Origin of the sequence: Pelatocladus sp. BLCC-F211, assembly GCF_041928655.1 — a bacterium.
GTDB lineage: Bacteria > Cyanobacteriota > Cyanobacteriia > Cyanobacteriales > Nostocaceae > Pelatocladus.
On the sequence record NZ_JBHFLM010000196.1, the window covers coordinates 1 to 57,671 of the forward strand.

The 57,671-nt window shown below is 39.9% G+C and carries 51 protein-coding genes and 1 pseudogene (1 of these 52 running past the window's edge); 23 read left to right on the plus strand and 29 right to left on the minus strand.

All coding sequences use genetic code 11. The features are described from left to right. Window positions 1–206 precede the first annotated feature (206 nt). The gene (locus tag ACE1AT_RS23125; RefSeq protein ID WP_374872626.1) at window positions 207–1,151 is read left to right on the plus strand and encodes an NAD(P)-dependent alcohol dehydrogenase; all 945 of its coding nucleotides are present in this window, start codon (window positions 207–209) and stop codon (window positions 1,149–1,151) included. Between the two features lie 59 nt (window positions 1,152–1,210). Here ACE1AT_RS23125 and ACE1AT_RS23130 read toward each other — a convergent pair whose 3' ends face one another. Beyond that, window positions 1,211–1,990 (minus strand): TIGR01548 family HAD-type hydrolase, encoded by a 780-nt coding sequence (locus ACE1AT_RS23130; protein ID WP_374872628.1) that lies wholly within the window; start codon window positions 1,988–1,990, stop codon window positions 1,211–1,213. A 188-nt stretch (window positions 1,991–2,178) separates the two neighbouring features. Here ACE1AT_RS23130 and ACE1AT_RS23135 point away from each other — a divergent pair, with 188 nt between their 5' ends. Then, a complete protein-coding gene (locus ACE1AT_RS23135; RefSeq protein WP_016860032.1) occupies window positions 2,179–2,484 on the plus strand; it encodes a 30S ribosomal protein PSRP-3 in 306 nt (101 codons plus the stop codon). Between the two features lie 97 nt (window positions 2,485–2,581). Here ACE1AT_RS23135 and ACE1AT_RS23140 read toward each other — a convergent pair. From ACE1AT_RS23140 to ACE1AT_RS23175, 8 genes and pseudogenes are all read right to left on the minus strand, one after another. Beyond that, window positions 2,582–3,679, minus strand: a pseudogene (locus tag ACE1AT_RS23140) (serine/threonine protein kinase); the annotation flags it as partial. Then, window positions 3,630–3,779, minus strand: a complete 150-nt coding sequence (locus ACE1AT_RS23145) for a hypothetical protein (RefSeq protein ID WP_374872787.1) — start codon at window positions 3,777–3,779, stop codon at window positions 3,630–3,632. The gene ACE1AT_RS23145 and the pseudogene ACE1AT_RS23140, both read right to left, overlap by 50 nt. A 99-nt stretch (window positions 3,780–3,878) precedes the next feature. Next, window positions 3,879–6,074 carry an SPFH domain-containing protein gene (locus tag ACE1AT_RS23150; RefSeq protein ID WP_374872630.1) on the minus strand — a complete coding sequence of 732 codons (2,196 nt, stop codon included), beginning with the start codon at window positions 6,072–6,074 and terminating at the stop codon, window positions 3,879–3,881. Between the two features lie 303 nt (window positions 6,075–6,377). Further along, window positions 6,378–7,448 carry a hypothetical protein gene (locus tag ACE1AT_RS23155; protein WP_374872632.1) on the minus strand — a complete coding sequence of 357 codons (1,071 nt, stop codon included), beginning with the start codon at window positions 7,446–7,448 and terminating at the stop codon, window positions 6,378–6,380. 57 nt (window positions 7,449–7,505) lie between these two features. Further along, window positions 7,506–7,919: an ATP synthase F1 subunit epsilon gene (gene atpC / locus ACE1AT_RS23160; RefSeq protein WP_374872634.1), complete on the minus strand. Its 414-nt coding sequence runs from the start codon at window positions 7,917–7,919 to the stop codon at window positions 7,506–7,508. 99 nt (window positions 7,920–8,018) lie between these two features. Next, window positions 8,019–9,467, minus strand: a complete 1,449-nt coding sequence (gene atpD / locus ACE1AT_RS23165; RefSeq protein WP_374872636.1) for a F0F1 ATP synthase subunit beta — start codon at window positions 9,465–9,467, stop codon at window positions 8,019–8,021. A gap of 286 nt (window positions 9,468–9,753) precedes the next feature. Further along, window positions 9,754–10,527 (minus strand): LemA family protein, encoded by a 774-nt coding sequence (locus tag ACE1AT_RS23170; RefSeq protein WP_374872638.1) that lies wholly within the window; start codon window positions 10,525–10,527, stop codon window positions 9,754–9,756. Between the two features lie 5 nt (window positions 10,528–10,532). Next, entirely contained in the window at window positions 10,533–11,726 is a 1,194-nt protein-coding gene (locus tag ACE1AT_RS23175) for a TPM domain-containing protein (protein ID WP_374872640.1), read from the minus strand. A gap of 310 nt (window positions 11,727–12,036) precedes the next feature. On the opposite strand from ACE1AT_RS23175, the gene ACE1AT_RS23180 reads away from it, so the two are divergent. Together ACE1AT_RS23180 and ACE1AT_RS23185 are read left to right on the plus strand one after the other, a co-directional pair. Next, entirely contained in the window at window positions 12,037–12,378 is a 342-nt protein-coding gene (locus ACE1AT_RS23180) for a hypothetical protein (RefSeq protein WP_374872643.1), read from the plus strand. 26 nt (window positions 12,379–12,404) lie between these two features. Next, complete coding sequence (locus ACE1AT_RS23185) at window positions 12,405–12,770, plus strand: DUF6745 domain-containing protein (protein WP_374872646.1); 366 nt, start codon at window positions 12,405–12,407, stop codon at window positions 12,768–12,770. A gap of 213 nt (window positions 12,771–12,983) precedes the next feature. Here the strand turns inward: ACE1AT_RS23185 and ACE1AT_RS23190 are convergent, their stop codons facing one another. Then, entirely contained in the window at window positions 12,984–14,831 is a 1,848-nt protein-coding gene (locus ACE1AT_RS23190; protein WP_374872648.1) for a VWA domain-containing protein, read from the minus strand. A 271-nt stretch (window positions 14,832–15,102) separates the two neighbouring features. Here ACE1AT_RS23190 and ACE1AT_RS23195 point away from each other — a divergent pair, with 271 nt between their 5' ends. The 4 genes from ACE1AT_RS23195 (at window position 15,103) to ACE1AT_RS23210 (ending at window position 21,375) form a co-directional block, all read left to right on the plus strand. After that, a complete protein-coding gene (locus tag ACE1AT_RS23195) occupies window positions 15,103–16,938 on the plus strand; it encodes an ABC transporter ATP-binding protein (RefSeq protein WP_374872651.1) in 1,836 nt (611 codons plus the stop codon). Between the two features lie 489 nt (window positions 16,939–17,427). Beyond that, on the plus strand, window positions 17,428–18,396 hold the full coding sequence (locus ACE1AT_RS23200) for a hypothetical protein (RefSeq protein ID WP_374872653.1): 969 nt from the start codon (window positions 17,428–17,430) through the stop codon (window positions 18,394–18,396). A 134-nt stretch (window positions 18,397–18,530) separates the two neighbouring features. Continuing rightward, window positions 18,531–20,102 carry a metallophosphoesterase family protein gene (locus tag ACE1AT_RS23205; protein WP_374872655.1) on the plus strand — a complete coding sequence of 524 codons (1,572 nt, stop codon included), beginning with the start codon at window positions 18,531–18,533 and terminating at the stop codon, window positions 20,100–20,102. Between the two features lie 601 nt (window positions 20,103–20,703). Further along, window positions 20,704–21,375: an alpha/beta hydrolase gene (locus ACE1AT_RS23210; RefSeq protein WP_374872657.1), complete on the plus strand. Its 672-nt coding sequence runs from the start codon at window positions 20,704–20,706 to the stop codon at window positions 21,373–21,375. Here the strand turns inward: ACE1AT_RS23210 and ACE1AT_RS23215 are convergent. Further along, window positions 21,293–21,553 carry a MoaD/ThiS family protein gene (locus tag ACE1AT_RS23215; RefSeq protein ID WP_374872659.1) on the minus strand — a complete coding sequence of 87 codons (261 nt, stop codon included), beginning with the start codon at window positions 21,551–21,553 and terminating at the stop codon, window positions 21,293–21,295. The genes ACE1AT_RS23210 and ACE1AT_RS23215 overlap by 83 nt on opposite strands. A 217-nt stretch (window positions 21,554–21,770) precedes the next feature. Continuing rightward, window positions 21,771–22,445: a hypothetical protein gene (locus ACE1AT_RS23220; RefSeq protein WP_374872661.1), complete on the minus strand. Its 675-nt coding sequence runs from the start codon at window positions 22,443–22,445 to the stop codon at window positions 21,771–21,773. Window positions 22,446–22,594: 149 nt separating this feature from the next. On the opposite strand from ACE1AT_RS23220, the gene ACE1AT_RS23225 reads away from it, so the two are divergent. After that, window positions 22,595–25,300: a GAF domain-containing protein gene (locus ACE1AT_RS23225; RefSeq protein WP_374872663.1), complete on the plus strand. Its 2,706-nt coding sequence runs from the start codon at window positions 22,595–22,597 to the stop codon at window positions 25,298–25,300. 53 nt (window positions 25,301–25,353) lie between these two features. On the opposite strand, the gene ACE1AT_RS23230 is transcribed toward ACE1AT_RS23225, so the two are convergent. Both ACE1AT_RS23230 and ACE1AT_RS23235 read right to left on the minus strand, forming a co-directional pair. Beyond that, the gene (locus ACE1AT_RS23230; RefSeq protein WP_374872782.1) at window positions 25,354–26,925 is read right to left on the minus strand and encodes an alkaline phosphatase D family protein; all 1,572 of its coding nucleotides are present in this window, start codon (window positions 26,923–26,925) and stop codon (window positions 25,354–25,356) included. A gap of 166 nt (window positions 26,926–27,091) precedes the next feature. After that, a complete protein-coding gene (locus ACE1AT_RS23235; protein WP_374872665.1) occupies window positions 27,092–27,715 on the minus strand; it encodes a TetR/AcrR family transcriptional regulator in 624 nt (207 codons plus the stop codon). Between the two features lie 546 nt (window positions 27,716–28,261). Between ACE1AT_RS23235 and ACE1AT_RS23240 the strand changes: the two genes are divergently transcribed. From ACE1AT_RS23240 to ACE1AT_RS23250, 3 genes are all read left to right on the plus strand, one after another. Continuing rightward, complete coding sequence (locus ACE1AT_RS23240) at window positions 28,262–29,581, plus strand: ABC exporter membrane fusion protein (RefSeq protein ID WP_374872667.1); 1,320 nt, start codon at window positions 28,262–28,264, stop codon at window positions 29,579–29,581. 135 nt (window positions 29,582–29,716) lie between these two features. Then, on the plus strand, window positions 29,717–30,898 hold the full coding sequence (gene devC, locus ACE1AT_RS23245) for an ABC transporter permease DevC (protein WP_374872669.1): 1,182 nt from the start codon (window positions 29,717–29,719) through the stop codon (window positions 30,896–30,898). A gap of 49 nt (window positions 30,899–30,947) precedes the next feature. Next, window positions 30,948–31,631, plus strand: a complete 684-nt coding sequence (locus ACE1AT_RS23250; protein WP_374872672.1) for a DevA family ABC transporter ATP-binding protein — start codon at window positions 30,948–30,950, stop codon at window positions 31,629–31,631. A 164-nt stretch (window positions 31,632–31,795) separates the two neighbouring features. Here the strand turns inward: ACE1AT_RS23250 and ACE1AT_RS23255 are convergent, their stop codons facing one another. Then, window positions 31,796–32,041, minus strand: a complete 246-nt coding sequence (locus ACE1AT_RS23255; protein WP_374872675.1) for a DUF4926 domain-containing protein — start codon at window positions 32,039–32,041, stop codon at window positions 31,796–31,798. A 91-nt stretch (window positions 32,042–32,132) separates the two neighbouring features. Next, window positions 32,133–33,185: a J domain-containing protein gene (locus tag ACE1AT_RS23260; protein WP_374872678.1), complete on the minus strand. Its 1,053-nt coding sequence runs from the start codon at window positions 33,183–33,185 to the stop codon at window positions 32,133–32,135. 291 nt (window positions 33,186–33,476) lie between these two features. Between ACE1AT_RS23260 and ACE1AT_RS23265 the strand changes: the two genes are divergently transcribed. From ACE1AT_RS23265 to ACE1AT_RS23275, 3 genes are all read left to right on the plus strand, one after another. Beyond that, on the plus strand, window positions 33,477–33,854 hold the full coding sequence (locus tag ACE1AT_RS23265; protein WP_374872680.1) for a hypothetical protein: 378 nt from the start codon (window positions 33,477–33,479) through the stop codon (window positions 33,852–33,854). A gap of 8 nt (window positions 33,855–33,862) precedes the next feature. Then, window positions 33,863–34,561 (plus strand): 3-oxoacyl-ACP reductase FabG, encoded by a 699-nt coding sequence (gene fabG / locus ACE1AT_RS23270; protein WP_374872682.1) that lies wholly within the window; start codon window positions 33,863–33,865, stop codon window positions 34,559–34,561. 237 nt (window positions 34,562–34,798) lie between these two features. Then, window positions 34,799–35,578, plus strand: a complete 780-nt coding sequence (locus ACE1AT_RS23275; protein WP_374872684.1) for a DUF4437 domain-containing protein — start codon at window positions 34,799–34,801, stop codon at window positions 35,576–35,578. A gap of 53 nt (window positions 35,579–35,631) precedes the next feature. Here the strand turns inward: ACE1AT_RS23275 and ACE1AT_RS23280 are convergent, their stop codons facing one another. The 3 genes from ACE1AT_RS23280 to ACE1AT_RS23290 all read right to left on the minus strand — a co-directional run bounded on the left by ACE1AT_RS23280 (window position 35,632) and on the right by ACE1AT_RS23290 (window position 37,213). Then, on the minus strand, window positions 35,632–36,426 hold the full coding sequence (locus ACE1AT_RS23280) for an aspartyl/asparaginyl beta-hydroxylase domain-containing protein (protein WP_374872686.1): 795 nt from the start codon (window positions 36,424–36,426) through the stop codon (window positions 35,632–35,634). Window positions 36,427–36,543: 117 nt separating this feature from the next. Continuing rightward, window positions 36,544–36,939, minus strand: a complete 396-nt coding sequence (locus ACE1AT_RS23285; protein ID WP_374872688.1) for a type II toxin-antitoxin system VapC family toxin — start codon at window positions 36,937–36,939, stop codon at window positions 36,544–36,546. A 1-nt stretch (window position 36,940) separates the two neighbouring features. Then, window positions 36,941–37,213, minus strand: coding sequence for a prevent-host-death protein (locus ACE1AT_RS23290; RefSeq protein ID WP_374872690.1), 273 nt, complete (start codon window positions 37,211–37,213; stop codon window positions 36,941–36,943). Between the two features lie 234 nt (window positions 37,214–37,447). Between ACE1AT_RS23290 and ACE1AT_RS23295 the strand changes: the two genes are divergently transcribed. The 5 genes from ACE1AT_RS23295 to ACE1AT_RS23315 all read left to right on the plus strand — a co-directional run bounded on the left by ACE1AT_RS23295 (window position 37,448) and on the right by ACE1AT_RS23315 (window position 44,924). Continuing rightward, window positions 37,448–38,944, plus strand: a complete 1,497-nt coding sequence (locus ACE1AT_RS23295; RefSeq protein ID WP_374872691.1) for a TIGR04222 domain-containing membrane protein — start codon at window positions 37,448–37,450, stop codon at window positions 38,942–38,944. A 28-nt stretch (window positions 38,945–38,972) separates the two neighbouring features. Further along, a complete protein-coding gene (locus ACE1AT_RS23300; RefSeq protein ID WP_374872694.1) occupies window positions 38,973–39,182 on the plus strand; it encodes a hypothetical protein in 210 nt (69 codons plus the stop codon). Window positions 39,183–39,238: 56 nt separating this feature from the next. Further along, window positions 39,239–39,886 (plus strand): sigma-70 family RNA polymerase sigma factor, encoded by a 648-nt coding sequence (locus ACE1AT_RS23305; protein ID WP_374872697.1) that lies wholly within the window; start codon window positions 39,239–39,241, stop codon window positions 39,884–39,886. 27 nt (window positions 39,887–39,913) lie between these two features. After that, entirely contained in the window at window positions 39,914–41,071 is a 1,158-nt protein-coding gene (locus ACE1AT_RS23310) for a DUF1822 family protein (RefSeq protein WP_374872700.1), read from the plus strand. A 139-nt stretch (window positions 41,072–41,210) separates the two neighbouring features. Continuing rightward, window positions 41,211–44,924, plus strand: a complete 3,714-nt coding sequence (locus ACE1AT_RS23315; RefSeq protein WP_374872702.1) for an ABC transporter substrate-binding protein — start codon at window positions 41,211–41,213, stop codon at window positions 44,922–44,924. Here the strand turns inward: ACE1AT_RS23315 and ACE1AT_RS23320 are convergent. The 9 genes from ACE1AT_RS23320 to ACE1AT_RS23360 form a co-directional block, all read right to left on the minus strand. After that, entirely contained in the window at window positions 44,921–45,688 is a 768-nt protein-coding gene (locus ACE1AT_RS23320; protein WP_374872705.1) for a hypothetical protein, read from the minus strand. The two genes, ACE1AT_RS23315 and ACE1AT_RS23320, sit on opposite strands and share 4 nt — an antisense overlap. A gap of 265 nt (window positions 45,689–45,953) precedes the next feature. After that, window positions 45,954–46,406 (minus strand): SRPBCC family protein, encoded by a 453-nt coding sequence (locus ACE1AT_RS23325; protein WP_374872707.1) that lies wholly within the window; start codon window positions 46,404–46,406, stop codon window positions 45,954–45,956. A 17-nt stretch (window positions 46,407–46,423) separates the two neighbouring features. Further along, a complete protein-coding gene (locus ACE1AT_RS23330) occupies window positions 46,424–46,612 on the minus strand; it encodes a CPXCG motif-containing cysteine-rich protein (RefSeq protein WP_009458505.1) in 189 nt (62 codons plus the stop codon). A 53-nt stretch (window positions 46,613–46,665) separates the two neighbouring features. Then, window positions 46,666–48,309: a B12-binding domain-containing radical SAM protein gene (locus ACE1AT_RS23335; RefSeq protein ID WP_374872710.1), complete on the minus strand. Its 1,644-nt coding sequence runs from the start codon at window positions 48,307–48,309 to the stop codon at window positions 46,666–46,668. A gap of 26 nt (window positions 48,310–48,335) precedes the next feature. Then, complete coding sequence (locus tag ACE1AT_RS23340) at window positions 48,336–48,590, minus strand: SemiSWEET transporter (protein ID WP_017313682.1); 255 nt, start codon at window positions 48,588–48,590, stop codon at window positions 48,336–48,338. 73 nt (window positions 48,591–48,663) lie between these two features. After that, a complete protein-coding gene (locus tag ACE1AT_RS23345; protein ID WP_374872711.1) occupies window positions 48,664–49,515 on the minus strand; it encodes an Rpn family recombination-promoting nuclease/putative transposase in 852 nt (283 codons plus the stop codon). A gap of 180 nt (window positions 49,516–49,695) precedes the next feature. Next, window positions 49,696–51,510, minus strand: coding sequence for a hypothetical protein (locus ACE1AT_RS23350; RefSeq protein WP_374872713.1), 1,815 nt, complete (start codon window positions 51,508–51,510; stop codon window positions 49,696–49,698). 216 nt (window positions 51,511–51,726) lie between these two features. Then, the gene (locus ACE1AT_RS23355) at window positions 51,727–53,202 is read right to left on the minus strand and encodes a M16 family metallopeptidase (protein ID WP_374872785.1); all 1,476 of its coding nucleotides are present in this window, start codon (window positions 53,200–53,202) and stop codon (window positions 51,727–51,729) included. A 302-nt stretch (window positions 53,203–53,504) separates the two neighbouring features. Continuing rightward, entirely contained in the window at window positions 53,505–55,064 is a 1,560-nt protein-coding gene (locus tag ACE1AT_RS23360; protein WP_374872715.1) for a M16 family metallopeptidase, read from the minus strand. A 198-nt stretch (window positions 55,065–55,262) separates the two neighbouring features. Here ACE1AT_RS23360 and ACE1AT_RS23365 point away from each other — a divergent pair, with 198 nt between their 5' ends. Further along, a complete protein-coding gene (locus ACE1AT_RS23365; protein WP_374872717.1) occupies window positions 55,263–55,877 on the plus strand; it encodes a TetR/AcrR family transcriptional regulator in 615 nt (204 codons plus the stop codon). A gap of 191 nt (window positions 55,878–56,068) precedes the next feature. Here ACE1AT_RS23365 and ACE1AT_RS23370 read toward each other — a convergent pair whose 3' ends face one another. Beyond that, the gene (locus ACE1AT_RS23370; RefSeq protein WP_374872719.1) at window positions 56,069–56,509 is read right to left on the minus strand and encodes a DUF4332 domain-containing protein; all 441 of its coding nucleotides are present in this window, start codon (window positions 56,507–56,509) and stop codon (window positions 56,069–56,071) included. A 152-nt stretch (window positions 56,510–56,661) separates the two neighbouring features. Between ACE1AT_RS23370 and ACE1AT_RS23375 the strand changes: the two genes are divergently transcribed. Both ACE1AT_RS23375 and ACE1AT_RS23380 read left to right on the plus strand, forming a co-directional pair. After that, a complete protein-coding gene (locus tag ACE1AT_RS23375; protein WP_374872721.1) occupies window positions 56,662–56,898 on the plus strand; it encodes a hypothetical protein in 237 nt (78 codons plus the stop codon). Between the two features lie 172 nt (window positions 56,899–57,070). Next, window positions 57,071–57,671, plus strand: partial view of an acetyl ornithine aminotransferase family protein gene (locus tag ACE1AT_RS23380; protein WP_374872723.1) — the 5' portion only. The gene runs 707 nt beyond the window's last position; only the first 601 of its 1,308 coding nucleotides appear in the window; the start codon lies at window positions 57,071–57,073; the stop codon falls past the right edge of the window.

Below are 57,671 nucleotides of genomic sequence, written 5' to 3' on the forward strand. Positions count from 1 at the left end.
GAAAAATAATTAACTATAGTAAAGTTTTGTAGGTTGGGTATAGCGACAGCGAAACCCAACATTATAGTCTGGTTAATGTTGGGTTACACTCCGTTCCACCCAACCTACATAATGTCCTTTTTGAAAAACTCCTCTTTTCAAGATGGACGAGGTTTAACTATAGTAAAGTCAGTGAATTCATAATTCGCATACCGGGAGCAAAGAGGATGAAAGCAGCTGTCATTCATCGGTATGGTTCTGCTGATGTGTTGCAATATGAAGATGTAGCACCACCAACAATCAAAGCTGACGAATTACTTGTGAAAGTTCACGCCAGTTGTATTAACCCTGCTGATTGGAAAATCCGCAAGGGAATGTTGAAAATTGTGACAGGCAATAAATTCCCCATGATTCTGGGATTTGATTTGGCAGGTGAAGTCGTGGAAGTTGGTTCTAATGTTACACGCTTCACAATCGGAGATTCAATTTACGGGACTCTGAAACCACCAAGTGCAGGTGCTTATGCAGAATTTGTCGCAGTACCAGAAAATTGTGCTGCTCTTAAACCCACAAATATCAGCTATATAGAAGCAGCTTCTATACCCGTCGCTGGATTGACTGCTTTACAAGGACTGCGAGATCAAGGCAACATTAAACCAGGACAAGCTGTTTTAATTAATGGTGCTTCTGGTGGTGTGGGTATTTTCGCGGTACAAATTGCCAAGATACTGGGTGCAGAAGTGACTGGTGTTTGCAGTACGAAAAACCTAGATTTTGTGAAATCTTTAGGAGCAGATCGCGTCATCGATTACACGCAGCAAGATTTTACTCAAGACCCAGTGCAATACGATATTATTTTTGATACAGTTGGGAAGCGGTCTTTTTTTGATTGCCAAAAAGTATTAAAGCCTAACGGAATTTACGTGACTACGCTACCCACCCCGGAAAATATTCTGCCGGGAATTGTGACAATGATTATTCCTGGGAAAAAAGCCAAATTGGTGCTGGAATCACCCAAAGCTCAAGATTTAGTTTATCTGAAAGAATTGATTGAAGCCGCTAAACTTCGTACTGTGATTGATCGCACCTATCCCCTCCAAGAATTAGCCGCAGCTCATGCTTATAGCGAAACTGGACGCGCTGTGGGGAAAATTGCGATCGCCATAACATAAAATTCACAAGTAGGGTGCGTTATGCCGCAGGCTAACGCACCACCTAGAATCCGCCTTTACTAAATTAATTCTAAAATCTTTGCTGGCGTGAGTTCCTGCACATTATGCAAAACTATAGCTGCTCCTGCTTGGCGCAGAGTCTCAGCATAAGCATCACGCCGCGTTGTTGTTTCCTGGACATGTGGCGGTAGTACACCCACACCAATCCAAGTTTTTTCGGGTTGGAGCAATCTCTGACGCGCTTTCTCTACTGTATACATGTCAGCTACTGTATCTCCTACATACACTATTGAAGATGATTTGTCAATACCATCTTCCAACAGGCGAACAGTAGCGAAAAGTCCCGTTGGATCTGGTTTTCCTGGCGCATCTTCCATAGCAATTAATACCGGAGATTGTAAACCCAGGCGACCTTGCAAGACGTAGTTAGCAGAACCACGAGTTGCACCACTGAAAAATCCCCAAGCAATACCAGCTAAAGTCAGTTGTTCGAGATAGCTAGGACTTAACAATAAAGGTTCATCACAAATATAGCCAGTAAAATTTTCAGGATCAGTACCTCGATAACGAGCTTGAAAAAAAGCAACAATATTTTTGTAGTCTAATCCCAATTGTTCGCGGGACTGACCTTGAGCTTCAAAATATCGGTAGATCAACTCTTGGGACGCTTCCCAATCATTATTCCAAATTCCTTCAGACTTTAACTTGTCAATATCTATTGGTGTAGGGCGATACTCACCTTGAGTGAAATTTTCAACAGTATCTGCGATCGCGCGACGATAGGAACCACTCACATCGCGCACAACACCATCAATATCAAAAATCACAATTATGTTCATAGTCAATGGTCAATAGTCAATAGTCAATGATCAATGGGAACAGACTTGTTAAATAATTCTCCTTTGTCTCCCTTGTCCTCCTTGTCTTTTGTCCCCAATCCCCTCATTCAATTTGTCCACCGGGCAGGGATTGCGATAGAATAAGCGATCGCTGTTGTTAGTAAGTATTGCGCGGAAATTTCGCGGAGGTGCGATTGTCAAAGTTCATTTTGAAAATTTTGTGGTTAGACGAAAACGTCGCCCTGGCGGTTGATCAGGTGGTAGGTAAAGGTACTAGTCCTTTAACTAAGTACTTTTTCTGGCCCAGAAATGACGCTTGGGAAGAACTAAAAAAAGAGCTAGAGTCAAAACACTGGATTACTGAGGTAGATCGGGTAGAGTTACTCAATAAAGCTACCGAAGTTATCAACTACTGGCAAGAGGAAGGTAGAAACCGCCCGATGTCAGAAGCGCAAGGGAAATTTCCCGATGTTGCTTTCACAGGTAGCGCCTAGAAGAAGGCAGAAGGCAGAAGGCAGAAGGCAGAAGGGTTAAAATTAATACTTCATCCTTCCTTCATCTTTTATACTTCACACTTCATTCTTGCTGTTGTCAAAGCTGCCATAGCTTGATAGTTTTATCCCTGCTGCCACTTACAATTATTTGTGCAACAGGGTTGACAACAACAGTAGTTACTGAATCGACATGTCCAGTGAGAGTAACAATTTCTTCTCCTGTACAGACTCTCCAAAGCTTGAGTGTATTGTCTCTACTCCCACTAATTAGCGTTTCGCCATCAGCGCTAAAAGCTACTGCTAGAACAGACCAGGAATGGCCTAGTAGTGTGTGAATTACCTGACCAGTATTTACATCCCACAATTTGATAGTGTTATCATCGCTACCAGTTGCCAAGATTTTACCGTCGGGACTGAAGGCGACTGTTAAAACTGCCCATGCATGACCACAAAGGCTATAGCATGGGCAGTTTTCAATTTTTTTCTGGGTTTGGGTGTGAAGCGAAGACAAATCCCAAAGACGAATTGTTCTGTCAAAACTAGCACTAGCAAGTAGTTGATTTTGAGGACTAAATGCAACAGCACTTACCTGTAAATGATGTCCAGCTAGAATCAAAATTTCTTCACCTGTTGTGACATTCCAAAGTTTAACTGTTTTATCCCAGCTACCACTGGCTAAAATTCCCTCAAGGCTAAACGCAAGTGATTTGACAGCGCTTGAGTGTCCCAAAAGCGTACAAATCTCCTCAAATGTGGTCAGATTCCATAATTTAATAGTTTTATCATCGCTTGCTGTTGCCAAAATATTTTCCTTGGGACTGAAAGCAATTGATTTCACCGCTTGAGAATGTCCCATTAATGTAGATATGAGTTTGTGGGTGTTTAAGTTCCACAATTTAATTGTTTTATCATCATGACCACTAGCTAATATTTGACCATCAGACCTAATCGCAACAGAATTTACACTACTCAAAACAGTTGAATATCCAGTTAGAGTATGCAAGCATTCTTGTCCATGATTTGGAATTTTGCCTCGTTCCCAGGCTGGTAGATATTGAGGTGAATAAATACCCAGCGCTTGCATGACTTCATCAGCTGACTGAAAGCGATGATATAGATCAATCTCTATCAACTTGTCAATAATTTTAACTAAGCGATCGCTCACTTTTACTGGCAAATTCTTGGACAACACAAAAAAATGGGAGAGATTGACCTTCATCTACAGCGATAAAAGTTTGACAATTTCCCCCTTGACCAATTTGTTTAATTAAGCGATAGCGTTCGTGTAGTAACACTATTTTGAAATCACAAGACAACTGTTTATGATTTAGTTCGTAGTAAGCACTTTAGTGCTTCTATCTCAGCACTTTAACGCTGACTACAAACTAATTTCTCTAACCGACATTCCCATCCAATGGAAAATCCACAACCACGGGTGAATTACCATTTGCTTGAACTGCTTCGACGTCGGTAACTGGTGGTTTCGGCTGCAACGGTGATATGACTTCACCTGGTTTAGTTGTTTGATTCCAGAGAATCATCGAAAGTAACCCATCTACCAAACCGTTGCTAGTGCCATTGTTCCCGCCAACTAAGACATCGGGGATGAGACGGACGTGGCGATCGCCGATAATTTGCATCAACTGCATAGCTGTATAACCCTGTGAACCTAAAGCTTCCACCCCAGCACGGTAAGCTTCTGCTTTGGCGTTACCAGTAGCACGGATGGCTTCGGCTTCAGCAAGGCTTTTGAGTCGTAGAGATTGGGCTTCTGCGTCGGCTCTTAAACGAATGGCTTGGGCTTCACCCGTGGTTTCTTTAACTTTCGCATTCGCTTTGAGTTCGGCAATTTTCACGCCTTGCTCAGATTTCACCGCTTCTTGTTGAATGTCAGCCTTGGCTTTTAATTCAGCAATCATCACGCCCTGCTCAGACTTCACCATATCTTGTTGGATATCAGCCAAAGCTGTTTCCCGTACCAGTTGCTGTCTCTGGGTTTGCGCCTGCTGCTGGACTTCAAAAGTTTTACGTTGTTCTTCAGCAATTTTCCGGTCTGTTTGGGTTTGCATCAACGTTGCAGGCGGTTGAATATCACCAATCAGGGTATCGATCGCCTGTACATCATAAGCCCGCAGCGCTACTCTAATATAATCGGCGGCTTCTGCTTGCCGTTCACTACGCGCACTCAAGAAATCTAGTACGGTGTAATCTTGGGCTGAGTTGCGGAAATAGTTACCAATCGTTGGTTCCAATACATGGTCTACTAAATTCTGCATCGAACCTACACGGGAAATCACCTTGGGAGCATCCAAAGCGCCAACGTGAATAATTTGGGCAATTTCCAAATCAAAAGCAAACCCGTCTTTGGAACGTACTGTTAAAGAGTCAAGTTTGGCATCATAATTATGACGTTCAGTGCGAACCGACCAATTTAAAACAATATTGGTTGTTGGCACTAATTCAATTTTCATAATCCGGGTATTAACTGGGTGCTTACCTGGATAAAGTGGTTCTATCCAAACACCTTTGTGTCCTTGATTGACTAAGTTACCGTGGGTAAAAGCTGCACCACTGACATCTTCATGCGCCTTACCAACGAACGAAATCACCACACCCACATAACCAATAGGAATTTCTGTCATCGGTACTTGCTCAACTTGGACAAACCAAGGATTCAAGTTCCAAGAACCAGAAAGCAAAATCTGTTCTTGCAAACCCCGACGTCCACCACCATCAATAAATCTTTGTCCATTTTGGAAGTTATCGTGAGCAGCGATCACCGGGCCAGCAATTTCACCACCAGGGATAGGAAGACCATCTAGAGTAGTGACGATCCCAACTTTGTCCCCAGCCACACTATACAGCCGCAACTGTTCTGGACTCATACCATGTTTGCTGGCGTTAGCTGCTGTGATGATTTTAAATAAGGCAGTATTGATCCGGTAAGTACCAGCTGTGAGAAAACCCATTTGTCGCCCTTTTTCCCCACCATGAGTCAGGAATTTCCGAGCGTCTTGGAAATTGTCGCATTCTACTATTTTGCCCAAAATACGTTCGGGTGGGGTATGTGTGCCATCTTCCGCTACAATCAGAGCAATTTCACCTTGGGGAATGGCGATCACTGGCTCTTTTTTCACCGAGTATTGCCAAGGCCAATAGCCCCAGTGCCAACCAGGAGCTAGAGTATCAGCTTGAAAACCAGCTTCACCATTCATGGCGATTAAGCGTCCGGCGGGAAGTCCACGTCCAGAAATCGTAAATTTTTTAATAACAACCCCAACTTCCCGTTCACCGATCACAACGAGTCCGCCAAAAAACAGGGGGACAAAAATCACAACACCACCCACAACAATAATGGGGATAACTCCCCAAGGTGACACATCTGAAAGTTGAACTGTCGTCGGTTGTGTCTGCTGAATTTGGGTTGGGACTGAGGCGAATTCTTGGGGAGTAGTTTTGTTAATCGGATTAGCGCTAGCAGTATGAATGCTACCAGCTATAGTCAAAGTTGTGATTATAGATGCTGCGAAACGAAGTATTTTATTGTGCTTTTGTTGACTTTTATTAGAGGAATCTTGTGAGGCTTCCATATATTTGCCCCTCTGGGCAACTAATTATCCAATGTATCACTTCATTTAGGTTTCCCCTAATTTCTTAAACTTGTTCTTAATTTTGATAAAAGTTTACCTGCTCAAGTTAAACCACGTCTACTTTGAGAATTGTAGTTTTGTAGGTTGGGTGTAGCGACAGCGAAACCCAACATTATAGTCTGGTTAATGTTGGGTTACACTCCGTTCCACCCAACCTAACATAATGTCCTTTTTGAAAAACTCCTCTTTTCAAGATGGACGAGGTTTATCTTTGGGCAAAATTAAATTTTGATGTTGAAAAACTTATCTCTGTGGAATCCATCCATTTTTAGAGCAGACTCCGACTTCGCTTCTCGGAGGGATACACCAATAATTTTTTCCATCAAAGACTACCCTATCTTTGACGTAATTCAACTCAGAAATAGGTCTCCACTCTTGATTTCCTTCCTCGTCATAATATCGATATTGTTCCCCTTTAACTTCTAAACCTTGACCTGTTCCTCCGAGTATATAAAACCCATCTACAATCGGAGGAAGTGAAGCTTCAATCACAGATGACTCACAAACTGTTCCTTCACCTCTACAGCCTTTCGCTATTTGTCCATCAGCCGACAGGCTGTATATTTTATCGTCTTTTAAAAGTAATCCTAAGCCACTTCCGTCTTGCAATATGATCGGATTGGAAAATTTTCCGCGATATAGAACTGAACTGCTAACTGTACCGTTAAGTTTAACTATAGTGGTGCCATCAGTTGCGATCGCTATCGATTGACCAGTTCCATTTCCACCGAGAAAATTAAAAAATCTAGTGCCGATAAACGGCAATTTCGCTTGATGATCAGCAGAAACTGAGGTTTGTTGATGAGTGTTTGTTCCCTTCTCGATCCACCAACGCCAAACTACTCGTTTTAGATTGTTGGAGTCAGTCAACCTCGCCGATACAGACAGTATTTCTCCGGCTTTATTTGTAAACTCGAACAGACAAGCCCCTACTCCTGTCCCTGAGCAGTCTTTAACCTCCTCATACCCAAAATCAAATAATTCTCTTACAGGAGTATTATTAAGATTGGGCGGTTCGCCCTGTATATGGGGTTGCCAACCTTGTTTAATCAGCAGCTCTCGCGCTTTCTGATATGACATACCTTCTTTGAGATCGAGCTGTTCGGCAGGATTGGAAGAATTTTTAGTCCTGGATAGAATCTTCTCACCCTGAGAAGCGAGGATTGAGTTATTTTCCTGTTGATCGCCTCGAACCGTTTGACTTGGTGTATTAATGTTGGCGCTGTTGTTTCCTTGCTGCACATTTGGAGTCGCAAAGCTCGTACATCCAGTTGCGATCGCTCCCACTAAACCCGCCAAAATCTCTACTCTCATTTTAGAAAATCTAATACTTATCAAAAACCCGGTTTCGATAAGGAACCGGGTTTTTAATTATACCATGCCACCAGCAGCTTGAAAACGAGCGCGGGCGCGTTTAAAGGCTTGGTTGGCTTGGATTTGACCTTGGCGATCGCCTTCTTTAACTTGACCTAAACGGCTTTGTGCTTCGTTAAAAGCAGTACGAGCTTCCTCAAGGTCAATTTTGTCGCCACGTTCTGCACCATTGACCAGAATGGTCACTTCATCTTCTTCTACTTCAGCAAATCCACCTAGAAGAGCAATCGGTGTCCAGCCTTGATTTTTACTAGGACGTACTCGCATCACACCAGTATCCAAGGCTGTTAATAATGGTGCGTGTCCAGTGAGGATACCTAGCTGACCAGTAGTACTGGGCAAAATTACTTCTTCAGCAGGAGCATCCCAGATTGTTTTGTCTGGGGAAATTACACGAACTGTTAATGGCATATGGTCAGTTATCAGTTATCAGTTATCAGTTATCAGTCATGAACTATCAGCGAACAGTTATCAAGTGACAACTGTTCACTGATAACTGTTCACTAAAGACTAGCCTTTGAGTTTTTCAGCTTTAGCAACGGCTTCGTCAATGCTGCCGACCATGTAGAATGCTTGTTCTGGCAGTTCGTCCAACTCACCAGACAAAATCATGTTGAAGCCTTTGATTGTATCTTCCAACTTCACGTATTTACCAGGAGAACCGGTGAATACTTCAGCGACGAAGAACGGCTGAGACAAGAAGCGCTCAATTTTGCGGGCGCGTGCAACAACCAGACGGTCATCTTCAGACAATTCATCCAAACCAAGGATGGCAATAATGTCTTGCAGTTCCTTGTAACGTTGTAGGGTTGATTGTACAGAACGAGCGGTGTTGTAGTGTTCATCACCAACAATGTTAGGCTGTAACATAGTGGAAGTGGAACCCAGAGGATCTACCGCCGGATAAATACCCTTAGCTGCCAAACCACGAGACAATACAGTTGTTCCATCCAAGTGAGCAAAGGTGGTAGCAGGTGCGGGGTCAGTCAAGTCGTCCGCAGGTACGTACACAGCTTGGATAGAGGTGATAGAACCTTCGTTGGTGGAAGTGATGCGCTCTTGCAGTTCACCCACATCTGTACCCAATGTCGGCTGATATCCTACCGCAGAAGGCATCCGTCCTAACAGCGCTGATACTTCGGAACCAGCTTGTACGAAACGGAAGATGTTGTCGATAAACAACAGTACGTCTTGCTTGTTCACATCCCGGAAGTATTCTGCCATGGTCAAACCAGACAGACCGACACGCATTCTTGCTCCGGGTGGTTCGTTCATCTGACCATAAACGAGAGCAATTTTAGATTCGTTGAGGTTATCTTTGTTGATCACCCCAGATTCGATCATTTCATTGTAGAGGTCATTGCCCTCACGAGTGCGCTCACCCACGCCAGCAAACACAGACACACCACCGTGTTGAGTCGCGATGTTGTTAATCAACTCCATCATGATCACGGTTTTGCCGACGCCTGCACCACCAAACAGACCAATCTTACCGCCACGACGGTAGGGAGTCAGCAGGTCAACAACTTTAATCCCAGTTTCAAACACGGAAGGTTTGGTTTCCAGTTCGGTGAGTTTGGGAGCAGCGCGGTGGATGGGTAATTTCTCTTCGCTGTTGACAGGCCCTTGATTATCTACAGGTTCGCCCAGGACGTTGAAAATCCGACCCAGGGTGGCTTTACCAACAGGTACGCTAATGGGAGCGCCAGTATCGACAGCTTCCATACCACGTACTAAGCCATCAGTAGAAGTCATCGCCACAGCCCGCACCTGGTTGTCACCAAGCAGTTGCTGTACTTCGCAGGTAATTGCGATTTTCTGTCCAGCTTCGTTAGTGCCAGAGACTTGCAAAGCGTTGTAGATTGGTGGCATTTTTCCGCTAGGGAATTTTACGTCTACAACCGGCCCAATGATTTGGGTAATGTAACCAATGTTTGTTTTTTGTGCTGTGGTGACCATGCTGAGTCTATGATTGAAGCTATATTTCAGATCGGGTCGTAAGAGACTTAAAATTAAGCTATGTCATTTTCAAGAGTAGCACTGAACGACGCTAGAATTTGGCATAAATTTATTATTAAGCTTGGGCAAATCAGTGAGTTAGCCAGGTTAGGATCACAGTAGGGGCGTTTAGATTTGGTCAAGAGACTAAAAAGAGTGTAGGGGTGTAGGAAGAATCCTACTTTCATGCAAGGCTTGTGAAATTTTTTCATTGGGACTGCCTGAATGAAGCTCGTGTCTAAATAATTTATTGGCTGGGAACGTTGGGAACGTCGGTATTTGTAGCTTGAAAAAATTCTTTTTTCTCAAACCCAAAAGTATTGGCAACGAGTGAGTTAGGAAAACTCTGAACTTTTTGATTATATGCTTGCACCGCTTGGTTGTAGCGCATCCGCTCGACTGCAAGACGATTTTCAGTACCTGTTAACTCGTACTGAAGATTGGTAAATAATTGGCTTGATTGCAATTGGGGATGAGCAAATGCATAATCACGGAAACGGTCGATCGCTTGATTGATTTGTACTGTTGCAACAGCTTTTTGATTAGGGGTAGTTGCTTGTAAATAAGCCTGACGTGATCGCACCAACAAAGAGACTAACTCTTTTTCCTGTTTAGCATAGGCTTTTGTCACGTTCACAAGGTTGGGAATCAGATCAGCACGTCTTTGAAGTTGATTTTCGACTTGCGCCCAAGCTGCATCAACTTTAGTGTTACTGCTTTGAAGAGAGTTGTAAGTCCAGCCACACCAAATAGTTAATGCTGCTACTATCCCAACACCAGCTAGCAATAGTCTTTGGCGCAGATGCACTAGTCGCTTTTGTTGTTCTTGCTGCTGTTTGTGCTTTGCTTGCACATCTTGGATAGCTTGCTGAATAAACTCGGCGGGAATATCAGCTTCCTTTCCTGCTGCGACCAATTCCGAAACCGAATAACTTTGGGTGTGATTGGCGTAGTAGCGCGAGGCTAACTCTAGCACCTCCGGGGCAATTTCTTCAGGAATTTTCTTGTGTGGATTGTTCATAGTATTCACCAGCTATCACCAGCACCACCACCACCGCTACTTCCACCACCAAAGCTATCACCACCGCCACCACTAGAATCACCACCACCAAAACTTATGACAGAAGACGGAGGTAAACAAGGAATGATTTCCTCTTTTTCGTTGCGATAAGCACAATTGTGGCACTCATCGATAATTAGTCGTTCGCCATAATCATATTCTGTAGCTGCTCTGACAGTAGTTTGAGTACGGGTGACGGTTAACTCTTGACAATTAGGACATTTCTGAAATCGAGATGAATCAGATTCTTGGGCGACAATGTGGAAGCCATTACCAGTTAGCTTGTCGCTGCAATTGGCACATCTCCAACCTTCAAATTTGACACTACCAATTTCTTGTGCTGTTTTTTCTGGTTTACTGAGATAAGAATCAATTGTAGTGTCGTCTACTTTTGCCATCGGTTGTTGGCAATCAGCACACAAAAACATGTAATTTCCCTTATTTCTGCGTGTACGTCCTTCTGGTGCAATCAAAACTTTACGAGGACGTGCCAAATAAGCAACTGTTCCTGTCAGCACTACAATCATTCCACCTGTGAAAAGTACTCCCCAAAGCAAACCATCATCGGAATTTGCTTGTCTATTCGGGGAAGTATTCTGGTTGGGAATTACCTGATTTCCAGAGGATGTCCGATCAGAGTTTAAAACGAGTACTAGCGCTTTTGTTCCCGCCAGTGTACCAGCTTGAAAATCCCCTTTTTTAAATTGTGGGATGATTTGGGTATCGATGATATTGCCGACTTTCGCATCAGGCAAAATTGCTTCCACACCATAACCAGTCTCAATTTCCACGCGGCGATCGCCTACTGAAATCAAAAACAAGACACCATTATCCTGTCCTTTCTTGCCAATTCCCCAATTATTAAACAATTCAGTGGCAAATTTTTTCGGAGTACTTGCAGGTGCAGTTTCTGGTACTGTCACCACTGCCATTTCCGTGCCATTTTTTGCCTCTAATTCCGAAATCATCTGATTGATTTGGCTTTCTGTGCGATCGCTGAGAATCCCTGCCATATCACTTACCCAACCACCATTTGTCTGTCGAGGGTTAGGTACTTCTTGGACAGTCACAGCCAGACTTGAAAGTGGATAAACAAGTATGGTCAAGGAAAATAAACTCACCCAGAAAATGCGTTTTGGTTTGAGAAAATTTAATTTCATTGCTTTAGCCTCGATGAGCAAATTTTCTGGAGTTAGGTTTTAGTAAAATCAACTTCTGTTATAGGTTTGTTCTATGATAAAATCTTGATTAAGAGAATAATTATTAATATTTGACTAATTAATCAAATAATTTGTTTCACAATACTTCTACTTCTATTCTACGTCTAATGTGACTTCATAGAGAATGGTAGTCTTCAGTTATCAGTTGCAAACTATTAACAAGTGTGGGTTATTATTTATTTTTTGGTATTTTTGTACTATAATGAGTGTTCAAAAGTTGAAATTTTAAGTTTCTAATACTATTACAGATATGCTGAATCACAGCAAAAACTCTCCAGTTAATTCAGCTAATGTTCTTTACAGACATGGCGACGTTTTGATTATACGTGTTGCGACTATACCTAATCTTGCCCAAAAGCATGTAGGTTCTATTCTGGCTCATGGTGAAGTCACAGGACATAGCCATCGCATCCAGCCATCTAATGCTGTTCAATTATGGGTGCATGGTAGTGAACTTTTTCTGGAGGTGAAACAAACAGGTGCTACTTTGGTTCATGAAGAGCATCGGGCAATTGAAATACCTCAAGGTTTTTACCGTGTTTGGAGACAACGTGAATACCGCCCTAATGCTTACGTGGAGGTCGAGGATTAATGCTGAGTTTGATGTCGAAGGGGCGTGTGCCGAAGAAACCAGTCAAGCAGCGCCCATTGGAAACCCAGTCCATAACAGGACAAGATATCCTCAATACAGAAAATGTTGAGTTGCGTCGCGTGCTGCTTGAGCGTCTGGGATACGAAAAATTTTTACAGCAAGTGGGAGGGTTGATACGCGATCGCGATCAAGACGCAGGAGGGGAACGTCAACTCATCTACATTCCTTTTGAGGATGATGAAGCTTTGATGGTGTTGAAGGTGATTTGTCCATCCACAAAGCACACTCACATCCTACGTGTCCCCCCCTATATGCAGAATTGCCATCAAGCAGCAGCCTGGATTGCTGGGTTTGATAACCCAAATGACTATCACCCTGTAATTGAAGCCTAATACAATTTTGGATTTTAGATTACTCTGTCGAGTAGACACTCCCTGTCTACTTGCACCAAGTCGCTAACGCGCCTACCAAAGGTAGCCGCACTTCGTGCATCTATGGATTTTGGATTGGGAAACTCTTTGTGCAGCTCAAACTCTTACCAATGACGACCCTAACTAGTAGAGACGCGATTAATCAATCGCGTCTCTACATTTGTGCGGACTTACTCAATTGCTGGTGTTGGGTTGCACAAAACGCTTAATGTCACCACAGGCTATATAAGACTTGCCGTCAGGAGCTATTTTGATTTCATCAACGACGTAAAGCATTCCTTCCTCACGAATTGAGCGGGGAAAACGCATATTCCAATCAGGTTCATATCCGTCAGAAACTACCCTAGCACGCAACTTGCTGCCATCTTTCACACACTGAACAAGAATGCCATTATTTACACTGTCGGTGGTAAGTAGGTCGGCAGCGCTGGCGGGGCCTTTGGCAGCTTTGCCAGTGCTAGTAGACCTTGATTGTCGGGGAGCAACAAAGATATCTGCTTCACCGGGTTTAGCAAAACGGTTAATTTTGCCAGATACCCGATAGAAAGAGCCATCAGTTGAAAGTTCCACTCCTTCAACAACATAGCGCGCTCCCTCAGCACGAATTGCTCTGGGAAACTGCACATTTTTAGTGGCATCGTAACCATCGGACAGGACTTTGACCCGTAACTTACCTCCTTCGCGAACACAGTATAATTCCACACCGGAACCAACTTCATTTACTGTTGGCATCGCGTATATTTCATCGCCCGCAGTTACACCACGACCCACCAGATCACTGCGAGTGCGCGTCATTGCCTGATAAGTTTGATCGCGCAGTTCTTTACGTCCGGCATTTCCCAAAGCTTTTTGGGCAATTCTTCCGGCAAAATATTCCAGCTGATCTATCTCCTCAGCAATTTCAAAATTCTCATTCAAACCTTTATTTCGCAGTTCTTGCACCAACGCCCGTAGGGTTTGTTCGGCTTCTTGGTGTTGACCATGCTCTGCTAGATTAAGGGCAGTTTCTTTAGCCTTAGCAATAGTCAGACGGCTCAAATCAAGGATAATATGACTAGAAGAAGCAAAAGCAGATTCTTCAACTGTGCCTACTTTGGCGACGACATCTGTTGTACCAGACACACTTTGAATGATGTCATTCTGCACGACATCAGCGCTGTAATGCAGCTTCATCACAGGTAATTGACCGATTTGAGCAGCAGGAATCTCCAGACTTAAACCCAAAAGTTTGTCTTCGCCCTCGTAAAGTTCGCCTAAAGTAATCACAGGTTGACCAACGTGATTTTGCTCAAATTTAGCCAGACTTAAGACATCAACGAGATTGACACCATCAGCCAACTCAAGCGTGACTTTCAGATTTTGACCTACCACTGCTCTGAGGCTATCTAGCTCAATACTGAAGACTTCGGCTGCTTCATCAATGCTTTGAATAAAGTAGAAGTTGCCACTAGCGGCTCTCGCCATACCAATCAGCAGATCCTCATTGAAACCCTGATCAAAACCTAATGTAGTTGTGATCATACCTTCCTCAGCTTTTTGCCCTGCTGTTGCTGTGAGTACTTTGGGATCTTGAATACCCATATTGGCATGACCATCGGTCAGCAGCAGCACACGGTTGATTTTTTGCGGATGAAGTTGCTGTTTCACATATTCGCAACCTTTGAGCCATCCCCCAGATAAATTCGTAATACCTCCTGCGTAGACCTTGCTGATAGCATTTTTCAATGCAGATTTGTTGTTTACAGACTGGGGTGGCACAACGGTATCCACTGCATCATCGTAAACAACCACTGAAAGAATATCATTTGCCTCAAGTTGATCGACTACAGATTCAGCAGCTTTGAGCGCATGAAACAAGGGAGCGCCTGCCATAGAGCCAGAACGATCAATGACAAGAGACAAGTTAAGATCACGTCGCCCAGACTCAGGTATGTCAGCACGAAAACGGAGCAACAAATTAGTCTTTAATGAAGAGCCGGCAGGTAATATCGCTTGGTCAAATGCGTAACTTGTTTTGATCATTTGTAGACTCTCAAAATTATTTTTAATCACTGGTGAAGTTTTTAATACGGTCACAATCAATGTTGCTTTTAGTTTGCCCAGTGCGCGTCAAGATTTAATTCTTTATCCTTTGTCTGTGACAAGATTTTCAAAGATTTTGATATTTCTTAACGTTTGTAGTAAGGACTTTAGTCCTTATTTTTAAGCACGCTTGGTGCTTACTACGAACTTTCTAATTCATCAATTCGATAAATATAGGCAAATACAGGCGATTTGCGTTATACAAATAATAATGAGGACTCTTCGTAAAAAACGTAACGCCCTGCGCCAATCGTTGGCGGTATTTCGCTACAGTGGACGAGCGATCGCTTTAGTATGGAACACTAATCGCTCTCTGACGATTATTCTGGCAACTTTAACTCTGGTGGCTGGTTTATTACCAGCAGCTTTAGCTTACATCGGTAAGTTAATTGTCGATGCGGTGGTTTTTGCATCTCAAAATCATACACAAACTAGCAATATTGTCAATCACTCTCATCCTCTGATCTATGTAGGAATAGAAGCGATCGCTGTAGCTTTACTTGCTTTTAGCCAAAGGGGACTAACAATTTGTCAATCGTTGTTGCGGGTGTTACTCAGTCAACGGGTGAATGAATTAATCTTGGAAAAAGCCCTGACTCTAGAACTGACACAGTTTGAAGACTCGGAATTTTACGATAAACTCACAAACGCTCGCCGAGAAGCTTCTATTCGTCCCCTTTCGCTAGTCAACCGTACCTTTGGCTTAGTACAAAGCGCCCTTTCACTGTTAACCTATGGCGCTCTGTTAATCAAATTCTCAATTTGGGCATTGCTTGTACTGATCTTAGCAGCCATGCCTGCATTCGTTGCCGAAACTAGATTTGCGGGGGAAGCTTTTCGCTTGTTTCGTTGGCGCGCACCGGAAACTCGCCAGCAGCATTATTTAGAAACCTTGGCTGCGAGAGAAGATTTCGCCAAGGAAGTGAAACTCTACCAATTGGGAGAGATGTTGCTGGAACGTTATCGCAATATCTTCTATCAACTCTACGATGAAGACCGCAACTTAACAATCCGGCGGGGAATGTGGGGATATTTGCTGAGTTTGCTAAGTACGGTTGCTTTTTATATCGCCTACGCTTGGATTGTACTGGAAACCGTCGCGGGGAGAATTTCTCTAGGCGATATGACGATGTATCTCACCGTGTTTCGCCAAGGACAAATGACTTTTTCTGGTGCTTTGACTTCCATCGGGGGAATGTACGAAGACAATTTATATCTTTCTAATCTCTACGAATTTCTAGAGGAGGAAGTACCACAACCAAGAGGGAAAGCAACCAGAGGTGTGAAACCTGGAGATGGTATTCGGTTTGAAAATGTCACGTTTACCTATCCAGAAAGTATCCAACCTGCATTAACAAATATTTCTTTTCACCTAAAACCAGGAGAGAAATTAGCGATTGTGGGTGAAAACGGTTCTGGTAAAACTACTTTAATTAAACTACTGACTCGACTCTACAACCCCAGTTCCGGCAGGATTTTACTAGATGGCTTGGATTTACAAGAGTGGGATGTGGAGGTATTGCGACGACGCATTGGCGTCATTTTCCAGAACTTTGTCCGCTACCAATTTACGGTAGGAGAGAACATCGGTGTGGGTGATGTGGAACGGATGGAAGATAGGGAATTGTGGGAAATTGCTGCTGAAAAAGGTATGGCGCTACCTTTTATTGAAAAATTACCTACGGGTTTCACTACGCAGTTGGGTAAGTGGTTCAAAGGCGGACAGGAACTTTCTGGAGGACAATGGCAGAAAGTTGCCCTCGCCCGTGCTTTTATGCGAACTAACGCAGATATAGTAGTTTTGGATGAGCCGACATCAGCGATGGATGCTCAAGCTGAGTACGAGATTTTCAATCATTTTCGGGCTTTAACTAAAAATCAGATGGTGTTTTTAATCTCTCACCGTTTTTCAACAGTGCGGATGGCTGACAAAATTTTGGTAATAGAAGCTGGGGAAGTGGTAGAAGAGGGAAATCACGAGGAGTTATTGCAGAATGGGGGGAGGTACGCGAGGCTGTTTTATTTGCAAGCAGCAGGGTATCAGTAAACTGTTGTGCTTATTGGAATCTAGTTCGTAGTAAGGACTTTAGTCCTCCAATAAGGACTAAAGTCCTTACTACAAACCTTTAATTATTTACACTGTTCTACTTACTAAAGCATGATTCAAATATGTTTTAGATTGTCAAAACTCTAATTACATACTACACAAGCATTTTTTCTGAGTTGATTAATTTGCTATTATTGAGCGCGACTAACATAAGTGTAACTGAGCTTAATAGCGTATGTTAATAAATTTTGACAATCAGACAATTAATTACTACTTCAGAAGTATAAGGTTAATATTTTTGTTTGCTAGCTTTTTTCTATCATCTCAAACTTTTATATCTAATTAAACAGTTAAATAGCTTTAGAATTGTTACTTATGGAAGAGGTCTTTAAGAGTAGAAAATGAGCAAGCTTAAGTTATAACAGGAAATTAAATGACGATAGTAATTTTACTACTGTCTAACAAACTAAAAAAAATAGTTGAACTGCTATGACTAATAATATTGTGCCTAACCGTGTTTGTGAATCTGAGAAAAGTCATCAAACTGTAGAAATTTCTCTCTTGTTGGTGAATCTGAAAAATAGTATTTGGTTTTGGGGTATTTTTTCTTGGATGTTCGCAATTACTGATAGAGGTGTGGCTGCATTTGCTGATGATTATTTATCTGCAACAGAGATTTTACAGATATGCGCGATCTCTTTCTTATTCTTAAGTTGGTTATTTTTGAAGCCAGAAGAAAACTTAAATCATGATGATGATGAAATCTCGACAAGTGATCAAACTGATTTAGCTCATTATCGCCAGCAAGCAATATCTACAGTCAAAGATAGAATATTTGATCTGCAAGATCAACATATGATCAGTCAAGCATATACGCTGCCCTTTCCCTATATCTGCCAAATCTATCATTTATTAAATTTAAAACATCTGGAAACAGTTCACAGCTTTAGCCTGAGTAATTTAAAAGTTGTTGATGTGAATGATGTTCAAGCGACTACTCATGGCGGAATGCTAAAATTTCAAACAATGTTAGCTGTATCAAATATTAATATTTTAAGAATTTGGCGACGACCAATAGTCGAAGTAGAGTTAATATTGCATACTCCTTTTACTGTTGAACTAAGTATTCCAGTTTATAACAACAAAAAAATTATCGTTATCTTCAATGCTCTGCCTTTAAACAATAACGCCCATAAGTTTTTTGTAGATATTTACAGTGATCTAGAATGGCCCAAACCCATAATGCAAATTATCTTACATTTTGCCTCTTGTTTAACACTGTATGAAGATTTACCCTATTTACGCGCACTTGCGAAAAGAAATATAGAGCGTTTAATCAACTTAAATAGGATTTCAACTCACAAAACAATGTGGCTGTTTAGAAGATTCGTTGAACTCTATGGTTCAAGTATAGAATCTGCTGACCAATTAAGACTATTAAGCAGCTACGAAGCATAAATGTGCAGTTATCAAATTCAATTACTTACTGTTAACTGTTAACTGTTAACTGTTCACCGATTCCTAATCATTGCGGATACAATCGGAATGCAAGCAGAAATAGACAGAGTTCTGCATTCTGGGAGCGATCGCCAATGAAATTCATTTCTGAACCGTCCATACCTATAAAAATTCAAAAGATGAAAGAACGGGTGCGCTGGGGTAATGCAAGTATTATCCAGCGTGGGATTGATCAAACTAGCATGGTGATCGACGATCGCAACTCGGATAATCCAGAATTTTCGTTTATGGTGATTGGTGATAGTGGGACGAAATCATACTATAAACACCATCCCCAACGCCAAGTTGCTGAACTGATGCTTCCGCACCAAGAGGAATCTAGTTTTGTTTTACATATGGGGGATGTAATTTATATTGTTGGTTCCCGCGAGTATTATCCGCGAAATTTTATTGAACCTTATCGCGAGTTCATCGAAAACGGAGAAAACTACAAACGCATTCCTTACGATCGCATGGTGTTTAAAACCCCAATTTTGCCAGTGCTTGGTAATCATGATTACTATGATGTACCGTTGATGTATCGGCTGTTGGCAGGAACCACATTACCACTGCGTCGCCTGTTCCGCTATAAAGATATTGAAATTGGTTGGCATGGTTCTGATCAAGGTGATGCATATACACGGGCGTTTATTGATTATCTGAAAGCATTCCACAACAAACAACAGTTAGAATTTCATCTCGACGAACACTACACCGCCAAAATAGACACAGGGCGATGTTTGCGCTACGAACCTGGACGTTTCACCCGCCTACCCAATCGTTACTATACTTTCCGTTACGGCGGGATTGACTTTTTTGCCCTCGACTCGAATACTTTTAACGAACCATCTCCCCTACCCGCAACCAAAGAAGGAGAAAGCAGTCGCCGTCAACTAGAAAAGCGTCGTCACGAAATCGAAGACGAAGAGATGCAAATTTTGGAAGTGTGCGATCGCCTCAACCCAGATAATCCTGAAGATGCGGAAAAACTCGACGCTCTCAAAGCCAAGTTATACCAAATCGACGAAGTTAAAATTGACATCGAAAAACAACTTGCATCCCACGACGAACCAGCGATCGACTTTGAACAATTAGAATGGTTCAAGCAAAGACTGATTGCATCTTGGCATAGTCAAGAAGTACGGGGAAGAGTAGTTTATTTCCATCATCCCCCCTATGTTACCGAAGCGAGTAAATGGCATCAAGCCCAAACTTTAGCAGTGCGTCGGCGTTTGCGTTGGGTATTTGACAGTGCTGCACAAACTCTTGGTTCTTTAACTCAAGGGCGCCCGATTGTTGATTTGATTTTAAACGGTCATGCTCACTGCTTGGAATATCTCCGCACTACCGACACCGGATATGCTGACTCTCACCTCAATTGTATAGTCTGCGGTGGTAGTGGTCGTCGTCCCCGTCGTCAAAGAAATGAAGGGACTGAATTAATGGAGACTTTTGAATATATAGAAGAAAAACCGACTCGTAAAATTGCGGATTCGCTTTTATTTGTTGGTCGCAATGGTTACGATAATTTCAAGCGCTTGCCATACTCATGTGTGCGGATTGATGTCAGAGGGGGTACTCCACCGAAGTTTGTTGTCAAACCACTTGTTGCAGAACGGTTTCAAGGAGAGTGGTTTAACAAAGAATTGGAAACGTTTGAGATTTGAAGCTTTATAAGCTAAGATGCTGGCTGTTACAGCAGTACGATCGCACAACAACAGTCACCCGCTTGAAAGGCGGTATAGATGAGACATTAACTGATAATGACCAAACCGCATAGTATCTTTAAGAGCTAAGAATCAGCGATCGCATACCTGTTTTAAAAGCATGATGTTTTGAGGTGAACATGTGCGATCGCATACAACACTAGAGCTACCCTAAATTTAATTAACCTAGTTTTGATATTTTATTTTTTAATTATTTATATTTATCTGTACACGAAGTAATAGCTTGGCAGATAAATTTAGCCAAGCATATGACATCAATAATTATCAGCTGGGAGATGTAATTCTTTATTAAGATATCGCCAGAAAAGTAGATAATTCTGTTCATCAAGAACAAAATAAATTAGTCCTCAATACGGTTCAGTTAAGAAGAAATGTAGGTTGGGTTGAGCGCAAGCGAAACCCAACAAAGCCTTGATAAAGTTGGGTTTCGCTGTCGCTACACCCAACCTACAAAACTACAGTTCTCAAAGTAGACGTGGTTTAGTCCAGTATTACCAGAGCGATCGCCATAATTCATACACAAATATCTTTAAAATCTATAATGTTCCCTTTTCAATTAACTTCTCACTTAATTTCCACATTGATTTTTGTTACTTGTAGCACTTTGATCACAGGATTTCAAATCAAACCTGCTATCAGTGCAGAGAATATTTATTTACCTGCTGGGTCTATGAATTTACGCCTATCAGTTAAATCTTTAGAAGTTTTTGCAAAAGAAGGTCGAATTACCAAAGAATTTGAGTTTTTTGCTCAACGACTCAAACCAGAAAAATTACAAACTCTTCGCAATCTATTGCAGTATAAATTTAACACTAATCCTCTAGCAGTTTCCAAACTGACCTACTCTCCAATCGGAGAAGAATATATACGCCAATATGGTGCTATTATCAAAACACGAACAGGTCAAAATGGTTTTTATGCCATCCGTTCAGCCTTATTAGTAGCAGCAGCAGACCCAGAAGGATTAACTGGATTAACTTTTATACGTCACTTTCCTACAGATATTCAAATCAGTGTCAAAGATTTTTTAGAATTGTTGGATGAACTGAGTTATATTACAGGCTCTAAACAATCAGAGCCAATTGCGATCGCTGCGGAATTGAAATCAAATTGGTCTGGTGGTAGTGTAGCTAACCACCACTCACAGGAGGAATTAATACCACTTCATCACCCTCTTGCAAGATGGTATCTGGTTCAACAAATATCAAGTTAACTCCAAACCGGGTTACATCTCGCCATTGACTTAGTTCTGGATGTTCGGTAACTAGGCGATCGCATACTGCACCAACTGGTGTGTTTTTGGGAAATTCCAGTACTAGTTCTGGTACTCCATAAGCTTCTTGATAAGCAGCGAATAACTTGACTGTAATTTTAATTGCAGGTTCAGACATAAAAGCCCAATCAAAGCAGTCTTTGAAACATGTCTTTACATTATCGCTAATTTTGAGGGAAGTACCAAAGGGGTGAATACCTACAGTACGTTATGCGATCGCTATCCTTACCAACGGAAGATATAGAGTGGCGACAAAATTGACACTCTTATTCTCCGTAGGATTTGCGTTAATTAATCGTTGTTAGATAGTTAAAATTGCACACTCCTTTTTTTGATTAGCACCATTTATCAAAGATATCTGCTTCTAATTCCCATTGACGAATTATTTCTTCCTTGATCCAAGTCATAAATGGGAAATAAGCCTGTTTAGGCACATACCAACTTCCGTCATGGTTTACCTTGATCCACTCTAAGTTAGGATGTTGCAACTCATCGAGTAAGAGCCGAAATCCATAAGCAAAGCTGTGGTTACGATGTTGCAAAAGTTGTTCAAAGTGAATGATACGTTTGGCAGGTTCAATTGACATATATAAGTCGCTTAAAAACGTCGAACCTTCACCTTGCAAATTCATGATCAAAGTTGTATTTGTGCTGGGGATACGTAAGGATATTAGCCGCCTGTAAACATCGTCATCATCAACTTCAAAAGGTATTTGAAGACGATGAGCTTTAGCAGCAGTCATGATTTCGATCAGGAGGGTAATCAGCAAAGATGCGATCGCTTGATATTCAAACCCAGCGATTTTAAGATTTGGAACTTTGGCAATAGGTTGTGCTTGGATTTGGATTTGAACTGGATTGTAGTGTACTTTGTTCCAAGTAGTCGAGTAACAAGCACAGAATCCAGCATAAAAAGCGATCATGATGGCACTTACAATCTGTAAGACTGGAATGGTTTGTTTTTCAATTTTGTCAATCAGTTGATGATTTCTCGAAAAATAATTCATCATGTAGATTCCCTTTAAAACCCTCATTTAAAATAGAGTAGTTTATACAAGGATATAAGTGAGGCTTTTTAATGTCAATATAGTGTCAATAAAATTGTTTAAGCACTACTGCTAAAATTAATGAGGCTTTTATATGATGTAGAAGTATGACTATGATTCCTCCAGATGTTTTAAAAGAACTAGTGGCAGAGGAAAATTTATCTCCAGCCGAACAGGACGTATTGTCCTTAGTATTGGATGGAAAATCTCCAACAGAGATACAAAGGCTTTTGGGGATAGACTCGCAAAATGCAGTTCAGAAAAGGCTAGGTAAGATTTACACCAAATTTAGGTTGGCTGGTGCAGGGCCAGGTAAACTAGCCAAATTACAAAAAATCCTCATCGACAGGTATCAACTCAAGTTGGGTAAGAAAAAAGTCCTGATCTTTTGGTTTGGTAAGACTGGGAAATATATTGCTGAAGGACTAAATGATATTTTCAAGCATCCCCAGATTGAAGCATCAATATCAGATGTAGATTTTAACTCTAGTTCACTAAAGCTAACTGAGATTACACAATCTCTAGATGGTATAAATTACAGTATCACTTGTTTGACAGCAGGATTCTCACGGAATTCATGGGTGAATTTTGCCGTTGGTTTCCTTTCTGGCAAGATTAATAACTTCAAGCTGGTATGTTTTAGTAGAGAAAACCTAACTGAAGCACTACTGCACTTTGCTATCATAGATGGCACAAATCAGGATAGTTTGGCTGAACTTTTTCATGAGATGACAGGTACAGACATCCAAGAAGCTAAAACTTGGATCAATTTCAAACTTGCCAATGCTAATTGGTGGCAACAGATAATTCAACAACAACAAGAACAAATAGTTCAAGATGAATCCTTAGACTATCAGTTGATTGTAAAAGCAGGTCAAAAGATACTAAAAGACAACAAATATTTTCAAACTAATAAACTTTTTCAAAAACTCATCATCAATGTTCTGACTGATGTATGTAATCAGATTGAAGATGTTAGTTTAAATGGCAGCGTTTACTCAATTCCTTTAGAGCTTTATCCACGCTATCTTGTTTCTTTACAAAACGATAGAGATATTAATCCTCGTGTCCAAGCTGTGGCTATTGTTGATCATGTCGAACTTTTCTGGGCAAATGATCGAGGCGATGAAATTGGCAATACTAGCAATAAAGAAAGTGAAAGAATATTCATTTTTTCAGATATACAAGAATATAAAAAATCGACAAAATTCCTTTTGGAACATGCTTTTAAATACAAAGTTTATGTAATGATGCGAGATGCCTATGAACCTCTAGCACAAGAATTTTGTACTAATGAAAAGCTAACAAAATGGCAAGATAATGATTATGGTTTGCCCACTAAGCAATATGCAATTATTGAAGCTGCGGATCAGAGTCAACTATTGGTTTGGTATAACGAAGATAACTTGATCGATAAAAGACACAAAAGATTTGTTAATTTTTCTGCGATTACAGAGCAAGTAAATTTATATAAAGAAGCATTTGATAGAATTAAATCTTCTCAAGCTATTGTTCCTTTTAAATTAGAAAACAGAGAAAATGTCGAGCAAGTTACGGAGTTTGTCAGGGAAGTAGAATATAAGCTTTATCAAATGAATATTATTACTCCTGAAGAATTACTTGAAGATTTACAAAAAGTGAGAAATGAATTAATCAGTTTAACTGACGAGAATAAAGTTATAGACAAAGCTCTGAGTTTTGTACGTAAGAGATTGCATTCTCAAACAGCTTCTATTTTTATCTTTAGTAAAGACGGAAGACTACATCGTAAGGGAATACAAGGTATAGATGCCAAGGGAAAATCTATAGATAATCAATGGTTTGCAACAGAAAGTTACGCTGTAGGCGAGAGCTTTACAGGAAGAACTGCTTTACCACAACAGGAAGATGGTTTTGGTAAACCCCAGTGTAGTAATAAGTTATATGAAGAAGATTTAGATAGTAAAAGTCAAGCTGAATATACCAAAAAATTAGGAAAAATTAGCTGTGGTCTGGCAGTTCCTTTAAATGGTCAAAGTAAGACTTATGGAGTCCTAGAAGTCATCAATAAAATTAATTCCAATACAGGACAACATCTTAGTAATGGTTTTACTCAAAATGAAATTTATTGGTTATCAGCGATAGCTTCAGCAGTCGCTACTGCTCTTTCTAACATACGCAGAAATAGACAAAACCAACTAGAGTTAGATATTAGTAGCTTTTTAGTTAACTATCAGCAAAACGAAGAAAAAGCTTATGATGAAGTTGTCACTAGGCTGATATCTGAACACACTGCTTTTGAGGTATGTATATTACGACTCAAAAACCAAGCAGATGTTCTGGAAATACAAGCTAGAAACTGTGTTGCCCGTGTTGTGAATTGGGAACAGAGAAAAAATGAGGGAATTCAGTTAGGAGAAGGAATAGTAGGAAAAGTATTAGAATCGGGAGAACCTTTTATAATTCCGAATATAACTAAAGAATTGGATAAATTTAAAAACAAACAGTGGGTTATAGATAACCACTTAAAATCTTTTGGTTGTTTCCCACTGATTTATCAGACAGAGGTTGTCGGCACGCTTTCTTTGTATGCTGCCTATGAATACGATTTTCACCAAAGTTGTCGGGAATTTTTGAATAGAGTATGTTATTTAATTGCTGCTTTTATAGGTAGGAAAAGAGAATTTCGTGAAGTGCGTGACGTCGTAAGTCAGAGTTGTCATAACGATCAAAATCAATCCATTGATTTGATTAAAGAACTTGATTCTATATATACACCTAGTCCTAAAGCAGAAAAAATTGCTGGTGATGAGGTTGCCTCTGTACCTGTAGTTGACTGATAAACTATTAACCCTGTCTCTATACATGTGGGACAGGGTTATAGGGTTATTAATTAAATTTTTTGTGCGCCTGGTTTACCGTTTTCAACTAAAAACGAAACCAGAGTACTGACAGAGGCATTTTCCTCAGTAATTGTTGATACAATGCGGAAATCACTTTGCCAGCGATCGCGTGTGAGGTTGCAACGGACATAACCCCGGTAAGCACCATCAAAAAATTTAGTGTGGGGATTGTCACTTAAAGCAGCTTTGATCGGAGAAATGAAACTGGTGGGAAAATCTGATGTGATTGAGGTTCCTACGAACTCAGTCCCGACTGTGGCTGAATCGGGGTTTTTGAAGTCCACTTTGAGATCATATACCCAACTAGAATGAATATCTCCAGTAATCACCACTGGGTTAGAAGGTTGACGTTGAGCCAAAAAATTTAAAATCCGATTGCGTGCAGCTACGTAACCATCCCACTGATCCATATTGAATAATCCTGAGTCTGGGCGGGGATCAAAATCGTATTCAGCAAAAATAACTTGTTGAGCAATCACATTCCAGCGTGCTGAGGATTTATCTAAACCTTTTAGCAACCATTGTTCTTGTTCTTTGCCCGTCATTGTAGCTTCTGGATCGAAAGCTTGAGCGCAACGGGGCTTGAGTCCGTCATTACAAGGCTGATCAGTGCGATACTGACGGGTATCTAAGACATTGAATTCAGCTAGATCACCAAAGGTAAACCGCCGATAAAGTTGCATGTCAGGCCCATTAGGTAAGGAAAAGCGACGTAGTGGCATATGTTCGTAGTAAGCTTGATAGGCATAAGCCCGCCGAGTTACAAATGCTTCCTGACTTTGATTTTCTTCTGGTATCAAACCAGCGTAGTTATTTTCCACTTCATGATCGTCCCAGGTAACAATCCAAGGAAACTTAGCATGAACTGCTTGCAGATTTCGGTCGGTTTTGTATTGGGCATGGCGATTGCGGTAGTCTTCTAAGGTAAAGATTTCCGAACCAATATGCTGACGTGGTTTGTCAGGTTGTGCTGCATACTCGTAAATGTAATCACCCAAATGCACCACTAGATCGAGTTCTTCATCCGCCATGTGCTTGTAAGCTGTGTAATAGCCGTTTTGCCAATCTTGGCAAGAAGCAAAAGCAAACTTGAGTTGTGAGATAGAAGTATTTAATGCTGGTGCTGTGCGTGTCCGTCCAATTGGGCTAACTTCATTACCCACTCGAAATTGATACCAATACCAACGCTCAGGTTCTAATCCGCGTACATCAACGTGTACTGAGTGTGCTAGTTCCGGAGTTGCTAAGGTTTGCCCTTTTCGCACAATTTTGGTCATGTTTTCATCAAGGGCAACTGACCACTGCACTACAATGTTTTCTGGTGGCATTCCACCACCATTCAGTGGATCGATCGCCAGACGTGTCCATAACACTACACTATTTGGTAATGGATCACCAGAGGCAACACCAAGAGTGAATGGATAGCTAGAAAACTTTGGTTGTGCCATTACCGGACGCCATTGGCTAGCCACCGCCAATCCCGTGAAAAATCCTGCACCTAACAAAAAATTTCGTCGTCTGCACCGGATTGGTAACAAGCGATCGCCATCCATCAGTTCCATATTGCCCCCATTGTTAGTATTAATCAACTCGTTTCTAGGTGATTCAACCATGCAAACGAACATACCAACTTACAACAAAATGGGGTTTAAGGTAATGTTAAATAAGTAAACAGTAAGTAATAAAGTTTGATAGGTGATAACTGATAACTGTTAATAAACAAAGAACTCACGTGGATTGAGCAGATTTCTGAATCAACTCAATGATGGCGTCAATGATGCGATCGCCTTTCATTGGTATAATGCTTTCCCCATGCAGCACTTCCTGGGTAATGTGGAAATATACTGAAGATCCAACTAAAATTCTAGCTATTGCCTCTGGATCACTAATTTTCAGGTCTGGATGAGACATCAAATATTGAGTGAGAGTTTCCAGAGATGGTTTGATCATAGAACTAACACAAACTTGAGCTAACTCCGGAAAACGACCAGACTCTCCAATTAACACGCGCATAAATGCACAATGTTCTTGGTCAGTACTCATCTGCTCTAAAGCTCTAGTTGCTATCTGGCGCAAAACTTGCAATGGCTCCCCTTCCAAAGGTTCGCTACCAAAAATTAACTGATACTTTTTGTGAGCTAGTCGCTCGGTCATTGCTTTAAACAGTGTTTCTTTATCTGCAAAGTGGCTGTAAACAGTAGCTTTAGAAACGCCTGCTGCTGCTGCTAGTCTATCCATGCTTGTACCAGCGAAGCCATGCGCCAGAAACTCTTGCATTGCTCCTTTGAAAATTTGTTCTACTTTCTCAACTGAAGTCTCACGCTCCATTTCATTTACTTTTGCACGTACCATTTTTTTACTGATTCCTGCTGCTATGTACCAATTTGGAAATGTGGGCTTTGAAAATGGGTGTGGGGGTATAGGGGTTTAGGGGTGTAGGAAGAGTCACATTAGCCCACATTTTGTGATTTATCACGTCGGGATTTGGCTTCAAAAGTATTGTAGGGGTAGGATTTTCCCCTGCTCTACATCCTTACACCCTTACACCCTTACACCCTTACACCCTTCTATCTTTACACCCTCAACAGCTCATACTTTATTTTTTCCATAAGTATTGTCTATAAATCTATATGTAGTGACATTTAAAAAGAGAAACACGGACACAACAATAAGATTTCTGGAGAAGTCAGGATTATCAGCAATGAAAATTTTTTTCCTCTTTAACCCTTAACCTTTTTCCTAGTCTATGCTGTGCCGTGTTTTTTAAGAAACTGCAAGGAATTTGACTAAACTATACTGTTTAGTTTTTTCTATTATAGTACTTGCCAAACTAAACCGAACAGTTTAGTTTAGTAATATCATAAAACTAAACTGTTTAGTTTTGCGGGAATCAATGCTATGCTACAAAACTTCAAAGAGGGTTCTTTCCTCCCACCATCAATTTTTCGTCCATCAATTGCGATCGCAGCAGTTGCAACATTAGCTGTAGGTGGTATCAGTATTTACGCGATCCAACAATCCCGCAGTGCTGAACAACAGAAAGCCCAACAACAGCTAGTGCAAGTACCAGAAGTAAAAACAGTTACAGCTTTGGGTAGGCTAGAGCCAAAAGGAGAAGTGATTAAACTATCTGCACCTGCTTCCTCAGAAGGGAGTCGGGTAGAGCAATTGTTGGTGAAAGAGGGAGATACAGTCAAAACAGGGCAAGTAGTCGCAATTTTAGACAGTCGCGATCGCCTCGCAGCGGCCTTAGAAGAAGCCAAAGAAGCAGTGCAAGTAGCCCAAGCTAATCTATTGCAAGTCAAAGCAGGTGCAAAGCAAGGTGAAATCACAGCACAGTCAGCAGAGATTGATCGCCTGCAAGTAGAAAGAGAAACACAAATCACAGCCCAAAAAGCTACCATTGCTCGTCTAGAGGCAGAAAAAAACACGCAAACAGAAGCACAGAAAGCAACTATCGCGCAGTTGCAAGCACAGCTAGATAATGCTCAAGCCGAAGACCAACGTTATCAAAGCCTGTATCAAGAAGGGGCAATTTCGGCATCTTCCCAAGATAGCAAGCGTTTAACTTTGCGAACAGCCCAACAACAACTAGTAGAAGCAAAAGCAAATCTCAAGCGCATTGAAGAATCTTTACAAGAACAAATAGCAGAAGCAAAAGCGAACCTAGCACGCATTCAAGCATCTGGACAAAAACAAATTGAATCAGGTAAAGCAACCCTCAATAAGATCGCCGAAGTGCGTCCAACAGATATCACAGCAGCTCAAGCCGAAGTAAATAAAGCCGTAGCATCAGTCAAAAGAGCAGAAGCCAACTTAAAACAAGCTTATGTGCGATCGCCCCAAGATGGTCAGGTTTTCAAAATATACACCCGTCCCGGTGAACTAGTATCTAATGACGGTATCGCCGAAATTGGTCAAACTGATCAGATGTATGCAGTAGTGGAAGTTTACCAAAGTGATATTAGTAAAGTGTATCCTGGGCAAACAGTCCGCTTAGACAGTGATTCTATTCCTGGTGAATTATACGCAACTGTAGAAAGAATTGGTTGGCAAATTCAACGGCAAAACGTCATCAACAGCGATCCCTCTAGCAACATCGACGCCAGAGTCGTAGAAGTCCACGTGCAGTTAGACAAAGCTTCCAGCCAAAAAGCAGCCAAATTCACCAACTTGCAAGTGAAAGCGGTGATTGGGGACGAAACAATTAAAAATTAAAAATTAAAAATTAAAAATTAAGAACTTTTTGACTTTTAACTTACCCTACCCTGCGGGAACGACTTTGTCGAACGGGAAGCCGCTTGCGCGTCTATGACTTTTGACTTATTTTGTCCCCGATCCCTAAAAACCATCATGATTGGATTTATTCAACAATTACAGCGACGTACACCCTTGGGATGGCTACAACTCAACCGCCATAAAAGCCGTTTTTTAGTCGCATTATCAGGTATTGCTTTTGCTGATTTGTTGATGTTCATGCAAACAGGCTTCCAAACTGCCTTATATAGCAGTAATACCAGAATGCATCGTAGCTTAGAGGCAGACATTGTTTTAATTAATCCCCAAGCGCGTAATATTGCTAACTTATCCACATTTACCCGACGACGACTATTCCAAACAATGGATGTAGCAGGGGTGAAATCAGCAGAACCAATGTACATCAACACTGTCTCTTGGAAAAATCCCCAGACTCGCAAAGAGACAATGGTTTTGGTGATTGGCTTTAATCCAGATGTAAAAGCATTTAATTTACCAGAAGTCAATAGCCAACTGGATAAAATTAAACTACCAGATACCGTGTTATTTGATCGGGGTGCGAGGGGAGATTACCAAGAAGCGATCGCCCAAATTGACCAAGGTAAAACAGTCACTAGTGAAATTGAGCGCCGGACAATTACCGTCAGTGGGTTATTTCAAATCGGGGCTTCCTTTATTGCCGATGGTACTTTAATTACTAGCGATCAGAACTTTTTACGAATGTTTCCTAGACGAGAAGCCGGGAGTGTCAACTTAGGATTAATTCAAGTTCAACCAGGCTATGACCCGCAACAAGTAGCAATAGCTTTGCAAAAACATCTGGCAAATGAACAAGATGTTAAATTTTTAACCAAAGAAGAATTTGTGAAATTTGAGGAATATTATTGGCAAACTAATACTGCGATCGGCTTTATCTTCAGCTTGGGTGTGTCAATGGGATTTATAGTCGGCGTCATTATCGTCTATCAAGTTCTTTCCACCGACGTTAATGCCCATATGAAAGAATACGCTACTTTCAGAGCTATGGGTTATCAAAGCCGCTACTTGCTGAGTGTGGTATTTGAAGAAGCGATTATTATGGCAATATTAGGGTTTATACCAGGAATTGCTATATCTACAGGACTCTACGCTCTGACGCGCAGTGCAACAAACTTGCCACTATACATGACTCTAGCACGAGCATTACAAATACTAATTCTGACAATAGTTATGTGTATGATTTCCGGTGCGATCGCCACTCGTAAAGTCTTAGCTGCTGATCCCGCAGATATGTTTTAAATTGTCATTGGTCATTTGTCATTTGTCATTTGTGCTGACTTATTTAAATATGGTTATTTCTGTTCAAAATCTCAATCACTATTTCGGTAAAGGACAACTCCGCAAACAGGCGTTATTTGATATCAATCTAGAAATTAACGCTGGTGAAATTATTCTCATGACAGGCCCTTCTGGTTCAGGTAAAACTACCCTACTAACCTTGGTTGGTGGGTTGCGTTCTGCTCAAGAAGGGAGTTTGCAGGTTTTGGGAAGGGAACTCTGTGGTGCAAATGACAAACAACTGACACTAGCACGACGCAGTAATGGTTATATCTTCCAAGCACACAACCTGCACGGTAGTTTAACAGCTGTGCAGAACGTCAAAATGGGGTTAGAACTGCACCATGAACTTTCCCCTAAAGAAATGTATACCCGCGCCGCCGAAATGTTAGAGATGGTAGGGTTAGGAGAACGTTTGAATTATTACCCAGATGATTTATCAGGGGGACAAAAACAAAGAGTGGCGATCGCGCGGGCGTTGGTGAGTCATCCTAAAATAGTCTTAGCAGACGAACCGACAGCTGCGTTAGATAGTAAATCTGGTCGAGATGTGGTTAATTTGATGCAGAACCTAGCCAAAGAGCAGGGTTGTACTATTCTTTTGGTAACTCACGACAACCGGATTTTAGACATAGCCGATCGGATTGTTTATATGGAAGATGGTAAGTTGGCAAATGCTCCTGTGGCTGCGTGATTTGAGAAGATTCTACAAAGGTAGAAAAACTGAAAGAGAAATCCAGACAAAACTAGGTGTAAAGCTAAACCGCATAGGCGGTTGAATAATATAGTTATGCTGCAAGTCCTGGGTAGTGGTAGTACCGTTGTTTTGTCACCAATCGACTGATGAATAAATTATGACTAAATTTCCACCAAAGAACGAACGTTTAAAATTTCATTATTTCTCAGTGGTTTAATCTCAGATATGGGAACGATAACAACAGCTATTGATTCACCAGTTGCATTGAATACTTCTAAAACACAACCTTGTTCGCCATTGCTAGGATGAGGGACAAAATCAATTAAAGTTGCCACATCACCTTTTTTTAATTGATATTCGTTTAAGTCACGATTTAAAGCAACACGCTGGTATAGTTCAAAGTTCATTTGCAGACTCCTTCTCCGCTTCTTTGAAACGGATTGCGCCTAATAGGAATTTTAACAGTTATCAAAAAAAGCAACTGATAACTGTTAACTATTAAAAAACTATTTTTACACCTAAATCTTCCAACATCTGCTCAAGCAAATCTTCCATTACTTCCTGGTTCATCTGTTTCATCAGTGGTGGACCACAGAGAAACTCTTTAATTGTAATTTTCTGTTCTCGAAAATCCTTGACAAAATCGCGAATATTAGCAATAACCTCAATTTCAGATTCAACTTGTTCTAACATCTGATCTATCGGATCAATTCCTTCTTTAGCGACTTTGCGACAATCAGCAACTATCATTCCTTCTGGGGTATTTTTGACTAAACGCAGTTCCCTTTTAATAGTCTCATATTGCGTTTTGAGGAATTCTGTTTCCTGCTCTAAGCGGTTGCATTTGCGGGTTAAATCATCTTCATTATTGCTCTCTACGGATTCTCCCGCCTCATGTTGACGTTCAATCTCTAAAAGTCTCGCTAAATCCCCTTCTTGGTAAGCTTTATTAATTTCCTTCATGATTTCCGTATGACGCATTTGCGTCTCATCATCAGTTACCTTATCAGGGTGAAATATTTCAGCTAATCTCAAAAATGTGTTTCTAATTTTTCTCGACTCATCAGATTTACTTGTAGGGGTAAATTCTGACTCGTGTTGATACTGTTCGCGGTTATTTTGAGAAGAACCGAAAAATTCTTTCTCTTGTTTATCTGTTTCAAATAGTTCATCTAGTTCTGTGTCTGAATCATCGCGATCGCGTTTGGGACTGATAATTCCCGCCATTTGAAGATTTCGGTAAATTCCTTCAACATTTTTCTTTGTTTGTTTACCGAATTTTCTCGTGGCAAATATTTCATCAAATAATCTATGGATTTCTTCGTCTAGTGCTGCAAGTTTTTTAAAGCTAGGAGTTCCTCTATGAAAGATATCTGTAGCGAATGAGCGCATTTGCTCAACAAAATTATTCAGTTCTTTTTGTTTCCTCTTGATCTGTTTGAGCAGCCATTGATGTTCTTTCTCTAGCGCTTCTATACGAATATGGAGCGATGAAAGAGCTAGTGTAGTTGTGCTAGTCATAGGAGATGGGGAAGAGGTACGTCTAGCCATAGAATAAAGAGGTTAAATTCAAGTTAAAGACTACAATCATAAGTTAGATTTCATAGTTATAAATTCATAATTGATAATTCATAATTCCTAATTACTAAACTTGTTTTTCTACCTTACTACTTTATGACACTCTGGAATTCCTGAGAAGTGCAATCTTTGATTTTTTTTATTTTTATTTCAGAATCAGTCCAATAGCACGACGGATATAAGCTGAAACTGGTTCACTTGTGGGTGTGAATACCACTAGAAGAGTATTACGCATTAAATCCAGGTGTTAGCGATCCCCATCAAATGCCTGCTGATTTCGCTAAAATCATGCTGGCTCATGATGTGACGCATGTTGTATTTGATTATGATACAAACATGTATGATGAGTTAAAATTACTACCTCTAACTTTTCTTGTTAGTGATTACAAGTTTCGAGACTATTTGCGCGATCGCCAACATCCAGGAGTGGAAGTGATGTATAACGACCTAGTGCAACGTCAGGGTTTACCATGGTTGTATGGTTCGATATTGGCAGTATTGCCACGATTATTACCAGAGCTAATTGTCATCTGGTTCAAGAATCGTGGTAAGAAACTGTATTGGCCGTATTTTGATTACGAAGTGTTATTTGAGCGTTCTTTATTAGAAATTCGCCAAGAATTTGATATATTGCAGGAATAAAAAAGCTCATGAAAGGCAAACACATTTTACTAACAGGTGGTACTGGTGGATTGGGTTTAGGCGTGACACCAGCAGTTTTAGCGCAAGGTGCAGCAGCAATTACAATTCCTTATCACAACCCGAAAGAAGTGGAACGCTTAAAAGGAATTCTCTCCCCTGCTGATTTTGTCAGAATCAATTTTGTCTCTGCAAATTTAGTCGAAGAAGCTTCAGTAGAGAATATTATCAACCAGATGCAAAGGGTAGATGTGCTAATTCATCTGGTGGGTGGGTTTGCGATGGGAAAAACCCATGAATACAGCTTGGAGAGTTGGAAACGAGATTTTGATTTAAACCTGACTACAACTTTTTTGGTTTGCAAACACAGTCTGAGGAGAATGTTAGAACATGGCTATGGACGAATTGTGACTGTTGGTTCAAAAGGTGCAGTAGAACCATCAGGACAACTTGCAGCCTATTGTGCATCCAAAGCTGGTGTGGTTGCATTAACGAAAGCGATCGCAGACGAAACCAAAGGTACTAATATTACTGCAAATGTCGTCCTTCCTAGCATCATTGATACTCCCACGAACCGCGCAGCAATGGGTACAGAAAATGCTGATAAATGGGTAAAAGCTGAATCTTTGGCACAGGTTATCTGTTTTTTAGCCTCAGAAGCAGCCAAAGATATTCGAGGTGCGGCGATTCCTGTTTACGGAAGTATTTAGGAGTATATCTGGACGGTACTTAAGGATGCGGCTATATCTCAATCTTTAGAAGCAACTATAAAAGCAGGGAGCAGATTTTGATTATGCTTTAGTGTCTGAATTGACACTATTTAGTATTCACAATCATGGTTAATTTGTACGGTGCATAATTTTTAGTTTATACATAGAAATAGCAATAAAAAACTTAAGATATCACCTATGAAAGATACCCTTCATATATCCCCATTGGTAGGAGAAATGTCTTCAATTGAATCTAGCAATAGAGACAATCTGCCTATGGGTCGCCCCCATATTGAGTTTATCCAGGCAACCGATTTAGAGTTGCAACCTTGGCAGATATCTGGTGTTATCAGCAAAGCCCAAGCACGTACACTCAGTCGTGATTCCAATTGTGGCGCGGCGACTGAATTAGTCTCATTTCCTACAGGTTGGTCTGCACCTGTAGGTTACTTTTCTACTGACATTGAGATATTCGTTCTTGATGGACATCTCAAGATCGGTTGTTATCGTCTCAAACAGTACTCCTACGCCTACATTCCTGCTGGTATCTGTAGTGGTTTATGGGAGGTGCAAAAAGATACAACTGCCCTCTGGATGTCGTCTGCTACTCCGTGTTTCATTGCTACTTCTGAGCATAGGCATGGTGCGCGCCACGATAACTATATCCCTAGCCTTGACACCTCTGCTTTACCTTGGAGCGGAGCTATTACACCAGGATTCCCACCAGGTGCAATGCGTAAAACCTTGCGTACAGATCCAGATACAGGCAGCAGCACGTGGTTGCTTGGTGTATTACCCCAGTGGTGCGATCGCCGAGTTGAAATACATCCTGTTGTTGAGGAAGCTTACATTGTCATGGGTGAGATGTCTACTCCCCTTGGAAAAATGACCCCTGGCTGTTATTTCTGGCGTCCAGCGCATATACCGCACGGACCATTTTCTACCTCCATAGGTGTACTCATTTTCTTCCGCACTGACGGTCATCTACGTACTAATTACATACTGCCTGATGAATAGTTAATTGAGTTTTTAGCGGATACACAAGCCAGTATGCAGGTCATAATATTAAGTTATAAAGCTTTATCCCACTCTAATTGATGAGCTAAACCATACTTGATAAAATCTTCTTCTTTGGCGCGATCGCTTTTCCCAAAAACACCTAAACTGTAAGGATTATCTTGCATCCGTTGTGTGACTTGCTCTTTTTCAAATTGAATCGCTTCTTCTGTTGACCAATCCGGTTTAAAAAAGTCTACAACCAAGACAGTTCTGTCATAGTTAGTGTAATTATGCGGACAGTGTGGATAGCTGTGATCTAAAACCATGAATTGTCCTTCATGCCAATAAAGCTGATCGTGACATATTTTCATGGCAATATCTCCTTCTGGGACGACTAATCCTAAATAGCCACGATTCATGTGAGGGTTATAGTTTACATGCAGTTTGATATCCAAGCCTGGATGGAATGTACCAAAATAAACATTTCTGATGATATTATCCTCGCTAAGGTTTACTTTTTTGATCACTTTAGCCAAATTTGGGAAATATTTTTCTCTTAATGCCAGTGCTTTTTCTGAGACATCATCTGATTCATAATCAGGATATTTGATTTGATGCGTTTGAATATATTCTTCAATAAAAAGACCTTGGAATAAAATACCAAAAGCACTGTATTTTGAATTTCCTTTGGTTTTAATTGTTTTACTTTTAGGCCCTAGTACATCATAGGTGAATTTTAATTCTTCATCAGATGCACTATTAATAAACTTTGTAAACTCATCTCTAATAACTTCCCAATTATCTTGAAAGGTGTTGAGAAAAGGAAATTGTTCTGGGTTTAGATGATATTCATTAAAAGTTTCCATTGTCTTTTTTCCTGATGATGCTTGAATAAAAGAGCATTTAGAGCCTGGGGACAAGAAGAACTAGGATTGCTATAGAATCCTGCTATTATCTCTATTCTGTCAAATAGGAATAAAGATTTAACTAAATGGATTCAATGTGGATATACCACAACCCTCAAAATCCTTAATATTTCTAGTAACAAGTATCAAAGAATGTATTTTAGCTGTTGCTGCAATAAATATATCAGCTTGCGATCGCGGTTTACCTTGAGTTCTTAAAAAGCCTCTCAATTCACCCGCAGATTTGGCAATTTCTGAGGTGATGGGGAGAATTTGACAGTGAGTGAAGAGAAAGTTTTCAAACCAGTTTTGGATTCTAGCATTAGGTTTGGCTGTTAAACCATAATAAATTTCCTCAATTGTAATTACACTTAAGTTAATAGATGTCACAGTCCCGCTCCATGCTGTCACCCCTGGATTTGGCATTGGGCGAGTTAATTCACTGATTATATTCGTGTCACAAAGATGACTCATCCTATTCTTCTGTAAAAGGATTGTCGCGATCGCTTCGTGTTGGGATCTCTAAAGTATAATTTTCTTCAGTACATAATTGCTGAAGTTCTTTAAAGACTTGAGCTAGAGATGTTTTCGCAGTTTTTTGCCGCCAGTTTAAAAATTCTTTAAAAAGCTCAGGGTCTACAATTGCAGCTACTAATTCCTCTTGAGTATAAATTAGCTGAGGTTCAAGACTTGTGGCATTAATTATTGAAGGTAGCTGTTTTTTGGCTTCTTCAAGTGTCCATTTCATGGTAACAACCTCTAAGTTTTAGAAGTATTGGATATAAAGGCTGTTCTCAAGTTAGCTTATTTTCCCAGGCGATCGCACTTGTGATGATGGACTTGATGTAGGCGATCGCTCTTGATTGTTGCTAAATTGTAAATTTATGTAAACACAAGGATAAATTTTTCCTGTCTCAACTGAAGAACTTATAGAACCAAGGCGCCAATTGGGAGAGTTCTGTGAATAGTGGATGAGAGGAAAATGATGAATTTTCAACAAGCAGAATTATATACACGTATTCAAGAGTTTTCTTTGGACGAAAATGATGCTGTTTATCCTTTCAGCAAGAGACTCGCGAAAGAAAATGGTTGGAGTGTTGAATATACAAAACGGGCAATTGAGGAGTATAAAAAGTTTGCTTTTTTATCAGTTGTTGCGGGACATACGGTAACGCCATCAGAACAAGTAGATCAAGTTTGGCATTTCCACCTAACTTATACACATTCTTATTGGGACGAATTTTGTTCAAAAGTTTTACAAACACAGCTGCATCACAATCCGACTCGTGGTGGTAATGTTGAACATCATAAATTCCAAGATTTGTATATTCAAACTTTGGCAAGTTACGAGTATTTTTTTGGGCAAATTCCACCACAAGATATTTGGTCAGCACCGCATATTCGTTTTGGTAATGATACTAATTTTGTGCGGGTGAATACTCAGGAAAATTGGATTTTATCTAAACAATTATTCCAGTTTTCAACTATAAATTTAGCTCGTTTGAAACTACGCCATTTAGGAAATATTTCACCAGTTTTATTAATGCCATTTTCTTTGGGATTAATAGTAGCAAACAATGAGCCTTTATTAGCAGCTTCGATTAATAATCCACTGAGTTTCAATGGATATGAATTTCTCTGGTTTTATTTTTTGCTAGCAATTTTTGCTTTTTTATGCGCTATAATTTTGCGTTTGTTTTTCAGAACATCTGTGAATAATTCTCTGGGTGAATCTAGCTATCTAGATGCTTATGAATTAGCATATTTAAATGGTGGTGCATATCGAGCCGTAGATACTGCGATCGCGAAACTTGTTCAAGACAAAGTTCTGACAGTATCAGCAACAGGGCATACTTTATATCTAGAAAATGCCCCATCTGCCAATAGTCATCGTTTGGAAAAATCAATAGCAGAAGCAATGATTGAGGAAAGCATTAGTGGTACGAATTCTGTTCCGATTGAAACTATTCGCACAAGGGTAATATCAGCAACGAATTCAATTAGGCGAAACTTGGAAAACCAAGGTTTATTAGTTAGCGATCGCCAAGCAAGAATAATTAAAATTGCGACTGCAACACCCATCTTAGTATTATTGCTGTTGGGAATAAGCAAGATTATCGTGGGAGTTTCCCGCGATAAACCTGTAGGTTTCTTGGTAGGAATGTGCATTGTAATAGCTATTGCTGGCTTATCGCTATTGGCTAAACCACACCGCACTCGATTTGGCGATCGCACTCTCAATTACTATCGTTCATCCTACTCCAATTCATCTGACATTGCATTTGCATTTGCTTTATTCGGTAGTGCAGTCTTAATAGGTTCTTTAGCAGATTTAAAACAAGCCTTCGCATCATCAAAGACTATCAGTAGTACTAGTAGTGGCGGTGATATTGGTTTTACTGCTGGCTGTAGTGGCGGTGGTGGATGTGGTAGCGGGTGTGGTGGTGGATGTGGTGGATGTGGCGGATGTGGCGGTTAAGTTGGAATATTTATGAAGAATTCAATTAATGATGTCTCAGGTAGTTCCGCAAGTTGAGGTAGAAAATTTTACAGTGATTGATGCTGCCAATGGTAGTAGTATCCCAAAACTTGCTTCTTTATTAGAACAGTTGCGTCAGACTACTGGTATCGATATTAGTAAGGCAATTCATGAATTTAAGGGTGACGGAAAAATTCTCATTCCGGAAGTGAAATCAAATCTGGATAAACGTCCCTAGAAACTGTAGCAGTAGATTGAGCCAAGACTGTTAAAAGTTAACCAATCCTTTACAGTATGGATGAATTCAAAGCGCAAATCCTCCAACTTGTTCAACAAGCTTGTCAGCAACCCAGAGGTAGTTTAGAACGCAAAAGGGAACTAAATAAAATTATTTATCTGATTCAAAAGTCAGGTAAACTTTTGCGGAGTAATGGTGTACCTGATGCTGAGGAAGCTTTGCAGCAAACTTGGATATATTTCTGTCAAAATCTCTGTGAAGCCACAACTGCTAAAGAAGCCTACAATCCAAATAAAGGTTGTGTGACATGCTGGTTAAATATTTACTTGAATTATCGCCTGAAAGATATTTACCACAGAAGACAAGAAAGGGACAAAAAAATTATTTCTCCTTTCTCTGGAGAAAATGGTGAAGAAATAGATCCGGTAAATTTAATTCCCGCACCACCCGAACCATCTCCCATAATCAAAGATATTCGGGAATGGCTGACAACAGAAGCCAAGAAATTACAGCGGATTCATATTAGCGATCGCCCTGATATTAATTGTCAAGTTTTGATTGAACGCCGTTTTTTTTTAGAAGTTGCTTGGAAAGATATATCCCAAGATTTTGGTGTATCTATTCCCACTCTCAGTGGTTTCTACCAAAGAAAATGTCTTCCGATTTTGGAAGAGTTTTGTAAATCCCAAGGCTATCTTGATTAAGTGTATTTGAAGTTTAAATCTACAACTATGAATTACATCATTGAGCATCAAACTATATCTATTCCGATTCCTGAAGAATTCCGAGAAAATTCCCTGAAGTTTGCCAGAGAACAACTAACACAAAGAAAAGCTCAACAAGTCTATTTAAATACTTTGGCTGTTCAGGTAGTTAAGACTTATTTGCACATGCTAGATATTCCCACAGATTTAGCATCTAGCTATAGTTGGAATCCTTATAGAAGGTTAATTGATAATGTTGCTGATTTGGTGTTGACTGGGGTAGGACATTTGGAATGTCGAGTAATTCGCACAGGCGATCGCGTTTGTGAAATTCCACCAGAGGTTTGGGATGATCGCATTGGTTATGTGGTTGTCGAAATCAATCAAACCTGTAAAGAGGGTAAGATTTGGGGATTTTTACCTCATGTCACAGCAGCAGAAATTGATCTTAATCAGCTACAGCCATTGGATGAATTAATTGAGCGATCGCATCTAGTTTATTTGCGCTCATGGCTGGAAAATATTTACACAACTGAGTGGCAAGCTGTTGAAGAATTCACCAGTAAAATTAAACCTCAATTTGCTTTCCGTTCTATTAAACGTGTCAGAGGATTGAAATTAGAATCACCAGATATTGTGTGGCAAATTATCGAGCAATTATACCCCAATCATAGTTGGCAAAAAGGTTTACCAAGCAAATTTTTGTCAAAAAAGTTCAACAATCGTCGTGAAAATATTGAGATCAATAATAATAGTCATACTTCATCCGAACTTCTAGATATTTTGGTTTATTTAATTCAAACTACTGAAGATGAAGAAACACGTTGGACTCTTGCAGAAATTTTGTGGACTCTACAACCTAATCACCCTACTGTAAGTGCTAGACGCATCATGGATTTAGGAATGCAGTTAGATGGTAATGCTGTAGCATTAATGGTAGCGATTTTATCTAAACCAGATCAAACAATCGCTGTGTTATTCCGGGTTTATCCGATGAATAATGCTTATTTACCATCAGGTTTGCAATTAGCAGGATTATACGATAATGGACAACCATTTTTAGAAGTTCAAGCTAGAGAAGAGGATGATTATATTCAATTAAAGTTTTGTGCGGAATTTGGGGAAAGATTCCAAGTTAGAGTTGGTTTAAATGATGCTGTGATCACAGAAAATTTTGTGATTTAGATATCGAATACAAATAGATTATTCGCCCTTGTCGGTAATGGGTAATCGGTAATGGGAAAAACCAATGACATAAACTCAATGACTAAACTTTATTTCGTAAGCAATTAGTCAGACTTGATATTATGAAGGGGTGGAAAATGTGGTTAAGCGGATTAAACTAGTCATTTTTGAAATCGGGGAGGGTTCTTTTGAGAGGGGATTTCCTATCAAAGTGAGAATTGGTCAACCTGGGAAACCTCATATTGCTGAAATTTCTGGTAGATTACCACCTGCACCAGATGTTCCGACAACATACACTACATGGCAATCTATTTATGAGAAATTACCAGCAAATTGGTTAATTATTATCCCGAAAAACCAGATTACAAACTTCTCTAGTAAAGATGCTTGTAATCAAGCAGCTCACAAATTTCAAGATAGTTTCAACAACTGGTTAAATCAACCATCTGTTTTAGAAGTAGAGCGACAATTATCAAAACAAATTGGTAATTCTGAAGATGTTCGCTTTATTTTACAGACTCAAGATTCATTGCTGCGAAGATTACCTTGGCATTTATGGGGTTTTTTCTCTACTAGCCATCCCCAAGCCGAAATAGTAATTAGTTCAGAATACGAACCATCGACAAAGCAACTGAAAATACCAGTCAAAATTTTGGCAATTTTAGGTAGTAGTGAAGGAATTGATCTGCAACAAGATTTAGATTCTCTCAACAATTTACCAGGTGCAAAAGTTGAAGACTTAATAGAACCCACACGCCAAAAAATTATTAAAAATCTCAGAACTGAATCTTGGGATATTTTATTTTTTGCGGGACATAGTATCAGTCAAGAAGGTGACGCTGGGGGAAAAATTAAAATCAATAATAATGAGAGTTATTTATCATTACAAAACTTGCGCTACTCTCTCCGATATGCTGTGAAAAAGGGATTAAAATTAGCTATTTTTAACTCTTGTGATGGATTGGGATTAGCCCGCAATTTAGCTAATTTACGCATTCCCTATACAATTGTCATGCGGGAACCTGTGCCTGATGTTATTGCTCAAGAGTTTTTAAAATATTTTCTCACAGCCTTTAGTAGTGGTGAATCTTTATATACATCTGTAAATCAAGCGCGGGAACGCTTACATGAAGAATGGGAAAGAGATTATCCTTGTGCTTCTTGGCTACCTGTAATTTTTCAAAATCCAGCTGCAAGAGAACTCAAATATCCCCGAATTCTCAATTGGAAAGAAAAGGTTTTCCGCGCAGCTATTGTGACAGTTTCGCTGGGGTGTATTGGTGCAGTTTTATGGCGTGGTATTGATGAGATTAACTTCCGTAACCGTTTTAGTGATGGTAATAAAATCTTAGTCAAAACAGTAGAAACTGAATTGAAAAAGCAAGGTGTACAAGCATTTTTAGGTAAAAATTATCATCAAGCAACTGATAAATTCCAAAAATCTTTGCAAATTCAACCCAATGATCCAGAGTCGTTAATATATCTGAATAATGCCAAGATTGGCGAGCAAGCAGCATTAACAATAGGGGTTGCAGTTCCGATTGGTACAAATCCTGATGTTGCCCAAGAAATTTTACGAGGGGTAGCACAATATCAAAATGAAATTAACCGTAAAGGTGGTATTAATGGCAAATTATTAAAGTTAGAAATCGTCAATGATGATAATAATCCTGTTATTGCTGAAAGAGTTGCCCATAAATTTATACAAGATCAGAATATCTTAGCAGTAATTGGACATAATAGTAGTGATGCTAGTGTGCCTGCTTCTAAAATTTACCAGGATGGAAAATTGGTGATGATTTCACCAACAAGTGCTTCTCAATTAGTAACTGATCCCCAAAATCGTAGTCAGGGTAGCTATATTTACAGGACCGTAGTTGTAAATGATGTGATTGCTGAAACTCTAGCTGATTATACAAAAAAAATAGGCAAAACTCGTATTGCGATCTGTCGTGATTCTCAAGCAAAAGATCAGTCTTATGAACCTGCAATAGCTTCAGCACTTGCCAAAAATAACACTCAATTAATTGATATTCACTGTGATTTAGCAGCCAAAAATTTTCAGCCAAAACTTGCCATTGAACGTGCTAAAGAAAAAAAAGCCGATAGCATATTTCTCAATCCCCATGTAGACAGAATTGATAAAGCTATAGAAGTTGCTAAAGCCAGTAAAGGCCAATTTATGCTATTTGGTAATCCCAGTATGCAAACTAAAAAAACTTTGATGGCTGGTAAAGCTGTCAACGGTTTAGTGATGGCTGTTCCTTGGCACGCTGATGCTTCTGCTAATAAGAACTTTGTCAAAGATGCCTATAAATTATGGCATAATCCAGAGTCTATTACTTGGCGCACAGCAAATGCTTATGATGCTGCCAACACAATTGCCCAAGCATTAATGCAAAATGTAAATGATAACACCAGAGATGGCATCCAAGAAGCTTTATCTAATACTTTTTCTTTAGAAGGCGCTACGGGAACTATTCAATTTTCACCTTGGGGCGATCGCATCGGTACGGCGGTGTTGGTGGAAGTCAAACCTGATCCCGACAATACGAGTCACTACAAATTTGTACTCAAAGGCTCTATTTTTAATCGCCTCAGCTTGGGTGACAAAATATTAGTGAAAGATCATCTCAGTAGCGAGAAAAAAGCAGGTGTAGAAGCTTTTGCGACAGAAAATTATGATCAGGCGATCGCATCGTTTCAAAAATCTCTGCAAAAAATACCCAATGACCCCGAAACACACATATACTTACAAAATGCCCTTGCTGCTCGTCATGGCAAAGTTTTAAAAATTGCTGTTAGTGTTCCGATTGGTAGCAATATCAATGTTGCCAAAGAAATACTGCAAGGTGTGGCGCAAGCTCAAAATGAAGTTAATCAAAAAGGTGGGATTCAAGGATATTTTTTGCAAGTAGAAATAGCTAATGATGACAATGATCCTGATATTTCTAAACAAATTGCCAATTTTTTTGTCAAAAACAAGCAAATTTTAGCAGTTATTGGTCATAATGCTTCTGATGCTTCTGTCGCAGCTTGTGGAATTTACGAAGCAGGGAAATTGGTTAATATTTCTCCTACTAGCTTTTCGTTAAAATTATCAGGATGTGGTTCCTATGTATTTCGCACTTCTCCGAACCTGCGTTTTTTAGCTGATTCTGTTTCCCACTATGCTATTAATTTTGCTCGTGTCAAAAAATTTGCTATTTGTGTAGATGAAAAAGCGATAGATAATCAATCTTTTCGCGATGAATTTACTTCTTCTACTATCGCCAACGCTGGAAAAATTGTGAGTATTCACTGTGATTTTTCAGCACCAGATTTTAATCCTGATAAAATTATTGCGGATGCAATTATTAATGGTGCTACTGGTTTATTTTTAGCTCCCCATATAGATAGAATTAGTAAAGCTTTAGATTTAGCCAAAGCCAATCAAGGCAAACTCAAATTATTTTCCAGTACTTCACTATATACTTTACAAACTCTACAAAAAGGACAAGCTGATGTGAATGGTTTAGTGTTAGCTGTCCCTTGGGAAATTAGAAGTAATATGGGCAGCGAATTTAGTAGAAACTCTCAGAAACTTTGGAGTAGCTTAGTTACTTGGCGTTCTGCAACAAGTTACGATGCAACTGTAGTCATTATTAAAGGTTTACAGCAAAGTAAAACTCGCAATGGACTGCAACAAGTCTTACATAATCCCAATTTTTCAGATAACGGTGCGACTGGTAAAATCCAGTTTCTACAATCAGGCGATCGCTATATTCAAAACAAAAATGATATTGTCATAGTCCAAGTTCAACCAAGCCGTACATCTGCAAATAAATATGAATTTTTCCCTTTAAATCCTTAATGCCAATATAAAACTTTTTCTTTAACTAAATTGCGTCCATCGCGAGAAACTTTGAGAATTTTCCGATTGAGAAGATAATGAGTTTTACCTTTAACCGCAATATATTCACTATCTTCTGTTTTCTGAGAAGAATTGTAATTTAGCTGTAATGGTAGAGTGATGATATTATTTCCATTCTTAGTAATAGCTACATAAGTATCTGGCGTTTGTTTACCACAAATATATACAATATAGTTTTTGGTTGCAGCTTCTACAAAGGAAGTATGACCTGTCGGACAACCCCTAGCTAAAGATTGACCATCAGCTGCGATCGCATGATTAACTTTTTCTCTTAAAACAACACTACTACGTTTAGTGAATTTAGTGATTACTAATTCATAAGGTGTAACAGTATATATTACGCCATTGTTCTTAGCAAAGTAAGCTTCATCGACTTGGTTACTGACAGGAAGAGTAATTTTCCAACCACTATTTTTAGAAAATTGTACGTAGTATCCTAAAGGATTTGTTTCATCTCCTTTGCAAATGTAAATATAATATTTAACTGTCTCAAAAATTCTCTTCGTTAGCAATTTTGCAGATGGGCAAACTTGTTTTTGTGTCAGTTGTATTAGGGGATTATTGAAGTTATTTACTGATGTAGATTCTTTTTTAATTTGTTCTTGCGCCTTTGCGAAAGGTGAGAAAAATGATAAGCAGCCGAGACAGACAAAGGCTAAATTTAAACTTCCTTTGTAATACAATTGAGATTGTAAAATCTTCATATTTTTACTATTTTAAACAGCAAAACTACCGCCGCAAATAACTAGTTAGTGGCGTTGAAATATCAGTGTTTTAACGGTTGCAAAGCTTGAAATTATTATCATACGAAAAAAAATCCAGAACAACTAAAAGTCCTGGACTTATTTATTTTTTTAAAAATCTAATTATTAAATAAAGTTATTGTTAGTAAATAGTCAATTGTCAATTGTCAATTGTCATTAAGCAATTGATAAGTCCCCCTTGTCCCCCCACACTCCCTTCCACTTCTCATCCCCTTGACTCACACTCCTGTCGAGTAATGTGATGGCGATAGCGAAACATTGCTTCTAGCTGCACATTGACTAACCAACCACCTAGAAATTCGACTGGAGATCCACCAGGTAAAGAAAAAGAAATTTCATCAGTCAACCTAGTTTTACCGTTTTCGGGTTCAAATCGATGTCGATGTACCCAATACTCAAAAGGGCCAGATATTTGCTCATCGGTAAACAAATGATATTCTTCGTATTCAGTATGACGCGCCAACCAACGTAAAGGTAATGGCCCCAAAAACAGGCGAAATTCCGTGACAGCACCCACACCCAACCCTCCCTCGCGACGCATGACTTGCACGGGTTGCCAAGGTGGAGTTAGCATTTGTAAAACATCCGGTCTTTCATGAAATCGCCACACAACCTCTACAGGTGCATTAATTACTGAGGAGTACTTAAAGTCCAGCATTGAGAACAACCTCAAACTTAGCCTTCATATTCAGTATCAATTTCAATATCCAGAGTCTCTTCATCGACACGGATGTATAAAATATTGGGACGACAGCAAACCTGACAATCTTCCACATAAGATTGTTGTCCACCTCCACTCAAGTCAACAAAAGTCAGATTTGTTTCCCCACAATAAGCACAATAAAATTCTGCTGTAGTTTGCATTTATCAATTTTAGATTTTGGATTACTAATTGCCAATGAATTATTTTCTTATCATTAACCATTAGCAATTAGCAATTGCTCAGATGGTTTAAACTGACTTGTGGCTTCTGTTAGATGCTTTTGCAGGGTAGACTGTGGTAATGGGCCATGCAAATGATCCCAAGGTAAGACTTGCTCAGTTGACCAGTTAGCATAAACATAAAAATCTAACTCAGGTAGTTTCCCTCTCAGTTCCTTAAAAGCACGTTTGTAGCTACCCAGAGAATCCCCAAAGTTGCGAGTCAGTTCTAACAGGTGTGATAATCTGCGATCGCCCCTCGATATCAAAGCTTGAATTATAGACCAATTGTAACTTTCTGGGCGAAAATCTATCCCTTGGGGTTTAAGCTGTTTTTGTAATAACTGCAAGCGTTTTTCTGCTTGACGATTTACCCCAAACCATTGAAATGGTGTGTGCGACTTGGGTACAAAGGTACTGCATCCCAATGTTAACCGTAAACCGGGAGCAGCTTTTTTGATCTCACGCATCATTGTGACAGTAGCATCTAAATCCTCTGGTTCCTCACCAGGAATTCCTACCATCCCGTAAAGTTTTAAACCTGTTAATCCTCCAGCTTTAGCATTGATTGCTGCTTGGAGAATCTCATCGTTGTGTAGCTTTTTATTAATAATTTGCCGTAATCTTTCCGAACCACTTTCTACAGCAATTGTCAAAGATTTCGTATCTCGTTTCGCCAAAGTTTGCGCTAATTGCACCGTCACAGTATTAGTTCGCACCGAAGCAATACTCAACCGCACATCATCGTATTTTGGCTGACTAATATAATCTAATAAATTATCAAATTCAGGATGTTGAGTCACTGAAGCGCCCAATAATCCCAGCCGATTTGTCACAGCTAAACCTCTCTCAATTGCTGGAATTAATGACTCTTCAATACTCGCAGTTCTAAAAGGTAAAGTCAGATAACTCGCCAAACAAAAACGACACATTTCTGGACAACTTCTCACCACTTCTACCATATAAATATTTTCCCAAGCAGACTTTTGAGTGACTACAGTAGAAGCTGATAAAATATTGCCGCGATAAGTTTGCTTTTGAATTACAGCCGGAATTTCTGATGCAATGGTATGAATAGATTTAATCCCACCATCAACATTATGATATTCTACTGTATACAAACTCGGAACATAAATTCCTGGTACTTGTGCTAGTGTTTTTAGTTGAGTTTGGCGATCTGCATTTCTCACAGTTTGATAAGCATCGATAAAATTACCAAGCAGATTTTCGCCATCCCCCAAAAGAATGACATCAAAAAAATCTGCAAAGGGTTCTGGGTTAGCTGTGAGAACAGGCCCACCACCAAAAACTATGGGATGATGATCATCACGATTAGCTGTGCGGATCGGAACTTCTAAAAATTCCAGTAAATTCAAAATATTCACATAATCCAATTCCCAAGACACAGAAAAGCCGAGTAATTCTGGTTCTCTGGGAAGTGACTCATGCATATCAGTAAACAGGCGGCTTACCTGTACATCTGCACGCATAGCCAAAGTCGCCCATACTATTTGATAGCCAAGGCTAGTGATACCTACCGTATACTCGTTAGGAAAGGCAAATATTGTCGAAATAGCGTTATTTTCAGGAGTAGCAGGTGTAAATAAAAGGCGTTCGGCAGAAAAAACAGATGATGTCACAGGTAATAATTTCAGAAAGATAATGTTTATCTATATCTAATTTTAAGCCATAAAATTATCAGGTTAAAAATTAAAGTTATCAAGTTAGCTAAAATTATTGGTAAAGCCGACAGATAAAGCCCATATATTAGCCATAAAAAAATTCCTATATTAAAGCTAATTAGCATAATATAGGAAACGTCTTTGGCTGATTTAGTACGCCATGTTTTCAGCAACTGTGGTACAAAAGAAAATGTTGTTAAGGTAGCGGCTACCAATCCTAGAATTGTAATAAAATCCATCAGATTTAATAGTTAAATTACTATAGTAATCCTATAGTCAGGTGTATAAAGAATAAACTCGATGCTGCCTGTGCTACTCTAATGTGCTGAACCAAGTTTCTAAATCTGCTTGAACCTGAAAATCTAACAATGCTTCACCAAGATTTTCTAATTGTTCTAAGGAGAGATTTTCAATTCGTTCTAGCACTTGTTGAGGTAATTCTCCTATACGACGAGTCAGTTGACGCAGAATTAGCGATCGCTCTCCTTCTTGTCGTCCTCGTTGTTCTCCCCGTTGTTCTCCCCGTTGTTCTCCTTCTGCAAGGATTTCCTGATAAATTACTGACTCACGCATCATACCCTCCCGAAATAAATTTCTAATCAAGTCTTTTTTATATTTTAACCCCGCTAAAATTTGGGTATAAGCAGAAATTTCTGCTCGTTGTTGTGGTTTAAGTTGATTGACTCGTTCCACAACTTGTTGTAACAACGCTTGGGGTTGGGTGGTTGCTGTCAGTGGTGCTAATGGTAATAAAGCCTGGTTATTGAGAAATAGTTCCGGGTTTTCTTCCCATATCCGAATTACACGATATTCATGACGGGTGGTTTCAAGATGAAAAGCGGTTTCAATCACTGTTTCTGGTGTCGGGGGAAGCAATAATACGACAACTTGTGTGATTGGTAGACGATATAACCGATACAACCTTACCCAATAATCGAGCATCCGCAGGGGTAGGGGTGGTGTGGATTCGAGTTTGGTTTGAAATTCTAAATGGAGAATGCGTTCTTGTAATTGTAGAAATGTGACGTAATCAGCACGAATCGGTTCGATACTCAATTCGCTTTTCAGGACGGTGACTTCGGTTTGCGGTGTTCCTAATACCCAACTAGCAAAGGTAACGGGATGTTTTTCCGACAGGAGTTTGCACAGGTTATCAAACGACATTGAGAATCGACAATAATCTCACACAGCATTGTGATTATCTCCTAGATCGTCGTTAATAGATTGCCTGAGTTTTCGGTTGAAGTGAAATAGATGAGAGGGATTCTCCAAAGGAGACGCTACGCGATGGTGCAAAGCACCCGCCTTACGGCGATCGCACTGTGATAAAATTAATTTAAAACTTCACTCTAATTTCTGTGATTTTTTGAGATAACACTTAGCCCAAGCATATCTTTGTGAGTCTTTCTTCAATAGATAATTAACTGCTTGTTGACGTTTAATCTCATCTTTTGTACTTCTAAGTACTCGCTTAATTTCATCATCTACATCATCTGTTTTTGCACCGCGTTTTTCTGCCTCTGTAAACCAATAATCTCCTTTTGAATATTCACTTTTATCATAATAAATCGCTCCCATTAGAGTGTAAGGTTGATAACTTTCTGGGTGAAATTCAATAGCTTTTTTGGCAGATTTTTCTGCATTAACTAAATCACCAATATCTCTGAAAGCTGCACCTCTAGTTACTAAAATAGCTGATTGCAGTTTACTTTCTCTAATTTTACCTAAGTCTAAATTAGTTATATTTAATGCCTTTTCGGGTTCATCTGCTTTACGCCAATAACTACTAGCAGTAGGAATGTGCCATTTATTTCCAGTACGTTTAAATTCCTGTTCATAAAAATCTGCTTCCAGGCTGTAATGTGCTATAGCAATATTTCCATCACCAGATAAACGTCCTTTTTCTATCAGCTGAACCAGCAACAGAGGATCTAATCGCTCTTTTCTCTCTAATTTGATCATGATTGTGTAAAATGGTTCAAGCGGTAATTGATTACCAGGATCTAAAAGCCCATACTTTTTCTTGAGTGCTACATATTGCTTTTTATGAGCGAGATTAATAATATCTTCTCTTTCATGGTTTTTCAACCAGTCAATCTCTGTGTCTGTCAGCAACTTTCCTAATTCTACATTGGACTTCAAATTAGAAGCATACTTTTCGTGAGCGATCGCCAGAGTTTCGGTTAATTTTCGATTTTTGAGAAAATTAATATCTTGTTCGCTTAATTTTTCATCTAAATCTAGTCTTTTGAGAACTTTATACAAATGACTTAAAGGTGAGGAATCTTCATATTGGCTTGCCTTATACTTAGCTTTTAAAGCTGTAAATTCTCGCTTTTGTTCGAGTTCATTAGCAATGGCAAGTGTTTCAATCAGTCCCTGCTGTTCTAGCCAGTAAATCTCTGAGTAAATTAGCTTTTTATCTGAGTCTAGTTTTTGCAAAATTGGGTATAGTGAACTAGATATAGATACATCATGGTATTGAACTGCTTGATACTTTTCTTTTAAATAAGCAAAATCTGCTTGTTTTTCTAAGTTTTGCTGCTCAACAATATCTATTGTTTCAAGCAATTCTTTATGCTTCAACCATTCCAATTCAGATTTAGTTAATAAGGTTTTAGTTTCCAGTTTTTTCAAAATTGCATAGAGTGGGCTTTGAGATGATGACTCTTGAGATTTAATAGCTTTATATTTGGTCTTCAATGTCAAAAAGTGTTGACTTAGTTCCATTTCATGAACAATTTGAAGCGTTTCAACAAGTTGATGATTTTGCAGCCATTTTGTTTCTGTTTGATTCAACTGTTTTTCTGAGTTAAGCTTCCAAAGAATTGGATACAGAGGCACAGAAATATCATCTTTGAAACCTTGCCAAAAGTTAGGTACTTTGTACTGATTTTTGAGATGAGAAAACTCTTTTTCTAATTTTTTAAGTTCTTCTACCCTTCGTTTCTCTTCTTGACTGATAGCTTCAACAGTTTCTAAAAGCTGATGTTCTGTTAACCAATCAAATTCTAATGTTGTCAGCTTAATTCCTAAGTCTACTTTTTGTAATATTAAATACAGTAAACTAGATGAGGATGAATCTTCATATCTACTTGCGTGATACTTGGACTTTAAAGCAGTAAAGTTTTGGAAACTATTTTGCAACTCTTTATCCATGTTAGTAGCAACCGCGTTAGCACAGAGATATTTGTGTTTTTTGCTACTATAACAATATTGGTAGAAAAGCAAGTAGGGCAATATCCCCACTTAAGACAAGAAAAATTTATACTGCTCACACACAATTCTCATTTTTCGTTTGTAGTGAGGACTTTAGTCCTTATTCTGAGGACTAAAGTCCTCACTACGAACTTATATACTTAATCAACCATCAACCTAACTCTGTGCTTGGGGTGAGCGAGGAATAGTCACATCTATGGGTGTGACTTGTTTCGCTAACTGTGTCAAAGGTGGATTAATCGCCGTTTGATTACCCACAACCAAAGTTACTAACGAATCTGGTTTCAAGTATTTCTGTGCTACTCTTTGGACATCAGCTGCTGTGGTTGCTTCTACTGCTTTTTGGTAGCGGAAGAGAAAGTCAGAGGGATATCCATAATATTCGTATCGCATTAAGCGCGATAAAGTTTGCGCTGGATCTTCAAAATTAAAGACAAACGAATTGAGAGTAGACTCCTTCGCAAAAGCCAATTCTTTAGGTGTAACTGGTTGAGTTTGGATGCGTTTAATTTCTGTTTGCAAAGACTTCACAAATTGTACAGTTGCATCCGATCGCGTTTGTCCCCCAGCAACAAACATACCAGGATAATCATAACGGGGACTCCAGTAACCGTATACAGAATACGCTAAACCTTGACGCGATCGCACTTCATTAAACAAACGTCCACCAAAACCATTTAACACCCCATTCAACACATCCAATGCTGGATAATCAGGGCTTTTAAATTCTCCTCCCAAATGACCGATGAGAATACTACTCTGAGTCAGTTGTGGTTGATTAATAAAAAAGACACCGCTATCTTTAGCTGCTATTTCTGGTAACTGGGGTTTCGTAAAATTGGGGTTGGGTTTCCAGTCACCAAACTTAGCTTGAATCAGGGATTTCATCTTCTTAGAATCAAAATCGCCCACAATTCCCAAAATCATATTATTGGGATAAAAATACTGTTGGTAAAACTTCACCAAATCAGGGCGAGAAATTTTATTCAGCGTCACATACTCTGTTGTACGCGCGTAGGGATTTTCCTTACCATAGACTAATTTCTTAAATTCCCGTTGGGCAATTTCATTGGGACTATCATTACGACGGGAAATCTTACCCCGTTCTTGTGTTTTTGCCAAAGCTAGTTTATCTTCAGCAAAAATTGGTTCCCGCAGGATCTCAGAAAATAACCCCAACACAGTTTCAACATCTTCACTGAGTGCTTCAAAATTAGCAGTACCACTACTTTCATTAATATCAGTTTCAACTGAAGCTGCTCGTTGTTCCAACATCTGATTTAACTCATCCGGCGTATGGGAACTCGTTCCCCCAGTTCGCATTACCGTCCCTACCATCTGAGCTAAACCCACTTTATCTGATGGTTCAAAGCGATCGCCAGTACCAATCATCGCCGCACCAGTCACCAATGGCAATTCATGGTTTTCCATCAGATAAACCACCATACCATTATCTAACTTATATCGCTCATACTTCGGCAACTTAATTTCCGGTAATGGCGCAAACTGTAACTCAGTGTAATGTTTTGCTGCTGTCGCCGCCCAGGAAAAGTTAAAAGTTAAAAGTACCAAGACAAAAGCAGCAACCACTGCATAAACCAACCCTTTAAATTTAAAACTTTGGATTTTCATCTGCTTTTTGCCTGTTCTTTTATACTTCTTCATACCTTTGTTTATGTCCTTTGTTGTCAAAACCACCTAGTTAAAAAATAAGGGTGTAAGAGGAAATAAGAGTGTTTTGAAATTAATCATTAAAAGACTCCGAAAATTTTTACCCTTATACCAATTCTTCGTGAAGCTGCATAGAATTTTACCCCTCCCCCAACCCCTCCCTGCAAGCGGGGAGGGGTGGCGAAGCCGGGGTGGGGTCTTTGTATGCGTCTTCATATAGAATTGGTATTACCCCCAAAAAATCTTCCTACACCCCTATACCCCTATTCCCCTACACCTTTATTTTTTGATAACAGCTTACCAATAGTGCGATTTTCCGGTGTAAAAGTTGTCTTAGCAACTCGTTGAATATCCGCAGCACTCACAGCTTCCAATTTGTCCAACTGCTTAAATAAATTTCGCCAAGAACCAGTTTTTACCTCATACTCCAACAACTGCTGCGCCATTCCCATATTAGAATCGAGCGATCGCAACAATTCGGCCCTTGCTTGGGTTTTGACTCGTTCTAAATCTATCGCTGACACAGGTTCAGTCTTGAGTCTGTCAATTTCTTTGCGTAGAGCGATCGCCACTTCATCAACAGTATGACCAGGAGCCGTCAGAGCATAAAATAATATCAAATTTGCATACTTGTCTCCGGGAAAACCGCTAAAACCTTGGGCTGAAAGTGCTAATTGCTGTTTTTCCACCAAAGATTTATACAGACGTGATGTCCGTCCATCACTTAGCAAACTACCGATAATTTCATACACAGGATCATCTGGATGGGTAAGTGCGGGGCGATGATAACCCTCTAAATACCAAGGTTGAGAATTTAACTTGACTGTGACTTCCCGTGTTTGTTTCTGTGGCGGTTCTGCTGGTAGTTTTGCTACAGCTTTGGGTTTAGCTTTGTAACGTCCAAAGTAGATTTGCGCCAGTCTTTTGACTTCACTGGGGTTGACATCTCCCACAACAGCCATAGTTAAATTACTCGGCACATAATACGCGTCAAAAAACTTCTGCACATCTTCTCGCGTCAAATTGCGGATATCTTCGTCATAACCAATAATTGGACGCCTGTAGGGATGGACTTTGAAAGCTGTATCGATAAACTTCTCTAACATCATTCCAATCGGAGAATTGTCTACCCGCAGACGTCGTTCTTCCAAAATCACATTTTTTTCTTTATAAAACTCCCGGAATACAGGTTCAAGAAAACGTTCTGATTCCAGCGACATCCACAATTCCAACTTGTTAGCAGGAAAGCTGTAAAAATAACGAGTGGCTTCTGTGGAGGTATTCGCATTTAAATCTACACCTCCTGCTTGTTCCACAACTTGTCCCAATTCATTTTGATTGACAAGTTTTGCCGCTTGTGATTCTACTTGCTCAAATTGGGCTGTTAACTTAGCCACTTCATCTTTCTTACCAGCAGCTTGAGCTGTTTCAATTTGCACAGCCAATTGATCCAACTTATCAAGCAGGGGTTTTTCTGCTTTGTAGTTTTTTGTACCAATCTGAGTCGTACCTTTAAAAGCCAAATGTTCTAAAAAGTGCGCGACACCAGTTTTTTTATCTGGTTCATCGACACCACCCACATCAGCGTAGGTAAGAAAAGAAACAACTGGCGCTTGGTGACGTTCCAAGACAATGAACTTCATCCCATTGTCGAGGCGAAACTCCGTCAACTGCTTAATGACTTGATCCAGATAGGGCTGAATCGAACTTTGGACTGGTGGGGCTTGAGTCTTGGCTAAAGCAACTTCCGGTAAAAATCCCCACCACAAAGTTAGTGCCAAAAGTAGAATGGCGATCAGGCGATTTAATCTTTGCTTAAACATTCGTAATCCAAAATATAAAATCCCAAACCTAAAATTAGTATCATTCATAAGCAAAGTTAAAAGTAAAGTTTTGTTACCGGAAATCGAGGCTACCTGCGAGTAGAGCGTTAATCTTGTATTAAGCTTTCTGTGCTTTTTGTCCTTGTCGTAAGACAATAATGCTACGAGTCCTGTTCCGGATATGTCACTATAACTGTTATGCGTGTTTTTAACTCTTCTCCACCATCAGAGGCACAAACCCGTGGTCGCATTTTACAGGCTGCACGGCGGTTGTTTGCCTCCCAAGGATTTGATGGCACCACCACCCGTGATCTCGCACAAGCAGCAGGAGTCGCGGAAGGAACGCTATTTCGACATTTTCCGAATAAAAAGGCCATTTTGGTAGAGGTAGCGACTGCTGGCTGGGTGGAGATTCTCACGGATTTGCTGACAGAATTAAGTGAAATGGGCAGTTATAAAGCTGTGGCGCAGGTAATGCGCCGCCGGATGTGGAACATGCAAAAAAGTGCCGACTTGATGCGGGTGTGTTTTATGGAGGCACAATTCCATCCAGATTTGCGCGATCGCATCCAGTCAGAAGTAATTGACAAAATGACCGATGTTGCCGAAGCTTTTTTCCAAACAGCCATGGATAAAGGCATTTATCGCCAAATGGATGCGAAATTGGTAGCAAAAGTATTCTTGGGAATGTTTGCGATCGCGGGCTTTTCTCACAATACCCTCATGGAACCTGATGCTTCCCCTCAACAAATGCAGCAAATGGCCGAAGGACTCGCTGATATTTTTCTCAATGGTGTATTAGCTAAAGATTAGGGAAAGGGGATCGGGGATCAGGGATCGGAGAATGGGAATGAGATATGAAAAAATTAATAATGCCATTGCCTTTATCATAGATAGGGAGTTTTAAGTCATAGTTTTTCTAAAATGTGTAAATATAATTTTCAAGCAATCCCCAATCCCCATTGCCCCTTATCCCCAGAGGGGGCCCCGCCTTCCCCAATCCCCTATCCCCTCATAGCCTGGGCTTGCTGAATCCATTGCTGTACTTGTTCCACAGAAGGACATAGATCCCGTCGTTGCATTGTCGCCACCTGCAAACGCAAAATTTGTCTATGTAACCTGTGAGTGGGAAGAGTCGCCAACAAAGCTACAGAACCAACACCAGCATGAAGTAATAAGCCACAATATTGAGTACCAACACTAGGAATCCGGGCTAAATCTGCTAACGCTACCCATTTGTTAACATACTGAAGATGAATTTGCAGTTTATTGGCAAGTGTCACTTTCGCCTGGAGAGTTGGGCTTTGTTCAATTAGTGCTTTTGTGGTATCGATACCACAGTTTTTTAATTGGGAGACTTCTTGCTGGGATAATCCTGGTAGTTGTTCAATCGGCCAGTCACAGGATTGTACAAGACGAACTGGTGCTTTAGGTTTAGGAGACATTTCTATAATTTAAAAATAAGCTTGCACTTAACTAAATTAACGTTGATTACAAAAATAGTTTCATCCATAGAGAATATTTAGGATGCTCCCAACTTTAAAATTTCAACTCGCAGTACCCTAAAAAATAAGCAGAGTTTCAAAACATAGAATTTATGTTGCAAAAAAACGAGCGTCGGAGAAAAAAAGATATTTGGGGTATGCTGGCTGCTGCTAGCTTAGTGATCTTGCCAGGGGGATTAGTTGGTTGCAACTTTGGCACAGAAAATGAACGCCAAGAACAACGAGAGAATAACACAAATCAATCAGACTCAGATGACGATGATGACGACAGACAAAATAACCAACGGCGCAATAATAGTAATGACGATGACAATGATGACGATGATTAGAGGTTAACTATAAAAGTAGCCAATAACCTATCAAATTCAGGGAGATGTATGAGTTTGCATACTTTTTACTCCCTGTTTTTTTGTGAATATACTGTAAATAGAATCATAAGTTACTGCAACTAATATTACCTCAGCATTTAATCATAGATATTCTTTAAACATTTAAAAAATTATGTTAAGTATCTCTATAAATGAGCATTTACCACGCTCGCCTTATTTAGTAACTTCTTTACCAGGATCTCGTGCTAGAGAAATTATCGAACGCGATCGCGCCGTAACTTCTCCTTCCTATACTCGCGACTATCCCTTAGTTGTGGCTCGTGGTGAAGGCTGTATGGTGGAAGATGTGGATGGTAATGTCTTTTTAGACATGACGGCGGGAATTGCTGTCACCGCCACAGGACACGCGCATCCCAAAGTTGTGCAGGCTATTCAAGCACAAGCTGGCAAGTTATTGCACATGTCGGGTACTGATTTTTACTATGAACCGATGGTGGAATTGGCGGAAAAGTTAGCCAAACACGTAGATTTTTCTCATGGAGCGAAAGTATTTTTTACTAACTCCGGTGCGGAATCTAACGAGGGCGCCATCAAACTGGCGAGATACTACACCAAACGTTCCTTGATTATTGCCTTTTTAGGAGCATTCCACGGACGTACCTATGGGGCTATGTCTCTGACTGGTTCCAAAGCTGTGCAAAGAGAGGGTTTTGGTCCTCTAGTTCCGGGGGTGACACATATTCCTTATGGGACTCACGCCAGTTTAGATTACC

Bases quoted from the DNA above. Each gene is read 5' to 3' on its own strand.
- ACE1AT_RS23125 (WP_374872626.1), top strand. From the start codon at position 207: ATGAAAGCAGCTGTCATTCATCGGTATGGTTCTGCTGATGTGTTGCAA.
- ACE1AT_RS23130 (WP_374872628.1), bottom strand. From the start codon at position 1,990: ATGAACATAATTGTGATTTTTGATATTGATGGTGTTGTGCGCGATGTG.
- ACE1AT_RS23150 (WP_374872630.1), bottom strand. From the start codon at position 6,074: ATGGAAGCCTCACAAGATTCCTCTAATAAAAGTCAACAAAAGCACAAT.
- ACE1AT_RS23155 (WP_374872632.1), bottom strand. From the start codon at position 7,448: ATGAGAGTAGAGATTTTGGCGGGTTTAGTGGGAGCGATCGCAACTGGA.
- atpC (WP_374872634.1), bottom strand. From the start codon at position 7,919: ATGCCATTAACAGTTCGTGTAATTTCCCCAGACAAAACAATCTGGGAT.
- atpD (WP_374872636.1), bottom strand. From the start codon at position 9,467: ATGGTCACCACAGCACAAAAAACAAACATTGGTTACATTACCCAAATC.
- ACE1AT_RS23170 (WP_374872638.1), bottom strand. From the start codon at position 10,527: ATGAACAATCCACACAAGAAAATTCCTGAAGAAATTGCCCCGGAGGTG.
- ACE1AT_RS23175 (WP_374872640.1), bottom strand. From the start codon at position 11,726: ATGAAATTAAATTTTCTCAAACCAAAACGCATTTTCTGGGTGAGTTTA.
- ACE1AT_RS23180 (WP_374872643.1), top strand. From the start codon at position 12,037: ATGCTGAATCACAGCAAAAACTCTCCAGTTAATTCAGCTAATGTTCTT.
- ACE1AT_RS23190 (WP_374872648.1), bottom strand. From the start codon at position 14,831: ATGATCAAAACAAGTTACGCATTTGACCAAGCGATATTACCTGCCGGC.
- ACE1AT_RS23195 (WP_374872651.1), top strand. From the start codon at position 15,103: ATGAGGACTCTTCGTAAAAAACGTAACGCCCTGCGCCAATCGTTGGCG.
- ACE1AT_RS23200 (WP_374872653.1), top strand. From the start codon at position 17,428: ATGACTAATAATATTGTGCCTAACCGTGTTTGTGAATCTGAGAAAAGT.
- ACE1AT_RS23205 (WP_374872655.1), top strand. From the start codon at position 18,531: ATGAAATTCATTTCTGAACCGTCCATACCTATAAAAATTCAAAAGATG.
- ACE1AT_RS23210 (WP_374872657.1), top strand. From the start codon at position 20,704: ATGTTCCCTTTTCAATTAACTTCTCACTTAATTTCCACATTGATTTTT.
- ACE1AT_RS23215 (WP_374872659.1), bottom strand. From the start codon at position 21,553: ATGTCTGAACCTGCAATTAAAATTACAGTCAAGTTATTCGCTGCTTAT.
- ACE1AT_RS23220 (WP_374872661.1), bottom strand. From the start codon at position 22,445: ATGATGAATTATTTTTCGAGAAATCATCAACTGATTGACAAAATTGAA.
- ACE1AT_RS23225 (WP_374872663.1), top strand. From the start codon at position 22,595: ATGATTCCTCCAGATGTTTTAAAAGAACTAGTGGCAGAGGAAAATTTA.
- ACE1AT_RS23230 (WP_374872782.1), bottom strand. From the start codon at position 26,925: ATGGAACTGATGGATGGCGATCGCTTGTTACCAATCCGGTGCAGACGA.
- ACE1AT_RS23235 (WP_374872665.1), bottom strand. From the start codon at position 27,715: ATGGTACGTGCAAAAGTAAATGAAATGGAGCGTGAGACTTCAGTTGAG.
- ACE1AT_RS23240 (WP_374872667.1), top strand. From the start codon at position 28,262: ATGCTACAAAACTTCAAAGAGGGTTCTTTCCTCCCACCATCAATTTTT.
- devC (WP_374872669.1), top strand. From the start codon at position 29,717: ATGATTGGATTTATTCAACAATTACAGCGACGTACACCCTTGGGATGG.
- ACE1AT_RS23250 (WP_374872672.1), top strand. From the start codon at position 30,948: ATGGTTATTTCTGTTCAAAATCTCAATCACTATTTCGGTAAAGGACAA.
- ACE1AT_RS23255 (WP_374872675.1), bottom strand. From the start codon at position 32,041: ATGAACTTTGAACTATACCAGCGTGTTGCTTTAAATCGTGACTTAAAC.
- ACE1AT_RS23260 (WP_374872678.1), bottom strand. From the start codon at position 33,185: ATGGCTAGACGTACCTCTTCCCCATCTCCTATGACTAGCACAACTACA.
- ACE1AT_RS23265 (WP_374872680.1), top strand. From the start codon at position 33,477: ATGCCTGCTGATTTCGCTAAAATCATGCTGGCTCATGATGTGACGCAT.
- fabG (WP_374872682.1), top strand. From the start codon at position 33,863: ATGAAAGGCAAACACATTTTACTAACAGGTGGTACTGGTGGATTGGGT.
- ACE1AT_RS23275 (WP_374872684.1), top strand. From the start codon at position 34,799: ATGTCTTCAATTGAATCTAGCAATAGAGACAATCTGCCTATGGGTCGC.
- ACE1AT_RS23280 (WP_374872686.1), bottom strand. From the start codon at position 36,426: ATGGAAACTTTTAATGAATATCATCTAAACCCAGAACAATTTCCTTTT.
- ACE1AT_RS23285 (WP_374872688.1), bottom strand. From the start codon at position 36,939: ATGAGTCATCTTTGTGACACGAATATAATCAGTGAATTAACTCGCCCA.
- ACE1AT_RS23290 (WP_374872690.1), bottom strand. From the start codon at position 37,213: ATGAAATGGACACTTGAAGAAGCCAAAAAACAGCTACCTTCAATAATT.
- ACE1AT_RS23295 (WP_374872691.1), top strand. From the start codon at position 37,448: ATGATGAATTTTCAACAAGCAGAATTATATACACGTATTCAAGAGTTT.
- ACE1AT_RS23300 (WP_374872694.1), top strand. From the start codon at position 38,973: ATGATGTCTCAGGTAGTTCCGCAAGTTGAGGTAGAAAATTTTACAGTG.
- ACE1AT_RS23305 (WP_374872697.1), top strand. From the start codon at position 39,239: ATGGATGAATTCAAAGCGCAAATCCTCCAACTTGTTCAACAAGCTTGT.
- ACE1AT_RS23310 (WP_374872700.1), top strand. From the start codon at position 39,914: ATGAATTACATCATTGAGCATCAAACTATATCTATTCCGATTCCTGAA.
- ACE1AT_RS23320 (WP_374872705.1), bottom strand. From the start codon at position 45,688: ATGAAGATTTTACAATCTCAATTGTATTACAAAGGAAGTTTAAATTTA.
- ACE1AT_RS23325 (WP_374872707.1), bottom strand. From the start codon at position 46,406: ATGCTGGACTTTAAGTACTCCTCAGTAATTAATGCACCTGTAGAGGTT.
- ACE1AT_RS23330 (WP_009458505.1), bottom strand. From the start codon at position 46,612: ATGCAAACTACAGCAGAATTTTATTGTGCTTATTGTGGGGAAACAAAT.
- ACE1AT_RS23340 (WP_017313682.1), bottom strand. From the start codon at position 48,590: ATGGATTTTATTACAATTCTAGGATTGGTAGCCGCTACCTTAACAACA.
- ACE1AT_RS23345 (WP_374872711.1), bottom strand. From the start codon at position 49,515: ATGTCGTTTGATAACCTGTGCAAACTCCTGTCGGAAAAACATCCCGTT.
- ACE1AT_RS23350 (WP_374872713.1), bottom strand. From the start codon at position 51,510: ATGGATAAAGAGTTGCAAAATAGTTTCCAAAACTTTACTGCTTTAAAG.
- ACE1AT_RS23355 (WP_374872785.1), bottom strand. From the start codon at position 53,202: ATGAAAATCCAAAGTTTTAAATTTAAAGGGTTGGTTTATGCAGTGGTT.
- ACE1AT_RS23360 (WP_374872715.1), bottom strand. From the start codon at position 55,064: ATGTTTAAGCAAAGATTAAATCGCCTGATCGCCATTCTACTTTTGGCA.
- ACE1AT_RS23365 (WP_374872717.1), top strand. From the start codon at position 55,263: ATGCGTGTTTTTAACTCTTCTCCACCATCAGAGGCACAAACCCGTGGT.
- ACE1AT_RS23370 (WP_374872719.1), bottom strand. From the start codon at position 56,509: ATGTCTCCTAAACCTAAAGCACCAGTTCGTCTTGTACAATCCTGTGAC.
- ACE1AT_RS23375 (WP_374872721.1), top strand. From the start codon at position 56,662: ATGTTGCAAAAAAACGAGCGTCGGAGAAAAAAAGATATTTGGGGTATG.